Annotated in this window: 42 protein-coding genes, 2 pseudogenes and 1 CRISPR repeat array (1 of these 45 running past the window's edge); of the genes and pseudogenes, 25 read left to right on the top strand and 19 right to left on the bottom strand. The window is 45.3% G+C overall.

What is annotated here, in order from left to right; translation table 11 throughout:
- The 12 genes from QUA83_RS09845 to QUA83_RS09790 form a co-directional block, all read left to right on the top strand.
- Positions 1–31: the 3' end of a CRISPR-associated protein Csc3 gene (locus QUA83_RS09845; RefSeq protein WP_333292858.1), read on the top strand. It extends 2,513 nt beyond the left edge of the window; the window shows 31 of its 2,544 coding nt (coding positions 2,514–2,544); its start codon lies beyond the left edge, outside the window; its stop codon occupies positions 29–31.
- A gap of 6 nt (positions 32–37) precedes the next feature.
- Positions 38–316, top strand: coding sequence for a hypothetical protein (locus QUA83_RS09840; RefSeq protein ID WP_333292856.1), 279 nt, complete (start codon positions 38–40; stop codon positions 314–316).
- A gap of 13 nt (positions 317–329) precedes the next feature.
- Positions 330–1,349: a type I-D CRISPR-associated protein Cas7/Csc2 gene (cas7d, locus tag QUA83_RS09835; protein ID WP_333292854.1), complete on the top strand. Its 1,020-nt coding sequence runs from the start codon at positions 330–332 to the stop codon at positions 1,347–1,349.
- 3 nt (positions 1,350–1,352) lie between these two features.
- Positions 1,353–2,105 carry a type I-D CRISPR-associated protein Cas5/Csc1 gene (gene cas5d, locus QUA83_RS09830; protein WP_333292852.1) on the top strand — a complete coding sequence of 251 codons (753 nt, stop codon included), beginning with the start codon at positions 1,353–1,355 and terminating at the stop codon, positions 2,103–2,105.
- Between the two features lies 1 nt (position 2,106).
- Positions 2,107–4,404 (top strand): type I-D CRISPR-associated helicase Cas3', encoded by a 2,298-nt coding sequence (gene cas3, locus QUA83_RS09825; protein WP_333292851.1) that lies wholly within the window; start codon positions 2,107–2,109, stop codon positions 4,402–4,404.
- A 29-nt stretch (positions 4,405–4,433) separates the two neighbouring features.
- Positions 4,434–5,270, top strand: coding sequence for a CRISPR-associated endoribonuclease Cas6 (cas6, locus tag QUA83_RS09820; protein WP_333292850.1), 837 nt, complete (start codon positions 4,434–4,436; stop codon positions 5,268–5,270).
- A gap of 351 nt (positions 5,271–5,621) precedes the next feature.
- Positions 5,622–6,215, top strand: a complete 594-nt coding sequence (gene cas4, locus QUA83_RS09815; protein WP_333292848.1) for a CRISPR-associated protein Cas4 — start codon at positions 5,622–5,624, stop codon at positions 6,213–6,215.
- 22 nt (positions 6,216–6,237) lie between these two features.
- On the top strand, positions 6,238–7,242 hold the full coding sequence (cas1d, locus tag QUA83_RS09810; RefSeq protein ID WP_333292846.1) for a type I-D CRISPR-associated endonuclease Cas1d: 1,005 nt from the start codon (positions 6,238–6,240) through the stop codon (positions 7,240–7,242).
- Between the two features lie 15 nt (positions 7,243–7,257).
- The gene (gene cas2 / locus QUA83_RS09805; RefSeq protein WP_333292844.1) at positions 7,258–7,530 is read left to right on the top strand and encodes a CRISPR-associated endonuclease Cas2; all 273 of its coding nucleotides are present in this window, start codon (positions 7,258–7,260) and stop codon (positions 7,528–7,530) included.
- Between the two features lie 254 nt (positions 7,531–7,784).
- A CRISPR array of direct repeats spans positions 7,785–12,585; the repeat unit is 37 nt; unit sequence GCCGAAAACAACCTAAAACCCTATCAGGGATTGAAAC.
- A gap of 74 nt (positions 12,586–12,659) precedes the next feature.
- Positions 12,660–12,824: a transposase gene (locus QUA83_RS30550; protein ID WP_445301767.1), complete on the top strand. Its 165-nt coding sequence runs from the start codon at positions 12,660–12,662 to the stop codon at positions 12,822–12,824.
- 115 nt (positions 12,825–12,939) lie between these two features.
- Entirely contained in the window at positions 12,940–14,058 is a 1,119-nt protein-coding gene (locus tag QUA83_RS09795) for an alkene reductase (protein WP_333292842.1), read from the top strand.
- Between the two features lie 520 nt (positions 14,059–14,578).
- Positions 14,579–15,586: a protochlorophyllide reductase gene (locus QUA83_RS09790; protein ID WP_333292840.1), complete on the top strand. Its 1,008-nt coding sequence runs from the start codon at positions 14,579–14,581 to the stop codon at positions 15,584–15,586.
- A 7-nt stretch (positions 15,587–15,593) separates the two neighbouring features.
- Here the strand turns inward: QUA83_RS09790 and QUA83_RS09785 are convergent, their stop codons facing one another.
- Positions 15,594–15,908: a hypothetical protein gene (locus QUA83_RS09785; RefSeq protein ID WP_333292839.1), complete on the bottom strand. Its 315-nt coding sequence runs from the start codon at positions 15,906–15,908 to the stop codon at positions 15,594–15,596.
- 371 nt (positions 15,909–16,279) lie between these two features.
- On the opposite strand from QUA83_RS09785, the gene QUA83_RS09780 reads away from it, so the two are divergent.
- Entirely contained in the window at positions 16,280–18,442 is a 2,163-nt protein-coding gene (locus QUA83_RS09780; RefSeq protein ID WP_333292838.1) for a ShlB/FhaC/HecB family hemolysin secretion/activation protein, read from the top strand.
- A gap of 286 nt (positions 18,443–18,728) precedes the next feature.
- Here QUA83_RS09780 and QUA83_RS09775 read toward each other — a convergent pair whose 3' ends face one another.
- Positions 18,729–19,172 carry a hypothetical protein gene (locus tag QUA83_RS09775; protein ID WP_333292836.1) on the bottom strand — a complete coding sequence of 148 codons (444 nt, stop codon included), beginning with the start codon at positions 19,170–19,172 and terminating at the stop codon, positions 18,729–18,731.
- Between the two features lie 46 nt (positions 19,173–19,218).
- Entirely contained in the window at positions 19,219–19,449 is a 231-nt protein-coding gene (locus QUA83_RS09770; RefSeq protein ID WP_333292835.1) for a DUF433 domain-containing protein, read from the bottom strand.
- Positions 19,450–19,687: 238 nt separating this feature from the next.
- Between QUA83_RS09770 and QUA83_RS09765 the strand changes: the two genes are divergently transcribed.
- From QUA83_RS09765 to QUA83_RS09745, 5 genes and pseudogenes are all read left to right on the top strand, one after another.
- Positions 19,688–20,305, top strand: a complete 618-nt coding sequence (locus tag QUA83_RS09765; RefSeq protein WP_333292833.1) for a Uma2 family endonuclease — start codon at positions 19,688–19,690, stop codon at positions 20,303–20,305.
- Between the two features lie 106 nt (positions 20,306–20,411).
- Positions 20,412–23,366 (top strand): two-partner secretion domain-containing protein, encoded by a 2,955-nt coding sequence (locus tag QUA83_RS09760; protein WP_333292832.1) that lies wholly within the window; start codon positions 20,412–20,414, stop codon positions 23,364–23,366.
- Between the two features lie 65 nt (positions 23,367–23,431).
- Positions 23,432–23,629 (top strand): hypothetical protein, encoded by a 198-nt coding sequence (locus QUA83_RS09755; RefSeq protein WP_333292831.1) that lies wholly within the window; start codon positions 23,432–23,434, stop codon positions 23,627–23,629.
- 21 nt (positions 23,630–23,650) lie between these two features.
- Positions 23,651–23,803 (top strand): annotated as a pseudogene (locus tag QUA83_RS09750) (ISKra4 family transposase); the annotation flags it as partial.
- Positions 23,772–23,966: pseudogene (locus tag QUA83_RS09745) on the top strand (IS4-like element ISSysp3 family transposase); the annotation flags it as partial. The pseudogenes QUA83_RS09750 and QUA83_RS09745, both read left to right, overlap by 32 nt.
- Before the next feature lie 90 nt (positions 23,967–24,056).
- Here QUA83_RS09745 and QUA83_RS09740 read toward each other — a convergent pair.
- Positions 24,057–25,082 (bottom strand): hypothetical protein, encoded by a 1,026-nt coding sequence (locus QUA83_RS09740; RefSeq protein ID WP_333292829.1) that lies wholly within the window; start codon positions 25,080–25,082, stop codon positions 24,057–24,059.
- Between the two features lie 77 nt (positions 25,083–25,159).
- Here QUA83_RS09740 and QUA83_RS09735 point away from each other — a divergent pair, with 77 nt between their 5' ends.
- Entirely contained in the window at positions 25,160–26,572 is a 1,413-nt protein-coding gene (locus QUA83_RS09735) for a hypothetical protein (protein WP_333292828.1), read from the top strand.
- Between the two features lie 190 nt (positions 26,573–26,762).
- Here QUA83_RS09735 and QUA83_RS09730 read toward each other — a convergent pair whose 3' ends face one another.
- The 3 genes from QUA83_RS09730 to QUA83_RS09720 are packed head-to-tail and all read right to left on the bottom strand — an operon-like array spanning position 26,763 to position 29,928.
- The gene (locus QUA83_RS09730; RefSeq protein WP_333292827.1) at positions 26,763–26,999 is read right to left on the bottom strand and encodes a hypothetical protein; all 237 of its coding nucleotides are present in this window, start codon (positions 26,997–26,999) and stop codon (positions 26,763–26,765) included.
- Positions 26,987–29,488 (bottom strand): protein kinase domain-containing protein, encoded by a 2,502-nt coding sequence (locus QUA83_RS09725; RefSeq protein ID WP_333292825.1) that lies wholly within the window; start codon positions 29,486–29,488, stop codon positions 26,987–26,989. The genes QUA83_RS09730 and QUA83_RS09725 overlap by 13 nt, the downstream gene beginning before the upstream one ends.
- Positions 29,482–29,928 (bottom strand): hypothetical protein, encoded by a 447-nt coding sequence (locus QUA83_RS09720; RefSeq protein ID WP_333292823.1) that lies wholly within the window; start codon positions 29,926–29,928, stop codon positions 29,482–29,484. Before QUA83_RS09720 ends, QUA83_RS09725 begins: the two co-directional genes overlap by 7 nt.
- A 203-nt stretch (positions 29,929–30,131) precedes the next feature.
- Here QUA83_RS09720 and QUA83_RS09715 point away from each other — a divergent pair, with 203 nt between their 5' ends.
- From QUA83_RS09715 to QUA83_RS09705, 3 genes are all read left to right on the top strand, one after another.
- Positions 30,132–30,266, top strand: coding sequence for a hypothetical protein (locus tag QUA83_RS09715; protein ID WP_333292821.1), 135 nt, complete (start codon positions 30,132–30,134; stop codon positions 30,264–30,266).
- Positions 30,267–30,596: 330 nt separating this feature from the next.
- Positions 30,597–30,812 carry a glycosyltransferase gene (locus tag QUA83_RS09710; RefSeq protein WP_333292892.1) on the top strand — a complete coding sequence of 72 codons (216 nt, stop codon included), beginning with the start codon at positions 30,597–30,599 and terminating at the stop codon, positions 30,810–30,812.
- Between the two features lie 84 nt (positions 30,813–30,896).
- Positions 30,897–31,166, top strand: coding sequence for a hypothetical protein (locus QUA83_RS09705; RefSeq protein WP_333292819.1), 270 nt, complete (start codon positions 30,897–30,899; stop codon positions 31,164–31,166).
- 163 nt (positions 31,167–31,329) lie between these two features.
- On the opposite strand, the gene QUA83_RS09700 is transcribed toward QUA83_RS09705, so the two are convergent.
- From QUA83_RS09700 to QUA83_RS09650, 11 genes are all read right to left on the bottom strand, one after another.
- Complete coding sequence (locus QUA83_RS09700; protein ID WP_333292817.1) at positions 31,330–33,615, bottom strand: FdhF/YdeP family oxidoreductase; 2,286 nt, start codon at positions 33,613–33,615, stop codon at positions 31,330–31,332.
- 253 nt (positions 33,616–33,868) lie between these two features.
- Positions 33,869–39,076 carry an nSTAND1 domain-containing NTPase gene (locus tag QUA83_RS09695; protein WP_333292815.1) on the bottom strand — a complete coding sequence of 1,736 codons (5,208 nt, stop codon included), beginning with the start codon at positions 39,074–39,076 and terminating at the stop codon, positions 33,869–33,871.
- Between the two features lie 572 nt (positions 39,077–39,648).
- Positions 39,649–40,008 carry a hypothetical protein gene (locus tag QUA83_RS09690; protein ID WP_333292813.1) on the bottom strand — a complete coding sequence of 120 codons (360 nt, stop codon included), beginning with the start codon at positions 40,006–40,008 and terminating at the stop codon, positions 39,649–39,651.
- A 344-nt stretch (positions 40,009–40,352) separates the two neighbouring features.
- Complete coding sequence (locus QUA83_RS09685) at positions 40,353–40,511, bottom strand: hypothetical protein (protein WP_333292811.1); 159 nt, start codon at positions 40,509–40,511, stop codon at positions 40,353–40,355.
- A gap of 131 nt (positions 40,512–40,642) precedes the next feature.
- Complete coding sequence (locus QUA83_RS09680; RefSeq protein WP_333068795.1) at positions 40,643–41,335, bottom strand: response regulator transcription factor; 693 nt, start codon at positions 41,333–41,335, stop codon at positions 40,643–40,645.
- Positions 41,336–41,540: 205 nt separating this feature from the next.
- Complete coding sequence (gene map, locus QUA83_RS09675) at positions 41,541–42,368, bottom strand: type I methionyl aminopeptidase (RefSeq protein ID WP_333102021.1); 828 nt, start codon at positions 42,366–42,368, stop codon at positions 41,541–41,543.
- Positions 42,369–42,645: 277 nt separating this feature from the next.
- On the bottom strand, positions 42,646–44,712 hold the full coding sequence (locus QUA83_RS09670) for a response regulator (protein WP_333292809.1): 2,067 nt from the start codon (positions 44,710–44,712) through the stop codon (positions 42,646–42,648).
- A 7-nt stretch (positions 44,713–44,719) separates the two neighbouring features.
- A complete protein-coding gene (locus QUA83_RS09665) occupies positions 44,720–45,445 on the bottom strand; it encodes a chemotaxis protein CheB (RefSeq protein WP_333292807.1) in 726 nt (241 codons plus the stop codon).
- Positions 45,399–46,226 (bottom strand): protein-glutamate O-methyltransferase CheR, encoded by an 828-nt coding sequence (locus tag QUA83_RS09660; RefSeq protein WP_333292805.1) that lies wholly within the window; start codon positions 46,224–46,226, stop codon positions 45,399–45,401. The genes QUA83_RS09665 and QUA83_RS09660 overlap by 47 nt, the downstream gene beginning before the upstream one ends.
- Positions 46,227–46,344: 118 nt before the next feature.
- A complete protein-coding gene (locus QUA83_RS09655) occupies positions 46,345–52,161 on the bottom strand; it encodes a HAMP domain-containing protein (RefSeq protein ID WP_333292803.1) in 5,817 nt (1,938 codons plus the stop codon).
- Between the two features lie 292 nt (positions 52,162–52,453).
- Positions 52,454–54,526 carry an FAD-dependent oxidoreductase gene (locus QUA83_RS09650; RefSeq protein ID WP_333292801.1) on the bottom strand — a complete coding sequence of 691 codons (2,073 nt, stop codon included), beginning with the start codon at positions 54,524–54,526 and terminating at the stop codon, positions 52,454–52,456.
- Positions 54,527–54,686: 160 nt separating this feature from the next.
- On the opposite strand from QUA83_RS09650, the gene QUA83_RS09645 reads away from it, so the two are divergent.
- The 3 genes from QUA83_RS09645 (at position 54,687) to QUA83_RS09635 (ending at position 56,920) form a co-directional block, all read left to right on the top strand.
- Positions 54,687–55,199 carry a hypothetical protein gene (locus tag QUA83_RS09645; RefSeq protein WP_333292799.1) on the top strand — a complete coding sequence of 171 codons (513 nt, stop codon included), beginning with the start codon at positions 54,687–54,689 and terminating at the stop codon, positions 55,197–55,199.
- Positions 55,200–55,291: 92 nt separating this feature from the next.
- Complete coding sequence (locus QUA83_RS09640; RefSeq protein WP_333292797.1) at positions 55,292–56,056, top strand: aldolase/citrate lyase family protein; 765 nt, start codon at positions 55,292–55,294, stop codon at positions 56,054–56,056.
- A gap of 195 nt (positions 56,057–56,251) precedes the next feature.
- Positions 56,252–56,920 carry a 2OG-Fe dioxygenase family protein gene (locus QUA83_RS09635; RefSeq protein WP_333292795.1) on the top strand — a complete coding sequence of 223 codons (669 nt, stop codon included), beginning with the start codon at positions 56,252–56,254 and terminating at the stop codon, positions 56,918–56,920.
- 123 nt (positions 56,921–57,043) lie between these two features.
- Here the strand turns inward: QUA83_RS09635 and QUA83_RS09630 are convergent, their stop codons facing one another.
- Positions 57,044–57,523, bottom strand: a complete 480-nt coding sequence (locus QUA83_RS09630) for a hypothetical protein (protein ID WP_333292794.1) — start codon at positions 57,521–57,523, stop codon at positions 57,044–57,046.
- Between the last annotated feature and the right edge of the window lie 148 nt (positions 57,524–57,671).

The following is a 57,671-nucleotide window of genomic DNA, read 5'->3' as shown; positions in this document are numbered from 1 at the left end:
AGTGCGCTCTCAAAAGCCTTACATGGATTGAGAGTTTATGTTTGCATCTCTAGTGCAGCAGTACCACACTCGCCTCGATCGAATTCGCGATCACGTTGTAGGTGCAACTAAGCGCGAACAAATCAAGCAATATTACGACATTTTGCGAAAGCTTTATGAGGAAGTTTATCAAGCGCGTCCAGAGAAACTTCTCTCCGATAAAGACAAGCTTGAAGCTGCATATTTGTTTTTCTGGCAAGAAGCATATCAGCAGCTTCCCAAAAGAAAGTCTGAAGATAACTCGGATGACTCTGTTGACACCACCACATCTGTTTAATTAGGAGGTTCCCATGTCAATTAACAAACTAAATCCTGTTCTTGCTCCCAGTTACGAAAATTTTCCCAAAGGGCGAATTGTCAGTTTAATTGTTCTCAGGACAACCCATTCTGAAACTATTTTTCGCACAGAAGGTTCAGGCGAACCAATGTGCAGCGAATTTGTGCCTGCTGGTTTAGAAGATAAAAAGACAATCGTGCAACGTTTGGTGATGACTAAGCGCAAACAGGTAGCACCAGAAAGGCGCAGGGGGCGCGAATTCTTAAGAGCTCACGAACTTCTTTATACAAGTCCAAAAGAAGGTGCTCTTTGTTCGCTAAACACCAATGCACCTTGCGAAATGTGCGTCGATTGTTTTCTGTACGGTTTTGCTGCTGGAGGCGGCGGCGCTCAAAAAAGCCGGGTTTGGACTGAAGATGCTTTTAGTATTTTGACTGCGGGTCAAGCTGTGGGCGATCGCACGATCAATGCTATCTTTGAAAACGGCACAATGCGCGATGAAAATCGCAAAGCATCAACCGCTTTGAATACCAGTGAATATATCAAACCTGGAGTCCATTTTATTGATGTCGTCACCCTCAAAGATGTTACGGCTGACGAGTTGCGTTATGCGATCGGCAATATTCTGCTAACAAGTCGCTACGGAGCTGTTTCCAGCCGCGTCGGACGGATGGAAAACCAGATATTAGGTGTATTTGGCAGCATTGCCGAACTTCCTAGTTCTCTAGAATTGGTACAAGCTACCTATGATGCTTTGCCAAAGCCTTTAGAACATCCTTTCGATACTGATGTATTGAGTGCAGCAATCAAGCAAGTCATTTCAAATTGGACTCAAAAGCGCGGAGTTTCGATGCAGCTTTCGGAAGATGAATTAACAAGTTTAATGGCAGACGTAGACCGTCATTGGTCTGAGAGTGAACGTGATGATTTTCTGAAGCGATTGGATAAATCTTACCAGCCTTTCCGTCTGCCTCCTGCTGAGAAAAAGGGCAAAGGCAAAAGTAAAAAGACACCTGTAGAAACAGAGAGTTAATCTATGTCAACACTTCCGTTTGAAAAGGCAAAAATAGTCGAGCTGTGGTGTGCAGAACCAGTCTTTTTTGCCTCTAGGGAGTTGTCTGATACCTATTACACTGAAGGTGCGATCGGGAACTATGCCCTTGCCTATGCTTTTGGCTGGGTACGTTCCCCCTATCGCCTTCAAGGTGAGGCAACAGGACGACCAACCTACAAAGAAGATTTAGAATCAATAGCACAAGCTTGTTATGTATTGCCAGCTTCGCCAATCAACGGCAGAGTAACATTCAGATTTGAGCGGTTCAACGCACTTTCTGATGCTTATTGGTACGCGATGACTAATAACCGCGTCGCGACAGCCCGTGAAGATTTACCAATTCAAAGACAAGGGAAAAAACCGAGTTCATTTAGAGCAAGTAATTTTCCTCAAACCGGACGGTTGCGGATGATTGAACGTGGCAATAAATTTCAAACTGTGGTGTTTGGGAATTGCGAATTACCCGATTATATTCGCGTGGGTAAATTCATGAGTAAAGTCAAAGTGAATGTTTTATCTGAACTTGAAATAGCTGTTTTGCCGAGCGGCTATTATCAAAGTCAGGCTTATTTAAGTGTAGCCGATCTCCCGCCTAATTTAGAGCTTTTGTCATTCGATTTAATTTCGATGCCACCAGCACCTTTGCTGAAAAACCTTTCCTTCCGAGGTGCGGCTTGGCAGATTGGTGAAATAATTGTTCCCGCCAATTTATATTTCTGTTGCGGAGGCAGATAAAATGGCTGATGAAAAGTTAGTTATTAAGCTAGAACCTCGAAGTATTTCAGCTTGTGCATCACTGCCGCCTGAGTTGGCTTTTATGCAGAATGCACTCCAGCCACTCCAGCATCAAGTTGATGTATTTGAACAGTCTCGGAATGCCGATATTGTTCTCAACTCGTCGCCAACTGGCACTGGAAAAACGGAAGCTAGTTGTACAGTATTACTGCACAATCCAACTCAAAGTGCCGTCTATATCGCGCCAACTAATGCGTTAGTAGAACAACAGCGCGAAGCTTTAGAAAAGTTTGTCCGCGCCGCAGGTTTGCGTCACGTTGTGAAATCTGCTTCTGCTAAAGAAGTGAGGGAATGGCCTAATGATGTTAGCAACCGCCCTGGTGAGAAGCTGTACAATGTACTGCGGAATCCGGCTACAGTTTTCTCGGATGTCGGCGCTAATCGACCAATTATTTTGGTGACAAATCCTGATATTTTCTACTACGCGACTTTCTTTGCTTACAACAAGAACGATCGCACAAACATCGCCAGTGCTTTTTATCAAAAGTTTGGTACTGTCATTTTTGATGAATTTCATCTATATGACGCCAAACAGCTAGTTAGTTTGTTGTTTTATCTGGCTTATTCTTACGTTTTCGGCTTTTTTGAATGCGGGCGCGGGCGGCGAGTGGTTTTGCTGACAGCAACACCGGAACCAGCTTGTGAGTTAGCATTGAAAAATTTAGAGTTCAAGGGTGTCAGAATAGCCTGGATTAATGAAGAAACAAGCAATTCTCATATTTTACCGTCGCAAACAGCAGTTAATCTTGAATTGCGATCGCAACCTGAAAGAGACGAGTGGTTGCTAGAATTAGCAGAGGAAGTGACTAAACGTTTTCAGGAGAATCCAGATCAAAATGGTGCTGTAATTTTGGATGCTCTTGTTAACATCAACGATCTATACCACTTGTTGAAACAAAGAGGACTTGATAATGTCATCGGTCGAATTACTGGCCCTGCACCTAAAGCAGACAGGAAACGGGCGATGCAATGCCCGATTATTCTAGCAACCAGCACTGTAGATGTCGGATTTAACTTTGAAAGAAATCCTGCACCGAGGCGGCAAAATCTAGATTGGTTGATTTTTTCCAGTCGCGATCGCTTCTCTTTTTGGCAGCGATTGGGACGAGTTGGACGGGTATTGGGCAAGACTGAAACTAATATTGATTCAGAGGCGATCGCTTATTTACCCGATACTGCTTGGGAACAAGGTTTATCCTCTCTCGACTGTTCGAGAGGACGCGCCGCACTCCAACAAATGCTTGACAGTATTCCCTGTCTTGACAAACCTTTTTTAGACGTTTATTGGCGTTCCGAAGCCTTCCTAGAAATTGCTCGTCCTCTGTTAGAACTCGAAGAAAAATTTGAGAATTTACCCGGTATCGAATTAATACTGCAACTTTTCAATACCCTGAAAGAAACACTTGGAGGAAATCGTGACTGGGACTATTACCGCCGCCGAATGCGAACCTTGCGCGGGGCGGAAGATATCGTCAAAGTCTCTGCGAAAAAACTCACTCTCAAAAGCCAGTGGAAATACATCAAAGGCGGTCAAGCTTTTGTCAAAAAGTTCTTAGAAGTTCACTATCCGTTTGAAGTTGAGGAACTAAAAGCAAAAAGAGCTAGCATAGAACAATTTGAAGAGTTGTTTCAAGAGGATGCTGATGCTGGGAAAGAATTAAAAGACTTTGCTGAGATTTGGAGCGCTAGCTATGCACCGCTGTTTCAATTCCGTTCCAGCTTGTTTGAAAGTCTCCCGATCCGCGACCCCCAAGGCTTATTGCTGGATGACTCCGAAGAAACAATTTTAGACCCTCTCCATCTTTTGCGTTATTACGAATTTGCTGAAGATGGCGAATTTGTGGTAGTAACAGCACGCGCTAAAGACACCTATCAATTAAATTTTCGATTGCGGTATCGGGACAGTTCGCAAGATTTTGTCAATAAAGAACTCAACAAGTTAACTGCTTTTCCGAATTGCCGGATCGAACGGCGGCTGGGAAGTGCGATCGTACCAACTCCTTTGCTGAAAGTGTTGGAAAAACATTTGCTACCGGGAGTAATAGTTTGCGGAGTCAAAAATGCTGCTGCTATTTTCCAACTCCGAAAGCAAGGAATTGTGTCCTATCCGATCGTCATTGCTTGTGACGATGCTGAAAAAGAGCATTACAGATTTTTACCCGGATTAGCAGGAATCTTAACTATGGCAATGAAAAGCAAGCAGCTACGTCTTCCAGATGACGAGCCTTTCATCATTTAGAAAATCTACACAACCAACCATTAACCAATATGCCGCACAGCCTAGTCCTCAACATCCTGCCCCTGAACCCAATTCCCCCCGGATACCTAACCGGAAGACACCTGCACGCCCTCTTCCTCACCCTCGTGAGCTCGGTTGACAAAAAACTCGGCGATTACCTCCACGAAGCCACCGCCCAAAAATCCTTCACCCTCAGCCCTTTGCAAACTAAAAAATGCCCTTTCAAAAAACACCATTTCCTGCAATGGGAACACACAGAACCGATTCCAGAACACACCCTTTGTTGGTGGCGGATTACTCTGCTTGATGACACTTTATTTGGCAAGTTAACTCAGCTTTGGCTGAACCTCAATCCGTCGAAGCCGTGGCATCTCGGACCCGCCGATTTGATGATTACTAAGATTCTCGGAACGCCCCAAGTAGATCAGCCTTGGGCTAATGCTTGCGATTACTCTCAATTGTACGATCGCGCTTCCGAAACTAATCGTTTAATTGCCTTCAGTTTTGCGACTCCTACTACCTTTCGACAGGGCAAATTCGATTCAGTGATTCCTACTAGAGACTGCGTTTTTAACAGTCTCCTCAGTCGCTGGAACAAGTACAGCCCGATCGCAATTCCCGATCTTTCCTTCGATGCACTTTTCTCGACATTTGTCAATATCCGCAGTGAAAAATTGACTAACTATCAAAGCGATTTTGTGGGCATGGTTGGAGAGGTTAGTTATCGGATTTTGGGAGATGTCGAGCCTTTGGTGATTAAGCAAGTTAATGCTTTGGCGGATTTTGCTCTTTACTGCGGGGTGGGGAGGAAAACTCCGATGGGGATGGGAATGACTCGAAGAATAGTTGTTAATAAGAGTTCTTGATAACTGAACGTAAAACCCATAGTCCGGCAAGGGTTGAAACCCCTGCCTCAAAGCTCAAGTCCTCTTAAGAGGACTGCAAGTATGAATGATTAAATTACTTCTTCAGTCACTTTCAACCTTTGCGCTTACTGTTACCGATAAGAGCAAAATCTCATCAATGATTAAATTACTTCTTCAGTCGGTTTCAACCGGTAAGTTCATGTTGGGGCTTAGACGCTCCCGTCAATGATTAAATTACTTCTTCAGTCGGTTTCAACCGACTTTAGCTATGAGACAGGGGTTTCAACCCCTGGCGGACTGGGGCATCACTAATTAATTCCAATTACCAATCTCCTACAAACCATCAAAAACATGAACGATTTAGATTACATTTCGATCGCAACTCTCAACCAATATTCCTATTGCGCTCACCGCTGCTGGCGAATGTCTTGCGCTGGAGAATTCACCGATAATCAGTATACCATTGAAGGCACGAGTTTGCACGATCGCGTTCACACGATGGGCGAGATTAACCGGGATGAAACTTGGCAGGTTCGGGCGATTTGGCTCAAATCTGAGCGCTACAAACTCATTGGTAAATCGGATTTGATTGAGTCGGCTGAGGGTGAGATTTATCCGGTGGAATATAAGCGGGGACGGAAGGGGGAATGGGATAATGATGAGTTGCAAGTTTGCGCCCAAGCGCTTTGTTTGGAGGAGATGACGGGGAAAACTATTGCGACTGGATATGTGTATTACGCGCAATCGCATCAGCGGCAATTAGTCGAGATTTCTGAGCAATTGAGACAGGAAGCGATCGCCACTATTGAAAAAGTCGCTGCTCTTTGGCGATCGGGAAATATCCCTTTACCAGTTTACACCGCTCGGTGTACGGGATGCAGTCTATTTCCCCAATGTCTGCCCCAAGCTGCGGCCAAAGTCAACCGCTATCAAGAAGCAAGTTAACCTGCAAATAGGAGAATTCACAATGGGAACAGTTTACATTACTCAAGAAGATGCTTTTATTGGCAAAGTGGATGAACGTCTGACGGTTAAAGCTGATAAAAAAAATCTGTTGGACGTGCCATTAATTAAGATTGATGGGGTTGTTGCATTGGGACGCGCTACAGTTTCGCCGGCTGTTGTTGTGGAACTGTTGGAACGTCACATTCCTTTGAGTTTTTTGACTTTAAACGGACGTTATTTGGGGAGGTTGGAACCGGAGATGACGAAAAATATCTTTGTGCGAAAAGCTCAGTGGCAAGCGGCTGGGGAATCGGAACAAGCGGTGCATTTAGTTAGGGGATTTGTACGGGGAAAACTCAAGAATTACCGCAATACTTTGTTAGAGTGTCAGCGCAAATATTCTCCCCAGGATTTTGAAAAGCCGATCGCCCAATTGAAACAAGTAATTGCGTCTATTGACAAAACTTCCAGTATTAATTCTCTGCGAGGATTAGAGGGGGCGGGTAGCGCGACTTATTTTGGCTGCTTCAATCAACTGATTCGGGTGCCGGAATTTAGCTTTGAAGTTCGCCGCCGCCGTCCGCCTACTGACCCGGTAAATTCTCTGTTAAGTTTGGGATATTCTCTGCTGCGGCACGATGTTCAAAGTGCGGTGAATATTGTGGGGTTTGATCCGTATTTAGGATATTTGCATTTTGAGCGCTATGGCCGTCCTTCTTTAGCGCTGGATTTGATGGAAGAATTTCGACCTTTGGTAGTTGATGCTGTGGTGTTGACGGCGATTAATTTGCAGAAAGTTTCGCCTAATGATTTTACGGCAGAACCGTTGAGCGGGGCGGTTTCTTTGACAAAAGAAGCGCTGCACAATTTTTTGCGAATTTACGAACAAAAGAAACAGTCAAAGTTCAAGCATCCTGTGATGGGAAAGTTGTGTACTTATCAAGAAGCTTTTGAAATTCAAGGGCGGTTGATGGCTAAGTATTTGATGGGTGAAGTTGATAAGTATCCACCTTTGATTTTGAGATAGGGAGGCAATTAAGTTATGTTTGTTTGGGTTTGCTACGATATATCTGAGGACAAGCGCCGCACTAAGATTCACAACATTCTCAAGTCTTATGGGGAATGGAAGCAGTATTCGGTGTTTCATTGCGAGGTGACGGATACTCAGTATGCCCGGATGCGCCAACGTCTGAGTAAGGTGATTAAGTCGGAAGAAGACAGCATCATGTTTCACTATTTGTGCGCTTGCTGTCAGGGGAAGATCGAGCGGATTGGGGGCCGGGCACCGCTGGATACTACGATTTTTATGGTGTGATTTTGCGTCTGGCTGTAGGTGTTGAACGGAGGGGGTGAATTTTAATGGCTGAGAGCTTTGCCAGGACTGGGTTTGCAGTGGTTTGTACCTCATGCGGGTCAGACGCAAATGCTGAAAGCTTTACTGGGAGAGAGTTTGAGGTCTATTGGAATTTTGCCCCCTTGACAGGGCGATCGCTGAAACGGTATATTTATTGCAGTCAGACGCAACTGAACCTTGAAAACCTTATATTTCAAGCCTCCCAGACCCCGGCGGCCGAAAACAACCTAAAACCCTATCAGGGATTGAAACTTGAACAAATGCAATAATCATCTCATTATCCTCCTAAGCCGAAAACAACCTAAAACCCTATCAGGGATTGAAACGGGATAGATTAAATCGGCGCCGAACTTTTCCAGTTGCCGAAAACAACCTAAAACCCTATCAGGGATTGAAACCGATATCGAGCCATAAGCAGGAATCTGGAAGAAAGCCGAAAACAACCTAAAACCCTATCAGGGATTGAAACAAAATAACATCTTTGATCTCGACAAAATCTCGCAGCCGAAAACAACCTAAAACCCTATCAGGGATTGAAACCACAACCGTGCCAAGACCCATATTTTTTAAAAAAAAGCCGAAAACAACCTAAAACCCTATCAGGGATTGAAACCTCGAAACTTTAAAGTACACAGTCAAGCCCGGGCCGAAAACAACCTAAAACCCTATCAGGGATTGAAACACCGCACACTAAGCGCATTCCTGTTCGCCCCTCACGCCGAAAACAACCTAAAACCCTATCAGGGATTGAAACCACCTTTTGCCTTTGGGGTCAAGAACATTGTCACGCGCCGAAAACAACCTAAAACCCTATCAGGGATTGAAACTTAAAAGTTGTTGAAGGTGGCACTTACAAAGTTTGCCGAAAACAACCTAAAACCCTATCAGGGATTGAAACATATAGTTCTGGGCCGATCGTGGTGAGATACCAGGCCGAAAACAACCTAAAACCCTATCAGGGATTGAAACGAATTTTGCTGGACTGACGAAACCAGCGGCAAGCATCACACAGCCGAAAACAACCTAAAACCCTATCAGGGATTGAAACGCAAAAATCCTCAAGGAAGGCCAAAAAATCTATTTAGGCCGAAAACAACCTAAAACCCTATCAGGGATTGAAACCCAGGCTTGTCGCCGGGGGAATAGGGACAACTGAGGAGCCGAAAACAACCTAAAACCCTATCAGGGATTGAAACTCAAACCTCTAAGACTTCTTCAGACTCTTATGCCGAAAACAACCTAAAACCCTATCAGGGATTGAAACAGAGAAACACGCGACTAAATGACCCATTGGTAGAGCCGAAAACAACCTAAAACCCTATCAGGGATTGAAACAAGAAACAGATTTACGACCAACAAGTTGCAGCACTGGCCGAAAACAACCTAAAACCCTATCAGGGATTGAAACATGTAGCGGATAGCTATCTATCTTCTTTTTATGGAGCCGAAAACAACCTAAAACCCTATCAGGGATTGAAACTTGTATCTTATTTGTCAACTCTTTTTTTTCTAAAGGCCGAAAACAACCTAAAACCCTATCAGGGATTGAAACATGCAACTTGGGTGATGAAAGAATCCAAGTCCAAGCCGAAAACAACCTAAAACCCTATCAGGGATTGAAACCTGGAATTGGGAACCCTTCATTATCTAGCCACCAATGCCGAAAACAACCTAAAACCCTATCAGGGATTGAAACTATTACCCTTATTGCGGACGGATGCAGCCTGATGTACAAGAGCCGAAAACAACCTAAAACCCTATCAGGGATTGAAACAAAATATTATTCCACACCCCATAAATAGAATTATTGCCGAAAACAACCTAAAACCCTATCAGGGATTGAAACCTCGATCGTATTTTGAGAAATTCTGAAATTGCTAAAGCCGAAAACAACCTAAAACCCTATCAGGGATTGAAACAAAATTTCACCATAGGCGCTTTCTGGCTCGTTTAAGGCCGAAAACAACCTAAAACCCTATCAGGGATTGAAACTTCTGTACTGTGATTCGGATTTTGAATTTTACGGGCCGAAAACAACCTAAAACCCTATCAGGGATTGAAACTTACCTTTATCTGTTACGGCAAGAAAATCTGCTGCCGAAAACAACCTAAAACCCTATCAGGGATTGAAACGTTTTTGTGCTGACGCACCGATCGCCCGTTGAGCCGAAAACAACCTAAAACCCTATCAGGGATTGAAACTTGATTTCGTCTGAGCCGACAGCGCGGCCCAGAAGCCGAAAACAACCTAAAACCCTATCAGGGATTGAAACTCGGCGTGAAAGTTTCATAGTTTAGGCTCCTATAGAAAGCCGAAAACAACCTAAAACCCTATCAGGGATTGAAACTCAGCCGTTACGGAAACCCAAGGCGCACAGGCTGGCCGAAAACAACCTAAAACCCTATCAGGGATTGAAACTTTAAATATCACCACAAATACAGATGGGGCAAGCCGAAAACAACCTAAAACCCTATCAGGGATTGAAACAAAAGCTGTCATATGTTTAGAATATATGTTGTACTGCCGAAAACAACCTAAAACCCTATCAGGGATTGAAACGTAGTCTGTTTTATTCCTGGTCTTGGCGCTATGCCGAAAACAACCTAAAACCCTATCAGGGATTGAAACTCTATACTATGGCATAAAGCCTTAAGGAATGCAAGCCGAAAACAACCTAAAACCCTATCAGGGATTGAAACTCCTGTCCGATCGCGAAGTGAAAAACCGGAGGCGCCGAAAACAACCTAAAACCCTATCAGGGATTGAAACTACTGCATATTCTAAACCCATCCATCTCTGTTGAGCCGAAAACAACCTAAAACCCTATCAGGGATTGAAACCAAAAGTTACCCCTTCTCCTTGAGAAATTCTATTGCCGAAAACAACCTAAAACCCTATCAGGGATTGAAACAATGCAGCCGCCGTGCGATCGAACCTGCCTTTGCTCGCCGAAAACAACCTAAAACCCTATCAGGGATTGAAACATTAAGAGCTTCATTTCGCTGCTGAGCGGCTTGATGCCGAAAACAACCTAAAACCCTATCAGGGATTGAAACAGCGCTTAACCCCTATTTCCCTTATCACTAGCCGAGCCGAAAACAACCTAAAACCCTATCAGGGATTGAAACAACCGTCAATAAATATCTTACCCAACACACCGCCGAAAACAACCTAAAACCCTATCAGGGATTGAAACAGAGTGCATTGAGCCAAGTAGACACCGCACTGATGAGCCGAAAACAACCTAAAACCCTATCAGGGATTGAAACCATTTAGCACAATCATTTAAATATTTTTGGATCTCGCCGAAAACAACCTAAAACCCTATCAGGGATTGAAACGCACTCACAGCAAAGAAAGCTCTCATAAGGCATTGCCGAAAACAACCTAAAACCCTATCAGGGATTGAAACGCCAAAATTCAGAGGAAGGTTCTATGTTCTATGCCAAAAGCCGAAAACAACCTAAAACCCTATCAGGGATTGAAACTTGTAACTGATAGAACTCTATAGGGTTCGACAGTCGCCGAAAACAACCTAAAACCCTATCAGGGATTGAAACCTGCGATCGCAAAGTCTCGGACTCGGCGCAGACTTGCCGAAAACAACCTAAAACCCTATCAGGGATTGAAACCCTTTGTGTGTTTATTGCCCAACTTGCGGGCAATCCCTGCCGAAAACAACCTAAAACCCTATCAGGGATTGAAACGATCTCACATCTACGATCGCCCTTCCATTGAATCAGGCCGAAAACAACCTAAAACCCTATCAGGGATTGAAACAATTGGCCTAGACCGCCACCATTAATCAAGCCAACATTGGCCGAAAACAACCTAAAACCCTATCAGGGATTGAAACCAATCACAATTGATTCACCGGAAGAAGTATCGATCGCACGCCGAAAACAACCTAAAACCCTATCAGGGATTGAAACGTGCCAAAATCTATTTACGACGGTGACACGCTGCGCCGAAAACAACCTAAAACCCTATCAGGGATTGAAACGAGTTTGCATTGCTTGTAAAATATTGTAACAAAAAGCCGAAAACAACCTAAAACCCTATCAGGGATTGAAACATCTACCCACCATTTGCATTCATCGAAATTTACTGCAGCCGAAAACAACCTAAAACCCTATCAGGGATTGAAACGGGAAGTGCGATCGCTCTCTGGCTAGCTCCCTTAGCCGAAAACAACCTAAAACCCTATCAGGGATTGAAACCTGAGACACATCTTTAGGAATCTGTAGGAATCATGCGCCGAAAACAACCTAAAACCCTATCAGGGATTGAAACGTCATCGTTGACATATTCGCTATCCCGACTTTCACAAAGCCGAAAACAACCTAAAACCCTATCAGGGATTGAAACAGGGTTCCGATATTGTGTTCTTGTGGTGAGTTGGGGCCGAAAACAACCTAAAACCCTATCAGGGATTGAAACAAATAACTGGTAGCTGTAACTGTAGAAGTACCCGCAGCCGAAAACAACCTAAAACCCTATCAGGGATTGAAACGAGATAATTCAGGAGTTGACAGAAAAATGGGTAACGCCGAAAACAACCTAAAACCCTATCAGGGATTGAAACGATTTTTAGGTAATTGCTTGGTTAGTTTGCTACAGCCGAAAACAACCTAAAACCCTATCAGGGATTGAAACCAATAGAGGCCAGCGCGATCGCCGTTCTCAGCCCGGCCGAAAACAACCTAAAACCCTATCAGGGATTGAAACTACAAAGTGGCGATCGCTGACGGAGATGGAACACGCCGAAAACAACCTAAAACCCTATCAGGGATTGAAACAAGGGCAGGGGATGGAAAAGCTTTCGAGTTTCCGGCCGAAAACAACCTAAAACCCTATCAGGGATTGAAACTAGAATATCGCCGCCGACTAGGAAACTCTTACACAGCCGAAAACAACCTAAAACCCTATCAGGGATTGAAACAGCCATTTGGTTTCTCCTTGACCCGTAAGAGCTTAGGCCGAAAACAACCTAAAACCCTATCAGGGATTGAAACCTCGCAGCTATCCATCTCCTTACTCATCTCTTGGGCTAGCAACAAGTTTACTTCCAACACTTGTTACAGCACAGGTGGTGGTCATGGATAATCTCACATTTGATAAAAGTGGTCGGATTCAGGAATTGATTCAAACAGCACGGTGTAGACTATTATATTTACCGCCATACTCTCCAGAGTTTAACAAAATTGAACAAAGAAGAGTCTTGGCTAAAAAGTCAAATTCGTACACAGCTTGATGAGTTTGATTGCTTACATTTTGGCTACCCTTGGATGTCTTGCGCCTGGGAGCATAACACCAGCCGTTGCTATATGTGATTTCCCAGATTCTTCAGTTGAGAAAACCTCAAAATTATGACCACTCAAACAACTTCTCCACTCCTACTCAGTCCCTTCACAATCGGAGATTTACCCTTAAAAAACCGGGTACTCATGGCACCCCTGACGAGAGCGAGAGCCGGTGAAGCGCGGATGCCCAACGCCTTGATGACAGAGTATTACACTCAGCGAGCCTCCGCTGGTTTAATCATTACAGAAGCCACAGTGGTTTCTACTCAAGCTAAGGGTTGGCTCAATACGCCCGGTATTTATTCAGACGAGCAACGCGAAGCTTGGAAACAAATTGTGACTGCGGTTCATGCCCACGAAACGCCGATTTTCATGCAGCTTTGGCACTGCGGACGAGCTTCCCACAGCAGTTTTCATGAAAACAATCAATTGCCAGTTGCAGCCTCTGCCATCAAAATAAACGGAGAAGGCATTCATACCCCTCTAGGCAAACAACCCTACGAAACCCCCCGTGCTCTAGAAACCGATGAAATCTCCCTCGTTGTAGAAGATTATCGCAAGGCGGCGGAACGGGCTAAAATGGCAGGTTTTGACGGTGTAGAAATTCACGCGGCCAACGGCTATCTTATTGACACTTTCCTGCAAACCAAAACCAATCACCGCACTGATTCCTATGGCGGCACAGTAGAAAACCGTTACCGTTTTCTTAAGGAAATTGTAGAAGCAATTATCACAGTATTTCCGGCCAACCGAGTAGGAGTTAGGCTGTCTCCCAACGGTGTTTTCAATGACATGGGTTCTCCAGAATATCGAGAAGATTTTCTGTATTTCGCTGAGCAGTTAAATGCCTATGATTTAGCTTACCTTCACTTGGTGGACGGTCTGGCATTTGGCTTTCACGAATTGGGAACGCCGATGATGATAGGAGAGTTTCGCGATGTATTTACAGGGCCACTCGTCGGCAACTGCGGATATACTCAAGAACAGGCTGAAACGGCCCTAAGCAGCAAAGTTACGGATTTAATAGCTTTTGGTCGGGATTTTATCAGCAATCCCGATTTGGTAGAGCGTTTTACTAATGGTTGGCCGCTCAATCCACCTGCTGAAATGGGCGTCTGGTATTCTTTTGGACCTGAAGGTTATATTGATTTCCCTACCTATCAGGAACCAGCAGCTATTTCTTAGTTGACTTGGGTGGGGCGGGTTTATCAATAATATCATTTCCGGTAACACCGGAATGATGTTGACTGTTGACGGTGAACTGTTCACGGCGTCAACAGTGAACCGTCAACAGTCAACAGTGAACTCGAATTTACTATTCCGATGCTAACAGATTTGATATAAATACCGAGTATGTGCATCATAGATAATGGTCAACCCGCCCCAAAATATGTATAGTTAATTTTTCAAAACAAGAGTAAGAGCTGGAGTTATATTTAATTTTCATCCCCCTTTGAAAGCGAGCATTTCCTATTTGTAAAAACACTTATTCTTGCTCCTTCCTTCAGCCTCCTGCCTCCTGCCTCCTGCCTCGCAGTCTCCTGCCTCCAATTTCTAGCTTGTCGGCAAAAGTGAGAGGCTCCCAGTTGAGATCGAGAACGTTTCCCCATATCCTAATAACCATAGGGTACTTCAAAACATCCAAGCTGCTAGCTCAGCGTTTGAGTGCCTGAAAAAAATCAATAGCGGAAGCGCTTTTAACAAGATGGCACAAAATCACAAATCCACGGTTATCATTACCGGCGCTTCCTCCGGCGTCGGTTTGTACGGCGCGAAAGCTCTCGCAGACAAAGGATGGCACGTAGTCATGGCCTGTCGGGACGTGCGGAAAGCCGGAGATGCCGCCCAAGAGTTGGGCATACCTGAAGGCAGTTTCTCCATCATGGAGATTGACTTGGGCGATTTGGAGAGCGTGCGCCGGTTTGCTCGCGCATTTAAGGCCAGCGGCAGGCCTCTGGACGCTTTGGTGTGTAACGCCGCCATTTATCTGCCTTTGATTAAGGAACCGCTGCGGAGCCCGGAGGGTTACGAGTTGACGATGACTACCAATCACCTGGGTCATTTCCTGCTGTGCAACCTGATGATGGAAAATATGAAGCCTTCCTATTATTCCGATGCGAGAATCGTGATTTTGGGAACTGTGACTCACAATCCAGACGAGTTGGGTGGGAAGATTCCGCCGCGCCCGGATTTGGGCAAGTTTGAGGGTTTTGAAGCGGGTTTCAAAGACCCGATTTCGATGGTTGATGGCAAGAAGTTTGAACCGGTCAAGGCTTACAAAGATAGCAAAGTTTGCAATGTGCTGACGATGCGGGAATTGCACCGCCGCTTTCACGAATCCACGGGGATTACTTTCACTTCGCTGTATCCGGGATGCGTCGCGGATACGCCACTTTTCCGCAATCACTATCCTCTATTTCAGAAGCTGTTCCCGCTGTTTCAGAAGAATATCACCGGGGGTTACGTGTCGCAGGAGTTGGCGGGGGAAAGGCTGGCGATGGTGGTTGCTGATCCAGAATACAAGCAATCTGGGGCTTATTGGAGTTGGGGAAATCGCCAGAAAAAAGATGGCAAGTCTTTTGTACAGAAGGTTTCTCCGCAGGCCCGCGATGATGAAAAAGGCGAGCGGATGTGGGAGTTGAGTGCTAAGTTGGTGGGATTGACTGACGGGGCTCAAATGGGTGCTGCGGCTGGTGCGGGCCGCTCTGCATAATTCAAATTTACCAATCCCCTTTATCAGGCTTGGCGGTTGAAACGGCGTCTACGCACAGGATGTGGGTAGACGCTGACTCAATAATAAAGGGGGTATTAAAGTCGGATTTGGGATGATGCACCAAAATCAAAGAAACCGGGTTTTTTAGAGACTCTGAGGGTTGTAACTCATATCTTGCACTATTCTTAAGAACAGGCAAGATGCCTGTTCCACAATAAAATTTATCTCTTGTGGAACAGGCGTAACTCACATCTTTCACCATTCTTAAGAACAGGCAAGATGCCTGTTCCACAATAAAATTTATCTCTTGTGGAACAGGCATCTTGCCTGTTCATAAAAAGATTATTGAGAATGGTGCAATATCTCAGTTGTAGCGCGTTTCTGGTTTACCCTGGCGTCCAGGACTATTCTGGTCGCTGCATTACCATGAAAGGGTAGGTTTTGCAACCAAAAAAGTTTGGTTTTTTTACTGTTTACGATCGACTTACACGATATTTTTTCGGATAAGAACCCGGTTGAAGCGTAAGTCTTGGGAAATGAACAGCCGTCGATCGACCTTTTGCTTTGTAGCCGTCGCCGAAACTGTTGGCTGCGACGGCTGTTTCCTTTTTTTGCTGTTAAGATTGATTTTTACTTGAGGGTGCTCTATTGCGGAAAATATTTTCACCCAATTATTCGAGATAATTTGATTCTATGGCTTGTCGATCGCAAAAAATATTTTTATTCGCTGGTATTTTGGGGTTAGTTGTGTTGGCAAAACCAGCGAAAACATCCGCTAGCACAGTTGAAATTTTGACCTCAAATGTTGAGGATTTGGCAGCAGTTAGCAGCAGAGGCGATCGAGCTTTCCTTCCCGATACTAATCTTGACAAACGCGAAGACTTGCCCGTAAAAGACGAGGAAACCCAGTTACCCGCTGAATCAGAACACTCGGTGGCGGCGGAAACTCCCGACTTACCGCCTTCCTCGGCAAATTCAGTCGATGTGACATCTTACACCATTCTCAAGAACAGGCAAGATGCCTGTTCCACAACGAGTGAGTTTGATTGTGGGGTGGGCATCCTGCCCGCCGGTAACAGGCTTATTGACAAGGGTGCAACATCTCAGACCGATCGCACATTCAGCACAAAAACTCAAGAAACCGAGATTTTTAACTCCGATCAAAAACTAGAAGAAAGTATTGACCGAAAAAAAATTGATTTGGGTATCGATCGAGCCTCGCAACTCAGCCAACTGCCCAACCCAATTCTGCCGCGAGAACCAGAATTACCAGCTCCTGAGCCGCCGCAACCCCCTGCGCCGTCTCCCCTCCCACCAGCCCCGCTAACACCTGTTCCCGGCGATGATAGACCGGGGATTATAGGTACAATTAGGGTCGATCGCTTTGAATTTGAGGGCAACACAGCCTTTAGCGATCGCGAACTCGCAGAAGTTACGCAACAGTTTGCGGGCCGCGAAATCACCTTTGCTGAACTGATCGCAGCCGAAGCAGCCGTCACGCAAAAATATGTAGCCGCAGGATACATCAATTCCGGTGCTGTAATTCCCGCCAACCAAACCTTTCCGAGAGAAGGAGGGGTGGTGAAAATTCGGATTGTAGAAGGCGGATTAGATGAAATTGTGATTACTGGAAACAGACGCTTAAATTCAAATTACGTGCGATCGCGCCTAGAACGCGCTACCAGACGCCCCCTCAACCGCTCTCGGTTGCTGGAAGCCTTGCAACTGCTGCAACTAGACCCCTTAATTGCTAATATTTCCGCCGAATTGCAAGCCGGAAGCCGCCCGGAAAACAGCCGCTTAGAAGTGCGCGTCAAAGAAGCAGACAGCTTTAGCGGTGAAGTGTTTGCAGACAACAATCGATCGCCCAGCGTCGGCAGTTTTCGGCGCGGTGTTCGCATCAATCAAGCAAATTTGCTAGGTTTGGGCGACGGATTAGAGGTATCTTATGCTAACACCGACGGCAGCAATGAATTCAACGGCAGCTACACAGTCCCTGTCAACGCGCGCAACGGCACAATTGGGTTCGCTGCAAGTGCTGCTAGCACTAATATCATCGAGGAACCGTTTGATCGTGCACAAATCGAGGGGAAATCGCGGACTTACGAATTAACTTACCGTCAGCCGATTGTCGAAAAGCCCGATCGCACTTTGGCTTTGGGACTGAGTTTTTCGCGGCAAGAAAGCGATACATTCCTGTCAGGGGAACGATTTGCGCTTTCGGCGGGAGCAAATGAGCGCGGCGAAACCCGGGTTTCGGCTGTGCGCTTTTTTCAAGAATACGTGCAGCGGAGTTCCAACCAAGTGTTCGCGGCGCGATCGCAATTCTCCCTCGGCACTAATCTGTTCGGCGCTACTGCGAACGATAGCGGGCCCGACAGCCGTTTTCTGGCGTGGCGCGGACAAGCCCAATACGTGAGGCTATTAGCGCCCGAAACCTTGCTGATAGTGCGTTCTGACATTCAATTAGCCGATCGCCCCCTGCTTTCCCTCGAACAAATCGGGATCGGCGGCGTTCAAAGCGTGCGCGGATACCGCCAAGATTTGCTGTTAACTGATAGCGGTGCGATCGCATCTGCTGAAGTGCGAATTCCGGTTTGGCGTGTCCCGCAAGTCGAAGGTTTGTTGCAAGTCGCTCCGTTTATCGATTTTGGGGTAGGGTGGAACCAGTCGGAGGAAAAGCCGAATCCTGACTCGGATAAACTGCTGGGTGCGGGTTTGGGGCTGGTTTGGCAGATGGGCGATCGGTTGAATGTGCGTTTAGACTACGGCATTCCTTTGATAAATGCTCGATCGGGCGATCGAACTTTGCAGGAAAAAGGCTTATACTTTCGGATTAATTACTTTGCTTTCTAAATTTTAAGTTGGGTTGAGTGCGATCGAACCCTACGCTTCGCTTCGCCCAACACTTCTCAAAATTCTGATTTATAGCTATTAAAAATTTATTGTCCGAGTATATAACTATCAACTACGAGATAAGCTGTTCTGCATTTAAATGGTATGTCAAAAAATTTTAAAGTCTTGTGGGGAGTAGGGGTTGGGCCTAAGAGCCCGCCCTCAATCTACAATTTAAATGCGCGACAGCTTAACCCTTGAGTTAAGCGGCATCGCTGCGGGGTCGGCTTGAAGGAATTGTTAGCCCTCAAGGCCGCGACTGGCTAATCTCTTCAAGCACTCCGGTTTGACCGTTGTTACATTTTCCAACTAGCAGCGAAATTGTGCTTGAGTAATTTTTCATAACAGAGAAGCGTGTAGCAGTAATGCGTACATTCTTGCCTTCAAGTGAATAAACAATTTTAGAGTAGGTGCTGTAGTCACCACGGGCTTTTGCAACGGGCATGGCTGCACGAATTAGGTCTTTATATTTCGGTGCTGGAAACTCCAGGGTTCGCTGCCTCCCACCTGGGTAAGTCCGCACATTGCGAATCAGTGCTGTGTCGCAGTAAAGATCAGCTACGGCTGGATCAAATGCGCGCTCAAGCGATTGATAGTTAGCAAACACTTTTTCAGCTTTGTTTAGCTCGTTAGCTAGCACCGGATTTGTAAATAGCAAAATGAAGAGAATAGATTTCGTTAAGATTTTCATGAATAGTCCAAAGATTAAAATTAACGGCTAATTTATAAAAGTAATTTCATGCGGATAAGGTCGCGGTCATAAACCGACGCTCTCGGTCAGCAGCATAAGCAATGCAGGCTTTTAAATCTTCTCGCGTCAAATCTGGAAAATCATCAAGAATTTCTGCTTCGCTCATCTCGGAAGCCAGGTACTCAAGCACTTCATAAACCGTAATTCGCAAGCCGCGTACACAAGGCTTACCACCGCGTTTATTTGGTTCTATCGTGATGTGGTTTCGGTAGTTCATAAAAAAGCTTGGTAATATTGTGTTCTCGACCTTTGCAAAATCTTAGCCTATGGCTGTGGATCTGGCAAGGTTGTCAGTTATTTTTAGCGCTGACGGTCAAATTTGATTAAGTGGCGGTTTCGATCGCTACTTGGGTCGCGAGGGGGGACGCTCGCACTGATACGATCCAAATATATAATTATCATGGCACCGGAAACGATATAAATCCTAACCTAGTTAACAAAAGAGAGCTTGTCTTATGGTTCAGACAAAAACTAAACTAACATTTGCAGATTTTCTCGAAAAGTACCCCGACGGATCTGGCATCTACGAACTTGTAAATGGAGAGATTGTCAAAGTGGAAGCAACCAGAGCTCATAAAAATGTGGCACGATTTCTTGTTAAGTCTTTCGACAGAGAAAGCGATCGCTTGGGGCTTGACTATATCGTTGACAAAGATATAGTTTTGAGAACTGTAACAGCTTCAGGACAAGAACAAGGCAGAAATCCTGATGTTGGCGTGGTTAAGGCATCAGTATGGAACAGCAATGTACGTGGCTACGGAGCTCTTACCGAACCTATCCAATTAGCAGTAGAAGTTACCTCAACTAACTGGGAAGACGACTATGTGGATAAGCTAGATGAGTATCAACGCCTCGGCGTTTGTGAGTATTGGATTGTGGATTATTTAGCGATCGCTTCTAGGGCTTATCTAGGAAATCCCAAAAATCCCACAGTTTTCGTTTACTCTTTGGAAAATGGCAGTTATTTAGTTCAAAGTTTTACAGGTAATGAGCGCATTATCTCTAAAACTTTTCCTGAACTAGAAATCACAGTCGAGCAACTTGTACTCAGCAGCCAAATTCAAAACATTTAGAGAAACGAGATGAGATTACACCGATATTTTTTGTCCTGGAAAAAGTGTTTTTATGCCTCCCGTCCATTACTCTTTACTATTTGCACCATTCTCAATAACAGGCAAGATGCCTGTTCCACAAAGAGTAGATTTTATTGTGGGTACTAGGGGTTGGGCATCTAGCCCGCCCGTAAGTTACTCCCTACTGTTTGCTTTCCTGTTGCTATTTCCCACTTCCGCGATCGCCCAAATCATCCCCGATAATTCCCTGGGCGCGGAAAGTTCGCGGACTGTCCCCGATACTATCAACAACTTACCCTCAGATAGAATCACTGGCGGCGCAACTCGTGGCGTTAACCTCTTTCACAGCTTGCGCGAATTTAACATCCGTGAAGGGCGGGGAGCTTATTTTGACAATCCCAGCGGAGTCACCAACATATTCACCCGCGTTACGGGCCCAAACCCCTCAAATATTTTAGGAACTCTGGGAGTTTTAGGCAACGGGAATTTATTCTTAATTAACCCGAAAGGAATTATATTCGGGCCGAATGCGCGGTTAGATTTGCGCGGTTCGTTTATCGGTTCAACGGCTGACAGTATTGTGTTTAATAACGGCTTTGAATTCAGCAGCACCAACCCGCAAACCTCCCCGCTGTTAACCGTTAATATTCCCGTTGGTTTAAGATTTAGAGACAATCCCGGTGCAATTGTCAACCAATCGACGGCTTTAGGAAAGGTAAACCTGCCAGCCTCTGCTGTGCCAATCCCAATTAGCGATCGAGTTGGTTTAGCAGTAGAATCCGGTCAAACTTTAGCACTCATTGGCGGCGACATCCAACTCCAAGGTGGCAATTTAACCGCCAGCGGCGGACAAATTTTACTCGGTAGCGCAGCCAGTCCCGGTTTAGTTAATTTCGCACTGACAGCGGGAGAAAAGGGAAATTTAACTTTAAATTATGATAATATTCAAAACTTCGGCAATATTCAAATATCCAATGGAACACTGATCAACACCAGCGGCATTGGTGGCGGCAGAGTAGAGTTAAAAGGTGGAAATGTCGCCCTCAGCGGGGCGCGAATTTATGCGCTGACCCTGGGAAATATTGATGGTAGAGGTATCGATATCAGCGCTCAAAAGTTGCGAGTGGAAAACGGCACGCAATTTTCTACCCTGACTCTAGGAGATGGTGCAGGAGGTAATATCAACTTCCGCGCTGCTGATTCAGTAGAAATGATCGGGCTGGGAGTTGAGGGCTATCAACAGCTTGCAATTAAATATTTGGTATCGGGAACTACAGACCCCTTTGACCCGCTAATGATGCTGTTTAATGCTAGTGCTGGTGCTGGTTCGGGGGGCGATATTACGATCGACACCGGCCGCCTGCTCTTCAACAATGGGGTAGTAGGTAGCGGCATCACTTTTGGGGGTGGAAATGGCGGAAATCTAATCATTCGCGCCAATACTTTTGAGATGGTGGGTTCTGGAATTAACAGCGGGACAGCTAAAGAAAGTACCGGTGCGGGAGGAAGCATTAGTGTTGATGTCGCGAACTTAATTATGCGCGATGGTTCTATTCTCGGTACGACGAGTTACAGCAGCGGCCCGTCGGGGAATATCAACATTAAAGCTGCTGAATCAGTAGAATTGTCTAACAGTGGCCCGCCAACAGTTGTGTCAAGCGGAATTAGCACCCTGAGTATCGGCTCAAACGGAAGGGCGGGGAATATTAACGTCGAAACCAAGCGGTTGACTCTCTCTGGGGGTTCTGCGTTTACAGTAGGAACGGGTGTTTTAGTGGGCAGGTTTTTGTTTTCAGAGGATGGGGGGCCTGCTGGAAATTTAACAGTTAGAGCTACTGAATCAGTAGAAATTTCAGGTATTTCTCAACTTTTGACCAGCGGAATTCAGAGTGCTAGTGCGCTGAGTTCTGGAACTTTGAGCTCTGGTCGGGGCGGAGATATTCGCATTGATACGCCCAGCCTAACCGTGCGGGATGGGGGGGTAGTTTCTACGAGTTCTTTGGGGGTGGGAGATGTGGGGAATATTACTGTTAATGCCGATCGCATTGAGGTCAGCGGTAGCGGAAATAATGGTCTATTTATCAGTACAATTGATGCTTCGGTGGGCAAGATATTTGGTACTAACTCCCAGGCGACGGCAAATGCCGGTTCGTTGAATCTGAATACCGATCGACTAATTGTCAGAGATGGAGCTACAGTGACAGTGCAGGCTACGGGAACCGGACGGGCTGGTAATATCAATGTTGTCGCAAATTCGATCGCTCTTGATAACAAAGCGATGATTGACGGCACGACTGTATCGGGTACTGGAGCAAATATTAACCTGCAAGCGCGAGACATCCAATTGCGCCGCAACAGCCGAATTACCACCGATGCAGGCACTTCTGACGGCGGCAATATCAACATCAACAGCGACATTCTTGTCGCCCTCCCGCAAGAAAACAGCGACATCACAGCCAACGCCCGCACAGCAGGCGGCGGCCGCGTCAATATCGATGTCCCCAATGTCTTCGGTTTTACAGCAGCGAGTCGCGAACAAGTCAGAAGCAGGTTGGGGCTTAGTGACGCCGAATTTGCAGCGTTGCAAGTAAGTCCTACATCTCTGCTTAAAAGCAGCGACATCGCCGCGATTTCCCAAAGTGGCGGCCCGGCTTTGCAAGGGGCGGTAACATTTAGTTCTGTGGGAGTCAATCCCGTTCAAGGTTTAGTGGAACTGCCACAAAATGTGGTCAATCCGGCTGCGTTAATTGCTGCAAATCCCTGCATCCAAGGGGCCGAGAACGAGTTTACTGTGACTGGTCGAGGGGGATTGCCACCGAGTCCTCACGAGGTTCTCAGCAGCGCTCCATCGCCGTTTGCGTGGGTGGAGCCAGCGGTAGGTGGAAGTCCGCAAATAGAAACCCAAAGAGCATCCATAGAAGAAATTAGCCCCAAAGAAATTATGCCCGCTCAAGGTTGGGTAATGGACGATCGAGGACAAGTAAGGCTGGTAGCCTATAATTCGGGTGGTGGTGCATCTCTTCGCAGTCCGAAACCGACGGGTGTTTGCGTACCTCAATAGGTAATCTTCAGCTTTTAGCTAACCCCTTGCTATTTTGCTAATACTAAATTAACCAGACTTCAAAGATGCAGCGTCAATCTTCCGCCCTATTTTTTGCATTTTTACTGCTGTTTCCTTTCCCTGCGATCGCCCAAATTATCCCCGATAATAGCTTTGGTACAGAAAGTTCGCGCACAGTTGGCGACACGATTAATAACGGGTGCATCTCATTTTTCCAAGTCTCTGAAAAAATATCTACAGTGAAAAACTTAGTAAAATCGTAAAAAAAGCATAAGGTAAAGAAAATGACACCCGAAGATAAACAGCAGCTAAAAGCATACTTAAAAGGGGCAGCAGAAATTCTTCACAGAAATACAGAGCCAACGGATCTGTCAAGTTTTGAAAGTATCGAGAAATCTCTACGTCAAAAAATTACAAAACCCCTATCCTCCCGCCTCCTTGCCTGGGGCTACTTGGTTAATCGCTCGACTTGGGGGTTGGTCTGGTTATAGTTCTCAAACACATCCCGGAATGCCTATGCTTGTTCATAGACTCCGACAGTTTGAATCCATTTTTTTGGGATGGAAACTAGCTCAGAATCAACTTCTGTGTACACGGTAGGGGACTTGCGGGGGGTGAATTGGACTTTTGCAAGAACTCTACTGATGACTGATGACTAATGACTCATGACTAATGACTCATGACTAACCACTAATGATTTATGACTGCATCAATATACTGCTGAACTTCCCTGAGTTGCTGCCGCTGGCATTCGATCCAATCTTTTTCCGCAGCTCGCTGTTCCGGCGTCTCTTTCTGATACCGCGCCTGCTTCTCTAAAAAAATGTTGTAGAATTTAATCGCTTTTTCAACTGTTTGAATTGCCAGTTTCATGCGCTCCTCAAAAATTGCTAAAATCACCTTGTCTAGGATTAAACCAATCACTTTACAGCACTCTTCAAAATCGACTAAACTGATTCCCAAATTGCTTTTATGAACCAGAGTCTCTACAGGTTCTTTCAGCGTTTCTTTAAAACTCTTCATATAAGAATCGGGCAAATATTTCAGTGGCTCCGTAAACTTCGATACAATCTCCCCGCCTAGTGATTGTAGTCGCTCTCTAAATTTAGACTGACTGTTTAGGTCAAAGCATTCAATACAAAGTTCAATTTTTTCTATATCAATAGATTGTAATTCTTTAAAAATTAAACTTAGTTGATTCTCCATAATTAAAATCACTCGCTCTGCCTGGGAATCAACTTCATTCCGCAACTCTTTGTGCAAGTTATCTTTTTCAAAAAAACCAATAGTATCTCTTTGAAAGACTTGAGAGTTTTTATCCCACAAAAACCAGTGATTTTTTAACTTGGTTGCCTTGTCGCTCCAAGATTTGCGAACTTTAGCAACAGCATCATATTTGCCCTGTTTTCCTAAAGTGCGAATTCTCACATCGCATCCGCTTAGTTCGCCAATTTGCTCCCAGACATCAACAGGAGATGCTCCCGCAATTCTCGGCTTGCTATTCCAGACATCCTCAGCCTGAGATACATCTTTGAAACATACCTGAAGTAGCTCTTTGAGTCTGATGGCAGATTGCTTAATTTCGTCAATACAAGGTTCCACATCTAAACTGAGTTGGGTAGCTGACTGTTTAATCTCCACGGATTGATATTCGTCTGCCAACAATCGATCGCTAAACAGGGTAATAGCCTGGAATGCCTTGAGATACTCATTCATTTCCTTTCATCTCTCGTTTCCCTAAACAGCATACAATACAAAACATCTGCCTTTTTGAATGGAAACTGAGCCACAACATGGATTATATATTCACCCCTGCAACTCAGGCGCTACTCAATAGTGGCAACCTTGTACAGCCTGCTACCAAAACAGGAAAATTGCTCCCTGCTGCTAGAGATCCGGTGACAGGGGAGTTTGTGGAGCTCGCAAAAATTTTTTATCAATCAAGAAGTGAAACTCTATCCTCGCGCGGAGTTATAGGATTGCTGGCACAGTTAGCCGGAGGTGGCCCCATACAGCCGCTGGTAGCTCCCGTGTACGTCACACTGGCGCCGTTGCAGGTGGCTCAAACTCATCAGGGGTTTCAAAAAATATACAGAATGCTTAACTGTCTGAAAATTAATTTGGCAGTGATGCAAGCGACTGCTGCTGTCATTGGTATTGGCGCTGTATCGAGCACAGTTTTGTCAGCAGTAAACCTCAACCAAGTATTAAAAATCCGAGAAGAGGCAAAGCACCAGAAGCTAAAAATTAAAGACGGATTTATTGATCTCAGACACATCCTCAAAGATAGAGGAGTAGAGGTGATCCAGCAGATTTTTAAGGTGGCTCACGACTCAAGTTTTGAAATGCACCGCCAGAAACTGGTTAACGGTTATGAGATTTTTTCTAAAGCTATCAAACGCTGTCAGTCAGCCCTGACAGTGCCAGATCTTAAACTTCGGAATTCCGAAATTAATAGCGGGCGGGATATGCTGTTTGAGGCTTTAAAAATTTATGATAATTCTAGTTTGTTGGAGGGGCTGTGTTGTGCTGGACAGCTCAGGCAAATGGAATGTGTTTGGGCGATCGAGCAGGCGATCGGGGTCACGTTTCACTTGCAGCGGGCCTACGATATGGTGAGCGATCGCCTGCTGGAACTCCAATCAAAAATTTGTCAAAATCTTCTAACTGTTGTTAAAGGATGTCAATCCGAACCAGAACTAGATTTTTTATTTCCTGAAGTTACTAGGATTCTCGGTCATGATTTAAGTGTAATAGAATTTTGGCAAAATGAGGTTGATTGGATACAAACTTTGTCTCCAAAAGAGCAGCACCAGTTAGCTAGTTTAGATAAACTCACCGGCGAGAGTTTAAAAAGCAGCGTGTACACTACATTCGCGGTATTAGCTCCGGAACCTTCACTTTATGAAAGTTTAAAGCAAAAGTCTCACTTTCTATCCTTGCGCGACCAGCTAACCTTCGCTGTGTCGCCGGAAATCCGCCGGAGATACGAATTTTATGTCAGCCAGCAGGCGATCGCTACTGGCTATCAAGGTTTAGCTGCCTCGAATTGGCAAGAAATATCCGATTTAACTGTGGCTAACCTCTACCACTTTTTTCAAATCCGAGAGAACTCAACTGAAAATTCTCCAACTGAGGACGAATTAGAAACGCCTTATTGGCACTTTCCCCAAACCTTAAAAAGCGAGCTGAATTACAGCAATTAAATGACCAATGACTAATGGATACAGTTGACTGTTGACTGTTGACTGTTGACTGACTTCTTCAGTCGTAGACACAACTTTTCAATTGTTACACTATCTGTAGTAGTAAGGTGTGCACTGCCCACCCTATAAGTATAGTCTGTGCGTCAATGACTATTTTTCCTTCTTCCTTCTTCCTTCTTCCTGACATCCGTTACACAATCCGTTGCCGAACTTCCTTCTTCCTGATATCCGTTACATCCGTTACATCCCGTACATTGCTCGTTGCCGAACTTCCTTCTTCCTGATATCCGTTACATCCGTTACATCCCGTACATTGCTCGTTGTCGAACTTCCTTCTTCCTTCTTCCTGACATCCGTTACATCCTTTACATCCGTTACATCCGTTACATAATCCGTTGCCGAACTTCCTTCTGATTACCTCAACCACAACTTAATAGTATTGTCTTTAGAACCGCTAGCAATAGTTTTGCCATCGGGACTAAAAGTCACCACATAAACCTCATCGGAATGTCCCGTCAAAGTATTCAGCAATTCTCCCGTAGCAAAATCCCAAACTTTAATAGTTTTATCCTTGCTCCCGCTCGCAATAAACTTCCCGTCCGGGCTGATAGCAACCGAGACAATATCGTCAGAATGTCCATTGATAGAGCGAATTAAATCTCCTGTTTCGATATTCCAGATTTTAATACTTTCATCGTAGGAACCGCTAACAATTGTCTTGCCGTCCGGGCTAACAGCAACCGACCTCACCGCGTCGCCGTGTCCCTCAATAGTTTTGAGCAACGCCCCTGTTGCGACATCCACAACTGTAATTTTTTTATCCTTAGAAGCGCTAACCAAACTTTTTCCATCTGGAGTGAAAGCAACAGAATAAACAAAATCTGTATGGTCTGGAAAACTCTGAATCAAACGGCCAGTTGTTGCATCCGAAATCTTTGTGGTTTTGTCTCCGCTGGCACTAGCCACAAGCTGTCCGTCGGGGCTGAGGGCGACAGACCAAACAGAAGCAGTGTGGTCGAGACTGCGAATCACTTGCCCTGTTTTCAAATCCCACAACATGACTCGCCAAAAACCGGTTCCAGTCGCCAGTTTTGTACCGTTTGAGTCAAAAGCAACAGACCAAATAGTGGAGGAATCTCCTGGAAAAGTGCGGATCGACTTGCCTGTAGCTAAATCCCAAATTTGGATGGTTTTGTCTTTAGAACCGCTGGCTAACATTAAGCCGTCTGGACTGAAAGCAACAGACCCAACTGCATCTAAATGCTGAGCGAAATTTTTGACTTTGGCGTTCTTCCAGCGCAAACCTGCTTGGCACTGTTCTTGTAACTCCTGAGCGGACGAATAGGTGGTGGAAGTGTCGGCAATTGTTGGTATTTGGCTGATGCAGCCTTCATAATTGCTGGCTTTATAAAAAGCTTCAATTTGATTGAGCTGTTGGGATTCTTTCTGGGCTCGCTGCTGCCATTCTTGCCACTTGAGATATCCGTAAACTCCGCCGATCGCAGCTAAGATAGCCGCAATTGTTGCCCCGGCAAGATAAGGATTGAATTTGCGAGTTTCTTTGGGGACAAGTGCTGCTGGGCTGGAGCTCGACAAATCGGTTTTTCCGTTCAGATTTACCTGCGAGGATACCACTGGACTTGCCTGCAATTCGAGGTGAGGGGCGCTACTCGGTGGTGGCAGATTGGGGTTGCGGTGTCCCTCCAAAACTGTGGATATCGCCTTGTACAATTTAGCAAATAAAGATTTAGGAATGACTAATTCTTCGATTTTCGCGGCATCTTCGTCGGTAAGCCCTAAAACTTGCTGCAAGCGTTTTAACTCGTCGCGAGTTTCCAGAGAAAAGGGATATTCTTGCTGCATTGCTTCTTGCAGTGATTGTTCGTAGCGTTCGCCTTTTTCCCTGTATTTCCGGTAAGGGTTCAATACCTCATCTTCGATCGCCTCTGCTTCTTCTGGCAGCAATTCCAAACTGACGCGCAGTTCATCTAATATTCTCCGACCGACGATTGTAATATCACCCCGGCTGCTGCTGCGCCGATCGACTTCTTCGCGATATATTGTTAGCTTGGGAATCCGCGCCCGCGAGCGATCGCCAATTTTCCTCAAATCGGCTAAAGCTTCCGCCGCCGACTGGTACCTCTCCCGAAAATCGTAGCGCACCATATTGTCCAAAACATCGGCCAGCGCTTGGGAACAGGTGGCTAAATGCCGCCAAACAATTTCGCCTTTATTAGAATTTTTCAAATCCCGCAGTTTCGGCAAATCGTAAGCCGGCAAACCCGTCATTGCTTGGATGCCAATCATTCCCAAAGCGTAGATATCGCTGTTTAGTTGCGGGTTGTATTGAAATTGTTCGATCGGCATATATTCCAGCGTGCCAATCCGCACAGTTACTGGCGCTTGTCTTTGCGCGATGTGAATTTCTTTCACCGAGCCAAAGTCGATTAAAACTAACTTGTTGTCGGAATAGCGGCGAATTAAATTAGCCGGTTTAATATCTCGGTGAATTACTCCCTGTCCGTGTACAAACACTAAAATTTCTAACAGTTCCTTCAGCAAAGGAATCATTTTTTCTTCAGTTAGAGGTTTGCCCGGTACAATCTCGGTTGATAGCGAGTGACCAGCAACAAAGGATTCAACTAAGAAAAATTCTTCATTTTCTTCAAAATAAGCGAATAGCTGAGGAATTTGGTCGTGTTGACCGAGCTTTTCTAGAACCTCAGCTTCTTTTTGAAAAAGACGGCGCGTAGTATTAATTAATTTCGGTTCGGTAGTACCGGGACGCAGGTGCTTGACAAAGCACTGCGGTTCTCCGGGACGGCGAATATCTTTGGCCAGATAGGTTTGCCCAAATTCTCCTGTTTCTATGACTTCAATGATTTGATAGCGTCCATCTAAAAGTTGGCTCACCATGATAATAACGCAGCCTTTTTTTGGTTGATTTTCGCAAGAAACAGTTGCACTGTTGAGTCAGTTGTATAGCCTTTTTCAAATAAATTAGGTGTTCCTGAGCATTGGCAAAACAGGGCATTGGGCATTGGTAAAACAGGGCATTGGCAAAACAGGACATTGGGCATTGGCAAAACAGGGAATTGGGTATTCGGAATAGTTGTTTCTTTCTTTCTTCTTTCTTTCCTTCTTTTTTCTTTCCTTCTTCCTTCTTCCCTCTTCCTTCTTCCCTCTTCCTTCTTTCCTTCTGACTTCTGACTTCTGACTTCTGACACAGATGTTGCACCATTCTCAATTACTTGTTTAGGAACAGGCAAGATGCCTGTTCCACAAGAAAAATCATTCTTTGTGGAACGGGCATCTTGCCCGTTCTTGACAATGGTGCAACATCTGTGTTCTGACATACTTTATCTTTTCAACATTTGCAAAGCTTGATATCCCAAAAAGAAAAAACCCAAAGCGCCGAGTACCGCTATCGTGTTCGCAAACACATCGGCTGTAAAAAATTCGCCCATTGCACTCTCCTCTGACAACTGATATCTATCCTCGGCTTTTCGGTCGCTGTCTGGGTGAGGGGTCTTGCCCCTCGCTGCGAGCGAGCCGAAAGATGCTCACAAATTATAGCAAAAGAGGCGGTCAATCGATTTTAGATTTGAGATTTGAGATTTTAGATGGAAGCATTGACTGGCGCGAGATGAATCCGGGGGCTTGTATCCTGGATGCTTTCGGTCAATCGATTTGAGATTTGAGATTTGAGATTTGAGATTGAAGCATTGACCCCAGGGATGAATCCGGGGGCTTGTATCCTGGATGCTTTCGGTCAAAATAACTTTTCGGGCGATCGACTAGCTTTTTGTTTTAATATTTTTTAATATTTAGGGAGACAAATCGTGTACCGAAATTTTGAGGTCAGTTCGCTTTGATATTGTTAACCCTGCTAATTTTTTCTCTCATTGTAAATAGAGCTTACACTAAGAATTTGCGCCGATCGGTCAAAAATGCGCCTTGAACTGACAGAAGTTCCGCGAGGCCCTCACCGGAACCCGCCGCGCAGTTCCCTAAAGTTTCGGTAATCGTACCAGCATACAACGAGGCAGAGAATATTCGGGATGGCGCGATCGCCATGAGGGAGAGTACACCGCTGTCTGTGGACAATTTAGAGGTTTTAATTGTAGACGATCGCTCGACAGACGACACCAAGGCGATCGGGCCAACCCTGCAACAGCATCTCAACGACTCCCGGCTTAAAATATTAGCAGGTCAATCGATTTTAGATTTGAGATTTTAGATTTTAGAGGCGACCCCACGGATAAATGCTCTTTCTTGAGGATTTTAGATTTTAGATTTTGGATTGATTCCACGGATAAATCACGTGGCGGATACCACCTTTGAAATTCGCTTGTCAGCCGCGACCAACCAACCAATTACCTGGTTAACTATCTGTTTATCCGTAATCGTAATTTTGCAGCATTACACTTTGCGACACTTCGGTACCCAGATTTCTGAATGTCCTACAAAATACTGGCGGTTGGGAGGTTTGGGAGGTGCGTTAGTGCCGGCGATGGCGATCGGTTCTGCGATTAAAACTGAAACCAGTTGGGGATGCACTTGGCGCGGTAGAACTTTGCAAATTAAGAGTTGATTAAAACTTGCATATGGGCAGGCAAGATGCCCGACCCACAAAAAATTAACTCCTTGTGGAACAGGCCTCTTGCCTGTTCTTCCAAATCCTCTAAAATGTGAGTTATAGAAGAAATAAGGCAGAAGAAATAAGGCAGAGCTAATTCTAACATCAGTTACTTCCGTTACATCCGTTGCCCAACTTCCGCGTATACAAAAGCAGGTACGCGCTTGTAAGCAGGCGTGCCCGATCGCTTTTCAATCTCCGGGTGAAAAATCACATTAACTTCAGGATAAAACATCAAAGCAGCACCCTCACGAACCGCCCCGTAAATCACCTCGACATTTTCCATTTTCCCCACATTGCCCTGCACCGTAACCCGCTGATGTTCTTGAAAACCCGTGCTTTCTGCATCCGCACGATTCATCAAAATGCAGTTGCGGTGCGGCATTCCCCGGTACTTGTCATCAATTTTGTAAACCACAGTATTATGCTGAGAATAGCTGCGTCCCGTCATCAATGCCACCACAATACCCTGTGTTGATTCTGATGCGCCAAATTCTTTCGCTTCGGGTAATTTCAGCTTAGGTAAAGGCGTGACAAACATCTTCGCTTTCCCAGACTCTGTAGGGAATTTAGGTTCTGTAAAAATGCGACCGCTGATAGTAAATTCCTCTTTGGTTTCATCAATTGTCGCCATCTTTTCATAGCCAGGAATAGTTTTAGCAATCAATTGCCGAACATATTTTGTGTCTTGCAGTCTGCGCCAATCAACAGGGAAATAGCCGTGAATTCTGCTGGCTAATTCTGTCAAAAAATGCACTTCAGAAATCAAATCAGAATTCTGGAGATGAGTTTCGCCCTCATCATTTAAACGCACAAAGTTATTGCCAGATTCCACCGTTGTTTTGTGGGGGTTTTCAAAGCGATTCAGCACGGGGAGCACAATTGTATTGTGCTTTGCCAATCCGCTAAAATGCCCTAAATTAGGTTTGGTTGCGAGGTAAATAATAGTTTCAATTTTACCTAAAGCTTCTTTTGCCTGATTTGAATCTGGATTCGCCCCGTACAAATTACCGCCCAGACATATCAGTGTATCGACTTTGCCTGCATCGGCTGCTTCAATGAGCGATCGAGTGTCGTAGCCCTTAACAGGACTGAGGGGACGATTCAATAACTTTTCTAAAGCTTGTTGAATTTCTTTTTTCAGCTTCACAGTGACGCCCATAGAGCCGAATCCTTGGACGTTTGAGTGTCCTCTGACGGGCATTAATCCCGCCCCTTCTTTGCCGACATTTCCAGTCATCAAGGCTGTGTTGGCAATGCTGAAAACGTTATCTACACCGTTATCGTGTTGGGTAATTCCCATCGCCCAACCGAAGACAACCCGCTGGGACGTGCCGATAATTTTGGCTGCTGCCTCAATTTCTGCTTGGGAAACCCCGCAGGTTTTAGTAATAGTTTCCCAATCGGTTTCGCGGGCGTGCTGGACTACTGCTTCCCAGCCTTCTGTATAGGCTTGTAAGTATTTTTCGTCCAGCAATCCTTGTTCGATGATAGACTTTTGAATGCCAACAAAGAGCGCCGTATCGCTGCCGGGAATTGGTTGCAAGTATAAGGAGGAAATATCGGAACCGGGGATGAGCGACTTGACTGGAAATGCGGGAGAACCAAACTTAACTAACCCGATTTCCATCACCGGATTGATTACAATTATCTTACCGCCTTTGTCGCGAATTTTAATCAATTCGTTCATCAAGCGGGGATGGTTGTAGGAAGAATTGCTGCCCGCGAGCACAACGCAATCTGCTTGCTTCAAGTTTTCTAGACTCACTACCGAGGTGCGGGTAGCAAACATTTCGCTTAAGCCAGTTGTCGAGGGAGCGTGGCAGAGATCGGAACAATCTGCTAAGTTATTGGAACCCATCGCCCGCATCATCAATTGCAGCAGAAAAGCCGCTTCGTTGGAAGAACGGCCAGAACTGTAAGATGCCACTCTTTCGGGGGTTTTGCGAAAGGCAGCTTCGGCAATTTGATAAACTTCTTGCCAAGAAATGCGATCGTAATGAGAGGAACCAGCCCGCAAAATCATCGGAAAACTCAGCCTTCCCAACCTATCGGCTTCCATTGAAGTTAATTGCTGAAGTTGTGCAATACTCTGCTGTTCAAAAAATTGAGTTGAGATAGCCGGCTTGATTTCAGCGGAGATTGCTTCGACGCTTTTCATGCACCGCTGAAGTTTTTCGCCCTCTTCATTTGTAAAACCTCCTTTCTGCCCGCCAGTGCCCCAAGAACAGGACAAACAAGCACTTTTGTGCAGCAAAGTTTTCCAAAGTTTCGGGCCTTCTGGGGACAATGTATGTTCTGCCCAATATTCTATTACGGGCAAACCGCCACCTATCTCTGGTGTTTCCTCGTTTGTCTCGTTGAATGGCGGGATTGGTTGGACATTTTGGGAGTTGACATCCATGTGGTTTACCTTTTGTTTGAATGGCGGATTGATATGCTGTTAAGTTTATTAGTCTAATTTACTGCAAATTTACAACACAAAAAATTCGTCAATAGATAGATGTTTTAAGAATACCCGGCGGTTTTAACCGCCGTCTTATCTTGCAAAAGTCCTTTTAATTAAATTTTCGGGCGGGCTAGAAGCCCAACCCCTACTCCCCACAAGAAAAAATTATTTTTGTGGGATGGGCTTCTAGCCCCTCCTAGCTTAAGGTTTACTTCCTCTTCTTTAATGCCTGCTTCCCAAACCCAAGACACAGCAGTCGATCGCCCTCAGCAACATTCGGGTCATTCTGCAAATAATCTCCCAACCATTCGCAACTGCGAGCAATGATATTATTCAGTTCCAAATTCTCCACAGGCAATAGAATTACATTCCTATCCCTACTAGCAAAACCCAGAGTTTTGCTATCAGAACTAAAAGTAACACTCAACACGCGATCGCTCGATTCTAAAGTCTTAGATAGCAGCGCCTTCTTGCCGTCAAAATCCCACAGCTTAACAGTATTTCCCCCACTCGCCGCCGCAATCAATTTGCCGTCGGGACTAAAACTCACGCTTTCTACAGTATCGATGTTGTCGAGTTTTTCAGTTAAATTCGCCACCTTTCCATCAAACTCCCACAAGTAAACTTTTTTGTCACCGCAAGCAGCAGCAATAGTCTTACCGTCGGGACTAAAACTAACATTTTTAACGCTGTCTTGGTGGTCGAGAGTTTTCAGGATTTTCGCCGACGAACCGTTGAACTGCCACAGGTAAACTCTCTTTTCTCCAGTAATTTCAAAAGCCTTTTTCTTACCGCTTGCCTTGTCCTCAGCAGCGGTAGCAGTAGCAATAGTTTTGCCGTCGGGACTGAAGCTAACGCTAATTACTGGATTGCTGTGATCGAGTTTTGTCAACAAAGTTGCTTTAGAACCGTTCCAGCGCCAGAGGTACAATTTGCGATCGGCACTTGCGGCGGCAATTATCTTTCCGTCGGGACTAAAACTTACGCTTCTAACAATGCCACTGTGGCTGAGAGTATCTAACAGTTTGCCGTCTAAACTCCAGACTTTCACTGTTTTGTCATCGCTCGCCGAAGCAACAGTTTTATCATCAGGGGAAATACTCACCCAGGTAACATAATCCTGGTGACCTTCTAAGATTTTAAATAAACTGCCGTCAGCCCGCCAAAGTCTCACTGTTTTGTCGCCACTAGCAGAAGCAATTGTTTTGCTGTCAGCGCTAAAACTGACTTTGTAAACCCAGTCTCCGTGTCCCGATAAAATCTTATTTAGCGGAGTGCTGTCTGGTTTCCAAATTTTCACTATTTTGTCCTTACTTGCGGAAGCAATAGTGCCGTCACCGCTAAAACTTACGGCCCTTACGTCGTCTTGATGTCCTCGAAAAGTGTTGAGCAAAGTGCCGCTGCGACTCCAAATTTTTACCGTATCGTCTGCACTGCCGGTGACAATTTGTTTGCCGTCGCGACTGAAACTCGCGCTGACAACTTCATCGTTGTGTCCTTTGAGAGTTCTGATTTCCTCACCGTTTCGATTCCAAATTTTGGCTGTGGTGTCGGCACTTGCTGAGACAAGTTCTCGACTGTTTGGACTGAACTTAATGCTGTAAACAATGTCATAATGTTTGGTTAATGTTTTGGGATTAATTTTAAATTTCTGGGTTTTACTTTCTCGGTTCCAAAGTTTTACAGTTTTGTCAACACTTGCTGAGGCTATTGTTTGGCCGTCGGGACTGAAACTGACGCCGAGTACCCAGTCTTTGTGTCCGGTTAAAGTTTGCAGCAATTTTTTGTTCGCAAGGTTCCAGATTTTGACGGTGTTGTCGTGACTGGCGGAAGCTAGGGTTTTGCCGTCGGGACTGAAACTGACGCTGGTGACGATATCGCGGTGGCCGGATAAAATGCCGTGAAGCGAAGCTATCCCGTAGGGAATCGCACTTTTGTCGTTATCTACTTGCCAAATTCTAATTGTGCGATCGGCACAACCAGTCGCGATCGTTTTTCCATCGGGACTAAAACTAACACTCGTCACGCTATCTGGATGATTGAAAGTCTTTAATAACTTACCTTCTTTGCTCCACAATTTAACAGTTTTGTCAGCACTTGCCGAAGCAACTGAATTGCCATCGGGACTGACACTCACATCCAAAACAAACTTGCTGTGCTGCTCGAAACGGTTGCGTTCTTGCACCCCGGAAACTGCTTGTCTGAGTCTTTCAGCAATTTGAGTTTTTGTCTCCACAGGCAGCGCTGTACTTTTCAGAGAATCACGACCAATTTTGATACTATTTTCCAACACTCCTAATTGGTTTTTTTCATTAGAAAGCACCAAAGCTTCCGACGCCGAATTTAGGGCATCAGTCCGGCTTTTTTCTGCTTCTTGCCGTGCGCTTTCTGCTAATTTTGCTTGCTCGAAAGCCATCCCCGAAACACCTGCGAGTACAAGCACTCCTAGAACCGCCGCCCGCAATTGCCATCTCCGAGTTTGGTAAAGTTGAGCTTCCGCTTGGTACTGTTTGTCTCTAGCTTCCGACAGCAAAGCATCTTGCTCTCTGTCTTTGCGAATTTGTTCAATTTCATCTCGGTTAATTTGGTTTTGCTTTCGCAGTTCCTCAAATTCGGCCTTTTTATCTAATTCTTGCTGCTGGCGAATGAAGCTAACTAAATAATCGTGAACGAGCTGATAAAGCTCTGCTGGCAGTTCCGTCCAGCGAAAAACTAAACCAGAGTTTACTAACAGTTCTAAGACTAAATCTAATTTGTCAGCTTCAGCAAATGTCGCTAAATTAGAGGCTAATTCGGCGCGGGTTTTGAGGGGACGAATCTGCTCTTCATCTGTGAGTAAGTACAATACTCTGCGTGCAGCTACTTCATTCTCTGGGCCGCAATCTTTGATGACTTCTTCGAGAAAATTTTCGACTAATTTTTGTTGCGGATTGTTGCCCAGTTCCTGATATTGACTTAAAGTTCTAATATTTTCTTGTTGCAGTTGAGCGCCGACAAGTTGTAGTTCGATCGGGCGGACTTCTCCTAATTCTCCAGCTAAATTGTTGACTAATTCTTCGATCAGCTCCGGTTCTAAGTAAAACTGCGCTCGCTCAGTTAAAGTGCGAATTACCGATCGCGCATCTACCAGCGAAAAATTTCCCAAATAAAACAGAATGTTTTTGCTGAGAATGTCCTCTAAAATATCGTTGTTAACGAATCCTGTCTGGTTTTTTGGTCGGGAAAATTCCAGCAAATAGTGCAGGTAATCTTCCCGCAAACACAGGACGACTTTTAAATATTTAATTTTCAAGCATTCCCGCAAAAAATCAAAAAATATCTGCCTTTCCCCTGGCTCTTTCCATACAAAAAAGAATTCTTCAAATTGGTCAAATATCAGAACCGTGACTAAATGTTCGGAGTTTCTTTGCAGCTCCTTGATAATGTTTTCGTATTCGATCGCCTGTTGTTGTATGATTAATTCTACTGGCTGTGACTGCTCCCCTTGATCCTCATTATTTCCAGCCGAGCCACCGTGAAATCCCGAAATAAGATTTCCCTTGACTTCGCCTGCTTCTACGGTCAAATCTACCGGAGCAGTTTCTGGTAAGGCTTCGGAATTTTCCGGATCGAATATTTCAGCTTTCCCCGCAGATAACTGTCTGGTCAATTCCCGCGGCCAGTTGTTGTAAACTTGCAGCACTACGGGCAGAACAGTCCGCATTTCTATTTTTTTTTGTTTGAGAGCTGGTACTAATCCTCCCGTGACTATTGAACTTTTGCCAACTCCAGACTGACCGTAAATTACTGTCAGTTTGTCGGGGGTATTGTTCATCCTATATATCAAGCGGTTGAGGTCTTCCTCTCTGCCGGAAGCTGTAATTTCGTCAGCAATAGTAGCAGCGCCTGCAATAGTTTCGGCGACGGAATTAACCGCTTCTCTGTGCGGCTGCAACTTTCCGGCTCCAATAAAAGCTCGGAACCGATACGTGTGTTCCACCGCTCGATAATCTTGCTTAATTTGAAATGCTTCGAGATATTCTCCCCGCTGAAAATAGAGCGATCGCAGCATTTCTAAAACCCGCAAATACAGTTGCGGGTTGTAGCAAGGTTCGGTTTCCGAGCGAGCAACCTCTAAATGTGCGATCGCCTCCTGCACCTCACCCAACTGACTCTGCGCCTCTGCTAAAATTAACAGATACAAGCCTAGATGCTGCGACTTTACATGGGTTCCATGTCCCGTCGCTTCTAAATTTGATTTGAGAACGTCTAGAGCGATTAAAGCCCATTCTTTCGCCCCTTGCCAGTTCTTTTGCTCTAAGGCTACTCTCGCCAAAAAGCCGTAATCTTGAGCCAAATTAACTGCTGAATTTTTCATATTTTCATGTAACCTCCGAGCTTTGATAGCTAAATTCCAGAGTGCGTCCCAATCTTTTAAATGCTGCAATACTTCGCCAAGTTGATTGATGAATATACCAACGGCATCCGGCCGCCCCGCGCGTTCTAAAACATCAATACATTCCTGAAAATAATTCTTAGCTTCCGTCCAGTAAGGACGGTTGCCACTGCGATGTTGTTCTGCTTGGAAGCGGTAGCAAAGACCGATGTGGAATAGCATAATTCCTTCTAACACTGGTGCTGGGTGAACGGTAAATAACAAATCGCTAAATTCAGTTTTTTGTCCAATCAATGCTACTTGATGCTTCCAAAAACTGAGACTTTTTTGATAAAATTCAATAGCCGCAGGGATGCGGTGACAAGCATATTCGTGCCTACCGCGAATAAATTGCAAACTTGCTTCAATAGCGGGTTCTAACCTGATGTTGCAAGTTTGCAAGTCTTGGCTAGCTGACTCTAGTTCACTCAAAGAATTTGCTCCGAGAATGGCAGAATTAGTTAAACGCCAATTGCCACTTTCTAAAATGTTGGAAAAAATGCGATCGGCACTTTTGCCCAGGAAATCCACCAAGTCGTCGGGGCCAATCACAAATTCAACACTTGTCGTCCAAGTTTCGATATCTGTTACTAACCGAATCAGTTTTTTTAAAATTTTGTCTGTCACCCACAGCACCACCGGGAAGGGAAAATTATTCCGAAATTCTTCCCTCACGTAGTTGGTAGAAGTCAGCAGGCGATCGATCGCGCTTACCGATTCCAATCCAAACACCATTAAAGCTGCCGGATGGCTGCAGGAAATTTTGGTTTCTATCGTCGTGTAAAGAGTTTTAACAGATGGCGGGAGAACAATTTCTCGAAGCTCGATCCCAGACTCCTCCCGCAATTGCCGTGCAATTTGCTCTCTCATCGCACTGTAATTGCACCGTACCAAAATCAGCGAAAATTGCCCCTGAGACATTCTCAGAGTCCGGGAGAGAGTTTGCAGCGAACTTTTGTTTTGCTGGGCTGCGGTGTCTTGCTGGCAGTGCGAATTAATCATAATTAATATTTGAAAAATTTGCTCAGGATAGGTGCTGTCAACTGCCGAAAAAAGGAAGTTCGGCAACGGATTTTTTAACGGATGTAACGGATGGAAGTTTGGTAACGGATTTTTTAACGGATGTAACGGATGGAAGTTCGGCAACGGATTTTTTAACGGATGTAACGGATGTAACGGATGTAACGGATGGAAGGAATCGACTGCTGGGGGAAAGTGCAATTAAGAACTTCATAACCGTTTTGGCGGTTGCTCTAAGTATACTTTTACCCCTTTTTACGTTTGCCAATGAGAGCGAAGAATCACATGATTAATTTTATTTCTGCCCTTTTGGGCGATTTCCCATCACTGGGAACTATCAATTAGTTAAGTTTATTTCAGCCTGCATACTTATTATTTTAGCCGATCGCCATTAAAGCATACCCAAAAAAATACATACTCTGTTATTCGCCTATTCCCAGCAAAATCAACCGGATTTTACTGAAATCTTGATAATTGCTCCAATTCTACCCAGCAAAAGAGTCTTTGTTTGCGGGGCTCCCAGCCATCGCCCAAATCGCCCAAATCCAATTCAGTTATTCGCATATCGCTGAAATCCGGCATTCCTTGCTTGACTGACCCCTTGCCGCACTGAGATAAACTACGGGGGGCGGCTCATCAATTACAGCTTGAAGATTTTTTGTCATAAATTTACTAATCTCCATATCTAAAGTAGCTGTAAAATCAGGTTCATCCCAATCCTCGCTTTCTTCAATGCTGATGGTGGTTGGTGGCCCAATATCAAAATCTAGCTCATCGCCAAAATCCGAAACTTTCTTAATTGGCTCTATTTTCTGACCTGTATCAGTGGCAAAAGCTTGAGCTGTATTGGCTATTAATACGATCGGCAGTGCTACTATGGCACTTATTGTTTGTCGCGCCGTGATTTTCCTCATGGTATCCTCCTGGTATAAACTAAACTTTGGTGCTGCTATACATTCAACATCTGCGGCTACTTTAGAGCGTTGTGAGTCGGTTTTAGATTTTAGATTTTAGATTGACTCCACAGATGAATCTGAGAGCTTTAACTAGGGTCTAAAATTGTGGGCTGCTTAACACTCCGGCAGTTCGCAAGTATCCGTTTTTGAGCAGAGTCATTAATTAATAGTGGCTTGTTTTTCCACAGGATATAACCTTATCTGTGACTGTTTTTGGCAAGTTTGCTTAACGGAGCATATCCGGTCAACTGTTTGCCTTTCTATTTACTACGTGAAAACTCTTAAACAGTCAGGTTTTCCCGTTAAGTAATTCCCCAGCCTTTGCGAGTGTTCATCTCAGACTTAAAGCAAAGTGGGTGAGAAGTCCGCGCGTGCGTAGCTATCCCGTAGGGAATCGCACACCAGTTTTCGCACACCAGTTTTCGCACACCCGCGCTGCCACCAGCAAGCTGATGTGACATACCACAGCCGCCGGATACCTGTCAATACTTATATCTTAACATTTCTAAGTTGTTGCATAATTCTCGTTACCAGGAAGAGCCTGGTAACGCAGCTTGGCGAGGCACAGCCTCCAGCCAAGTCGAGAGGACTCCTATTTCGTCAAGCCGTGTTCGAGGGCGAAGCGAACTAACTCAGTACGGCTGTTAGTACCCGTCTTGCTAAACAAACGGCTGACGTACTTTTCCACATTACGCACGCTAGTTTCCAAGCGGCGGGCAATTTCCTTATTCATCAAACCTTGAGCAACCAAATCCAAAACACTTTGTTCTCGCGGAGTTAAATCAATTTTAATCGGCGAAGGACTTTGGGCGATCGAACTCCGCCCACTCAGCAAAGACTCAATTCTCGCCATTTGGCTTGTTAAAGCAGCAATATCTGGACTTTCAGGATTTTCGCTTGTCTCCTTAGCAGCCGCACGGCGGGCTAGCAAATTGGTTACTATTGCTACTAATTCGTCGGGATCGAAGGGCTTAGAAAGATAAGCATCGCAGCCTGCTTGATAGCCTTGAATGCGATCGCTCGTCATTCCCTTAGCCGTCAAAAATACCACAGGCAAAGCCTTATAGCGAGGATCTTCTCGCACTTGCTTGAGAAATTGATAACCGTCCACCTGGGGCATCATAATGTCTGAAATCACCAAATCGGGATTGTACTGCTGCAAGAGTTCCCACCCATCGCGAGCATTACTGGCAACCTCAACCGCAAAATCGCTATCTTCCAAATAAGCTTGTACTGCTTCCCGCAAGCCCGGTTCATCATCTACCAATAATAATCGTGCTGACATAGTTGTTACCCTTACGCTTTACCACTATTTTTTAATTTAGCCGAATTTAACTCTTCTTGTCACTCTATCCCTCGAAGGAAGTTAAAAAATTGTTGTTTAACTCAAGAGTTTTGAGTTAGGTTTTGATCTAACGATTAAAAAGTTCTTAAATCTTTAATTCAAAACTCAAAACTCAAAACTCAAAATTATTCTTGAACCCTTCCACTTAAACTTTGGAACGATCGGTCAAAATTTCGTAACCAGTTTCCGTCACCAACACAGTATGCTCAAACTGAGCCGACATAGCATTGTCAACCGTTACAGCAGTCCACTTGTCAGAAAGCGTCCGAGTGTACTTAGAACCGGCATTCAGAATCGGTTCGATCGCCAATGTCATGCCCGCTCGCAATTTCACGTTCGGCATTTCCCGCGTGCGGAAATTGAAAACCGACGGTTCCTCGTGCAAATTTCGCCCGACACCGTGGCCGGTAAACTCCTCAACGATGTTAAAACCGTTGCTTTTGACATGATCTTCGATCGCACCAGCCAAATCGAGCAAATAGGCTCCAGCCTTCACTTGTTCGATGCCTTTGTATAGAGCTTCTTCTGCGACTCGGATTAATTTTGCCGATTCGGGAGTCACTTCCACAACTGCGATCGTAATGCAAGAATCGCCGTGAAAACCTTGGTAATATGCCCCCGTATCTACCTTGAGAACATCTCCGGCCCGAATTACTTTTTTGGCGCTGGGGATGCCGTGAACAACTTCGTTATTAATGCTAGAGCAAATCGATCCAGGGAAACCGTGATAGCCTTTAAAACTCGGAGTTGCCCCCATAGCACGGATGCGTTTTTCGGCATAAGCATCCAAATCAGCAGTAGTCATTCCCGGTTTCACCATTTGGGAAATTTCTTTGAGTACCGTTGCAACGATTTTCGCTGCCTGCCGCATAATTTCGATTTCGCGTTCAGACTTAATTTCAATGCCTCGACGCTGTTTTTTGACTTGGGGTGCTTGAGTTGGGCTAGAAAGCAGACTGCTAAAAATATTCATGTATTGATTGGCGAGTAATTTTGTACTTTGACGGCAGGTTGAAGCAAAAAAACGGCAAATATCCACTTTTTTGTGAAAAAACGAGTGTCTTGTTCCGAACTGTCGATCGCTTGTCCTTTAAGCTAGCTTAATATTTTTCTCACTAATCGGCACGGGATTGAGGGTCAACAAAGCGGTTTTAACCGCCGAGTCCGTTGGAAATCACCGAATAGCAATATTTTCAATCAGCCTTCAGGGACGGGCTCTCCTGCCCAACCCCTACTCCCCACAAGAAAATTTACTCTTTGTGGAACAGGCATCTTGCCTGTTCTTGAGCATCGTGCAAGATGTGAGTTGGAGCGGGATTTCCGAGCATTCCTGTGAGGTTAGCAATTGCGGCAATTAACTTATTTATGTCAACTGGTTTAGATAAGTGCATCTGGAAACCAGCTTCCAGCGCTTGCTTGCGCTCTTCCTCTCTCGCGTAGGCCGTCAGGGCGATCGCAGGCATCTTTCCACCCCTGAGCACTTCCATTTCTCTCACGCGCGCGATCAACTCATAGCCGTCTGCTTGCGGCATTCCAATGTCGCTCAGCAGCAGATCCGGCCAATAACTCTCCAGTGCAGCTAAAGCCCCGGCCACCGATGCCGCCGATCGCACGATAGCTCCTTCGTCCTCGAGTAAAGCAATCAAAAACTCCCGCGTGTCATCGTCATCATCCACCACCAGCAATTGCAAATTAGTTAGAGTGGGGAGAACCTCTGCCTGGTCATGGAGGTATGACCCATCGTCAGCAGCGATGGCGTTCCTCTGTGCCACAGGTAAAGCAACCGTAAATTTCGCACCCGCGCCCGGATTATTCTCTGCCTGCACCTTACCGCCGTGCTGTTCCACCAAGTGACGGACGATCGCCAATCCCAGGCCCAAACCCCCGTAAGACCTAGTTGTGCTGCTATCAGCTTGGCGGAAGCGATCAAAAACATAAGGCAAAAAATCAGGAGCGATACCAATGCCGCTATCAATTATCTCAATTTGAGCCTCATCTCCAACTGACTTTAACCGCACCTGTACTTTACCCTCTTGCGGACTAAACTTAATCGCATTTGACAGCAAATTCCACACAATTTGCTGCAAGCGATCGAAATCGCCGATAACTTCACCTACATTGGGACTGCACGTTAATTCTAGGACTATTGATTTTTCCTCAGCCAGGGGCTGCAAAGAATCTATTGCCAGGTTGATCGCAGATTCTAACCGAATCGGATGCTTATTTAAATTTAGTTTCCCGCGCAGAATCCGCGAAACATCTAAAATATCTTCGATGAGTTGAGATTGAGATTTAGCATTGCGCTCAATTGTTTCTAGGGCTTTCTCTATAGTGTCTTGGTCAAATGTTTTGGTACGAAGCAGCCTAGACCAGCCGAGAATTGCATTTAAAGGAGTACGGAGCTCGTGAGAGAGAATAGCTAGAAATTCATCCTTCATCTGGTTAGCTCTCTCAGCTTCTTGCCGCGCCACTTGTTCGCGGATTAGTCTGCTGCGTTCTTCCTCTGCTTGCTTGCGGTCTGTGACATCTCTAACCGTGCCCACGTGACCAATCAGTTTTCCCAAATCCGAAAACATTGGGGACGACTGCACATTAATCCAACGCACAGTTTCGCTACCAGCTAATCGAAACTCGTTAGAATATTCGTTGCCTTCTTTAATCCAAGCTAACCAATCTGCTACTACGCGCTCGCGATCTTCTGGATGAACTTCCCGCTGCCAAATCTCTGCTAAACTTTCCTCCAAAGTTAACCCACAAATTGCTTGACAACGGGGATTGATGTAAGTACAGCGGCCTTCAACGTCAGCTACGTAAATTCCCAGCGGCGAACAAGCACACAAAGTGCGAAACCGCTCTTCACTTTTACTTAGTTCACTATTAACAGCAGCTAACTGTGTTGCTTGCTGTTTCACCTCTACTGTTTTTTGGAACAATTCCACAAATACCCCCACCTTCGAGGTCAATATTTCCGGTTCCAAGGGTTTGAACAGGTAATCCACCGCACCCAAAGAATAACCTTTAAACACGTGGGTGTCATTACTGCTGAATGCTGTGATAAAAATAATCGGAGTCGATCGCGATCGATCTCTAGAGCGAATCAATGTTGCTGTCTCAAATCCATCCATTCCCGGCATCTGCACATCAAGCAAAATTACCGCAAAATCTTCATTAAGCAGACATCTCAGAGCCTCCGCGCCCGAATTAGCTTGTACTAGATGATAAGAGGGGCTGTTGAGGATAGCTTCTAGAGCTACCAAGTTTTCTGGGCGATCGTCAACTAAAAGGACATTTACTCGATGGGGGGACTGCTGATTCATAATTTTTTTAATCTTTAATTCTTAGCAAATTGACTAAACAGGGAGCGATTTTAGAGAGGGGTAAAATCCAGTCTACTTCAACATTTGCGATCGCCGACGCTGGCATGGTCGGGCATAGAGCAGAAGCCGGTTCCTCCACGAATGTCAATCCTCCCTCAGCTTTAATTTTTGCCAGCCCTTTACTACCATCCGAATTAGCTCCCGTTAAAATTATGCCGATAACTTTCTCCCCAAAGGCATCCGCAGCAGACTCAAACAGCACATCGATTGAGGGCCGCGCGTAGCAGACAGGAGCCTCAGTTGATAGTGCAAATGTAGGAGTTCCGCGATTGGGGATTGGGGATTTTGAATTATGGATTGACTCCACTGCCACCTTCCCCCATTCTGTCAAGTCGTTGTCATACAGGCTAAACTCCTCCTCCGAGGGCGATTCTATTAGCAAATGATAGTCCGCAGGAGCCAAGTAAACCCGTCCAGGTGCGATCGGCTCTTTGTCTTGGGCCTCTGTGATTGGGAGAGAACTTTGCTGTTGTAAAAAATCAGTAAGCCTATTCTGAGAACTCTTATGGCGGTGTTGGACAATAACTACAGGCAAAGGAAAGCTTTTTGGCAAATCGGCCAGCAGAACAGTCAGAGCCTCTAGCCCTCCCAAAGACGTGCCCACAACCACTATTTCAAAATTTTTTTTATTTAATTCTCCGGTAGATTTTATCACTACTTTCAAGTGCTTCATAGTATTTTTCATAAGGTGTAAAAATCAGAGACTCCTGATGTCCCAGGCCTAAAACTCCAAACATTACCAGGCTCTCATAAAAAAGCTTGTGTACCCGCTCTTGGAGGTGTGAATTGAAATAAATCAGCACATTACGGCATAAAATAACATTAAATTCATTAAAAGAATTATCCGTTGCTAGGTTGTGGTGAGCAAAGACAATATTATCTTTAAGTGAAGACCGAAAAATCGCATTTTCATAGGCAGCCGTGTAATACTCAGAAAACGCTCTCTTGCCCCCAGCTTGGTGGTAGAGTTGCGTATATTCTTGCATTTGTTTCAGCGGGAATATCCCAGTTTTTGCGGTTTTCAAAACTAATTCATTCATGTCCGTAGCGTAAATCCGACAACGGTCATAAAGTCCTTCTTCTTGCAGCAAGATTGCCATAGAATAGACTTCTTCTCCCGTTGAACATCCAGCGTGCCAAATCCGAATAAAAGGATAAGTACGCAGCAGCGGTACCACTTTATTTCGGAAACTAATGTAAAAGCTAGGATCGCGAAACATCGCCGTTACATTGACAGAAATGTCCAGCAGTAAACGGTCTAGGTAAGCAGGATTGTGAAGTACCTTTTCCTGAAGTGCAGACACAGTGGTGAGCCGTTCCGAGCGAATAGTGTTCCAAATACGGCGCTTGAGAGAGGCAAGAGCATAATTGCGAAAATCAAATCCGTAATAGCGAAACATTCCCTCTAGTAGGAGTTGAATTTCGATTGTTTCAAGTTCATGGCTTTCGGGCATTTTTAATTAGTTATTGGGAATTGGGCATTGTTGACTGTTGACTGTTGACTGTTGACTGTTGACTGTTGACTGTTGACTGCTGACTGCTGACTAATGACTAATGACTAATGACTAATGACTATCGATAAAGCCAGACACGCAGCAGCGAGAGCAACTGTTCCGTATCAACAGGTTTGGTAATGTAGTCAGACGCACCAGCTTCGATACATTTTTCCCGATCGCCCTTCATAGCTTTCGCAGTAAGAGCAATCATTGGCAAGGAAGCAAATTGAGGTATATTACGAATTGCTTGCATTGTTTCGTAACCGTCCATCTCTGGCATCATCACGTCCATCAACACAATATTTATCTCAGGCGTACTTTGCAATTTAGCAATGCCCTCTCTGCCATTCTCAGCATACACAACTTCCATTTTATGGCGCTCCAGCATACTTGTGAGGGCGAAAATATTCCGCATATCGTCGTCAACAATCAAGACTTTTTTGCCCGCCAGCGTCGAATCTGTTTGATACAATTGCTCTAGCATTTGGCGCTTTGGTTCCGGCAAATTTGCTTGAACTCGGTGCAAAAACAAAGCTGTTTCATCTAACAAACGTTCCGGCGATCGCACATCTTTAATAATGATTGTTTCCGCCATGCGCTTCAGTTGAGTTTCTTCAGTTCTTGTCAACTCTTTGCCCGTATAAATAATCAGCGGCAGACTTTTTAAAGCTGGATCTTGCTTGATCTGCTCAATCAGTTCAAAACCAGTCATATCTGGCAGTCCCAAATCGAGTACAACGCAGTCAAAAGGCCCCGATTTCAAAGTTTCTAGCGCTTCTGCACCACTCCCCACAGCCGTGGTAGAAACATCGTGATTGCCGATTAAATCCACAATGCTCAGACGCTGTGTTTCGTCGTCTTCTACAACTAGCAAATTCTTCACTGGCCGCTCCACAAACCCCTTAATATCCGTCAAAGCTTTGCTCAAAGCTTCGCGACTGACAGGCTTTTGTAAGTACGCGATCGCCCCTAACTGCAAACTGCGCTGCCGCCCTTCTTCAACTGATACAATGTGAACCGGAATGTGGCGCGTACTTGGATCGTGCTTCAAGCGATCGAGCACTGTCCAGCCATCCATCACAGGCAAATTTAGATCCAGCATAATCGCCGTTGGCTTGAACTCTCGCGCCATCGCCAAACCGATATCGCTTCGCAAAGCCACCAAACCTTTAAAACCCTGTTCCTGCGCCATATCCAAGAGAATGCGAGCGAAGTTTACATCATCCTCGACAATCAACAGCACGCGATCGTCGATCTCGACATTTTCCCGATCGTCAGCGATAATCGGTGATGGATAAGGAGCGATCGGCAAGTTGAAATTCGCCGAAGGAACAGCAGAAGAAATAGCAGCCGGCAATTGAGCCATTTGCTTGCCCGTTCCCGATTCCTGATCATTCATTATTCGCGATTCTTGGTAAGTTTGGGGCAGATAAAGCGTGAACCTACTACCCTCACCAGGACGACTTGTCAATTTAATTTCTCCGCCTAACAAATTAGCGATTTCTCTACTAATTGACAAACCCAAACCCGTGCCCCCGTATTTGCGGCTAGTGCTACCATCAGCTTGTTGGAAAGCCTCAAAAATAACCCTGTGTTTTTCAGCAGAAATCCCAATCCCCGTATCGCTAACTGAGAAAGCCAAAACATTAGGGGAACTCGTTAAACTTTCTATCTCTAAACTCCACCCTTCCCGCGCTACTTCCACACGCAATTTCACCTCACCTCGCTCTGTAAACTTAAACGCATTAGAGAGAAGATTCTTCAAAACTTGTTGCAGGCGTTTAGCATCTGTATAGAGACCTTTTGGCAACCCACCATCAAGCTCAATTTTAAAACTCAACTTCTTATCCTGGGCGATTTGGCGGAAAGTTCGATCCAAATGATCTCGCAAGTCCGCAAACAACACTTGATCAATTTCCACCGACATCGTGCCTGATTCAATCTTAGCAAGATCCAAAATGTCATTAATCAGCCCCAGCAAATCATTTCCCGCCGAGTAAATTGTGCGCGTGTATTCAACTTGCTTCTGAGTCAAATTGCCTTCAGTATTGTCAGAAAGCAAGCGAGCCAGAATCAACAGCGAATTCAGCGGAGTTCGCAACTCGTGAGACATATTTGCCAGAAACTCCGACTTATACTTAGAAGTTAGAGCCAACTGTTCGGCTCTTTCTTCCAACAACCCCCTCGCCTGTTCGATATCTCGGTTTTTCCGCTCAACTTCCTTATTTTGCAGCGCTAGCAACTCAGCTTGTTCTTCTAGTTCTTCATTGGTTTGTTGCAACTCTTCCTGCTGCTTCTTCAGCAGTTCCTCATTCGTCTTCTGCACCTGCGCTTGCTGTTCTAACCGCTGGTTAGTGTCCCTTAGTTCCTTTTGCTGAGTTTGCAACTCTTCAGCCAAAGATTGCGCCTGTTTCAGCAATTCTTCCGTCCGCATACTCGCCGCAATTGTATTTAAAACAATGGCGATGCTTTCCGTGAGTTGGTCTAGGAAGGTCAAGTGAATTTCGCTGAATCGGCGGAACGAAGCTAACTCGATTACTGCCGTCACTTCTCCCTCAAATAGTACAGGTAAAACCACGACATTCAGCGGCGTAGCTTCTCCCAGACCCGAACTAATTTTAACGTAGTTGTCCGGCACTTCTGTCAACAGTATTCGTTCCTTTTCCAGGGCGCACTGTCCTACCAAACCTTCGCCTAAATGGAATCTGTTTCCTAACTGTTTGCGTTCGCGGTATGCGTAGGTACTTAACAGTTTGAGAAACGGATCGTGTTCCACAGCTTCCATCATAAAGAAGACGCCATGCTGAGCTGAAACCAGGGGCGTCAATTCTGAAAGAATTAGTTTAGAAACTGTTTCTAAATCCCGCTGACCTTGTAGCATTCGAGTGAACTTAGCGAGGTTTGTTTTCAGCCAATCTTGCTCTGTATTTTTCTGCGTTGTCTCCCGGAGATTGGCAATCATCTGGTTGATGTTGTCCTTGACGATCGCCACTTCTCCTTCAGCAGCGACGGAAATTGACCTCGTTAAATCGCCTCGCGTAACAGCAATTGCCACTTCGGCGATCGCACGCACCTGAGTAGTCAAATTCGCCGCCAATTCATTCACATTATCCGTCAAATCTCGCCACGTCCCCGCCGCGCCCGGAACCTTCGCCTGACCGCCTAATTTCCCTTCAATTCCCACCTCGCGCGCCACCGTACTAACTTGATCGGCAAACGTCGCCAGCGTATCAATCATCTCATTAATCGTATCTGCCAGAGTCGCAATTTCTCCCTTAGCTTCCAGCATTAATTTCCGCTTCAAATCGCCATTCGCCACCGCCGTCACAACCTTAGCAATACCCCGCACTTGCGCTGTCAAATTTCCCGCCATCGAGTTTACATTGTCGGTTAAATCTTTCCAAGTTCCCGCAACTCCTTTCACCTCAGCTTGACCGCCCAATTTACCCTCAGTTCCCACCTCCCGCGCCACCCGCGTTACCTCAGAAGCGAAGGAATTAAGCTGGTCCACCATCACGTTAATAGTGTCTTTCAGTTCAAGAATTTCGCCTTTGACATCAACGGTAATTTTCTTAGACAAATCGCCATTTGCTACCGCTTTCGTCACTTCCGCAATATTCCGCACCTGCGCCGTCAAATTCCCAGCCATCAAGTTAACATTATCCGTTAAATCTTTCCAAGTTCCCCCTACACCCCGCACGTAAGCTTGCACACCTAATTTACCTTCCGTTCCTACTTCCCTCGCCACCCTGGTTACTTCAGATGCGAAGGAACTCAACTGATCCACCATGATGTTAATCGTGTTTTTCAGTTCGAGAATTTCCCCTTTCACATCTACTGTAATTTTCTTCGATAAATCGCCATTTGCCACAGCAGTTGTCACTTCCGCAATGTTACGTACTTGGGCGGTAAGATTCCCCGCCATCGAGTTAACTGAATCCGTTAAATCTTTCCAGGTTCCTGCAACTCCCCGTACTTCAGCTTGCACGCCTAATTTCCCTTCGGTTCCTACTTCCCTCGCCACCCGCGTTACTTCAGATGCGAAGGAATTTAATTGGTCAACCATCGTGTTGACGGTGTTTTTGAGTTCAAGAATTTCGCCTTTAACATCGACGGTAATTTTCTTGGATAAATCGCCATTTGCCACAGCAGTCGTAACAGCAGCAATATTCCGTACTTGCTCTGTCAAACTACCCGCCATAAAATTAACTGAATCCGTTAAATCCTTCCAAGTTCCTGCTACGCCTCGGACATCGGCTTGACCGCCGAGTTTACCTTCGGAACCCACTTCTCTCGCTACCCGCGTGACTTCAGATGCGAAGGAGTTAAGCTGATCCACCATCACGTTAATGGTGTTTTTCAGTTCTAAAATTTCGCCTTTAACCTGTACTGTAATTTTTTTAGATAAGTCACCGTTAGCAACAGCCGTCGTCACTTCAGCAATGTTGCGAACTTGGGCTGTTAAATTGCCTGCCATTGAGTTAACTGAATCCGTTAAATCTTTCCAAGTTCCTGCTACTTCCTGCACTTCAGCTTGTACGCCTAATTTTCCTTCGGTTCCCACTTCCCTAGCCACCCTAGTTACTTCAGAGGCGAAGGAATTTAACTGATCCACCATCGTGTTGACGGTGTTTTTGAGTTCGAGAATTTCCCCTTTAACATCTACAGTAATTTTCTTGGATAAATCGCCCTTTGCCACAGCGGTTGTCACTTCAGCGATGTTCCGCACTTGTGCTGTCAAACTGCCTGCCATGAAGTTAACGCTATCAGTTAAATCCTTCCAAGTTCCCGCAACTCCTTTAACTTCTGCTTGACCCCCAAGTTTGCCTTCGGAACCTACTTCTCTCGCCACCCGTGTTACTTCAGATGCGAAGGAGTTTAACTGATCCACCATGATGTTAATAGTGTTTTTTAACTCCAGAATTTCACCTTTAACATCTACAGTAATTTTTTTAGATAAGTCGCCATTTGCCACAGCGGTTGTCACTTCCGCAATGTTCCGTACTTGTGCGGTAAGATTACCCGCCATCGAGTTAACTGAATCCGTTAAATCTTTCCAGGTTCCTGCAACTCCCCTAACTTCAGCTTGTACGCCTAATTGACCTTCCGTTCCCACTTCTCTCGCCACCCGTGTTACTTCAGATGCGAAGGAACTCAACTGATCCACCATGATGTTAATCGTGTTTTTCAGTTCGAGAATTTCCCCTTTCACATCTACTGTAATTTTCTTCGATAAATCGCCATTTGCCACAGCAGTTGTCACTTCCGCAATGTTACGTACTTGGGCGGTAAGATTCCCCGCCATCGAGTTAACTGAATCCGTTAAATCTTTCCAGGTTCCTGCAACTCCCCGTACTTCAGCTTGCACGCCTAATTTCCCTTCTGTTCCCACTTCCCTAGCCACCCGCGTTACTTCCGAGGCAAAGGAACTCAACTGGTCTACCATTGTGTTAACAATTTGCGCTGTTTGGAGGAATTCTCCTTTGAGAGCTCTGTCCTCTATTTCTAAGGCGATGGTTTGCGATAAATCTCCTTTTGCTACGGCCCGAATTACTCTGGCGGTTTCAGAGGTTGGTTGCACTAAATCTGTAATTAGGGTATTGACAGAGTTTACGCTAGCTGCCCATGACCCCTCGGCGCTGCCGATGGTGGCCCGCTGGGCGATTTTGCCTTCTTTACCGACAACTGTGCCGATCCGATCGAGTTCGGCTGCCATTCTCTCATTGAGCTCGATAATTTCGTTAAGTTCGTCAGCAATTTTCCCCGCTAGACCGGTCTGATCTATGGGCATCCGAACTGAAAAGTCCCCTTTTTTGACAGCTACTAAGGTTCTGAGTAACTGTTTGGCATAAGCATTATTGGAATTGGGGCTGGTTATCTGTGCAGTTGACATGACCGTTACCTTTGGGGAGTTTGAAGGGGAAGGGGGGAATATTTGGGAGATTATTGATATTATCTGACTAAAGCAGTGTCTGATTGCTTCTATCGAAAGATAGATGACAAATTGCTGTTTATCAGCTATTTATCTATTGGTTATTTTATACTGGTTAGCAAACTCTTCTTAGTAACGAGTTAATTGTGGGGTGTCAGGAACAGGCCCCAAAGCCTGTTCCACCCTGTTCCACAAACAGTGAATTTTATTGTAGGGCGGGCAGGATGCCCACCCTACAGATTACCAACTGCGATTATTTCCAATTTTGCCACGAACTATTGAAAATAGAAGTACCCGGAAAGGCGATGGGATTGGCATTTTGTTGCAACCGCAACTGCAAAACTTCCAAGTTTGGCTCACGGGATGGCAATTCGTCCACTAATTCAGAAGGGAGAATCCCTTTTTCTAGGGAAAAAGCAGCCGTAACTCCCGCCGCCACACCGGCAGACCATTCAAAAGAATGCACTCGATAAGCAGCGGCTGCTGTGTGGCTAACAGCAATACTTTTACCTGCCACTAACATATTGTCAATTTTCTGAGGAATCATTGCCCGCAGCGGAATTTGGAAGGGATAAGCTTGCCCTTGACCTTTGCGAGTGCCTTCCCGTTCGGTATTTCCTGGTGCTTCCGGGGGACTGTTAGTCATGCAGGGGTGAAAGTCGATCGCATAATGACCAATACCCACAGAATCAGGATAAATCGTAGCGCGCGATCGCGATTTTGTATCCTCAACAGATTGACTTCCCACAGCCAAAGCCGGCGCATTCAAACCACCCACAGCCAACCACAAATTGCGATACTCTTCCTCCGACAAATTCTCGCGATAAAAATCAGCCGTAAAGTCAGTGCGAGACATATCAACTTCCCACACCGTAAAACCTTGAGGCTGATTGAAACTTGGCCGCCCAATAATACGCCGGCCCTCCCGCATATAAGGATATTTAGAAAGTCCGTGCACCGTCCCCATCGGCGAATCCAACCCGCTCAAAAAACGATTGTTTGGATGAGGCTTTTTCACTCCATCTCCTAGCTGCGAGTCAGTAGTTCCTGTTACCAGCCAGTAGAAAAATCCTTTGGCATTTTCCTCTCCTTTTCGCAAAGTTTCCGTTCGCAAACCGCCCATCCATCCCCCCGGTTGCAGTTGACCTGCTGCTTCCAACTGCGCGCGAGAATAAATTAAATTATCCTGGGCAGAACCGGGACGATAGTCATTGCCCCAAGTCCAGTTTTGCATCGAAATATCCCCCGGATAAATCGGGAATTGCTTCGGATCGGAAGGTCGCTTTTGATCCGGTCTCATACTCCTGATTTGGCGGTAAGTGAAAACTAAGGGAAAGCTCGCCAATCTCTGCAATTCGTAGCTGTAGTAAGGAGCATATTGTTGATAAAAAGACGGCACTTGATGCTGCTGCGGTTCCTTCGTTGCCTGCATCGCAAAGGTGTAGGTAAAACCTTGAGTGCAGTAAGCGTCGCCGGTGGGGCTGGCGGAGGAAGGTTCCAGAGGGGAACGCGGGTCAATTCCGAGGCGGTAGGGAACATCGGCAAGTCCGATCAATTCTCCTGTTTCAGTGGCATCTACAACGTACCAATCAGCAGGTCTAGGTTTTGAATTTGACTGGTTAGGTGGTTTGGGAATAAACCGAATAATAGTTTTGTTAAAGCGCGGAGAATTTTCGTAGCGATAGGCATCTTCGATAGTCTGAGAAAGAGTTTCGGTGTTGATTGGCGGGGTGTTGGGGGCCGGTTTGTGTTGAATGGCGATCGCACTTTTAATTTGTTGGCCCCCAACCGCATTCCCCGCCACAGCAGGAGTAATTGCTAGTTCTTTAATAACTGTATTGGGAAACCATTTCAGCGTGCCTTTGCCTTTTCTAGCGGCATCCTGCAAGATGTTAAATAGAATTTTGTGACCGTCGTAGGGCATGAAACACGAATAGCTAACCCAACAGCCTCCGGGATTTAGCCGGCCGTAATGTTGCTCGATCCGCCGCCGCAATTCTAGGTAGCCACGGGGGTAAAATAAGATCGATCGCTGAGTCTCTCTTTCATCGAGTGCGGAAGTTCCCTGGGAGGAAATTTGACCGCCTACCCAGTCAGTAATTTCTGTGAGGCAAACTGTGCGCCCCGCCAGCAAACCTTCGTAAGCGGTAGCAGCGCCTGCGAGCCCGCCGCCTGCTACTAGAATGTCGCAAGTTTCTGCATTGTCTGGATTACGGGGAGGTGCGGCAAATACTGGCGAAATGCTCCCCATCGCGGAAATTATGCCGAGGGTGAGGCTAAGGATCGATCGACCTTTGAGCAAAAATAGATACTGTCGAAGTTTCATCGGAGATTGTGGAATTAATTTTGACATTAGCGAAAAACACTCATCCCATCTAAATCTTTATTTTGCAGTATACTGGTATTTCGCGGTGTTGTCAGGGAAAACTTTTTTAGAGAAGAGGCATTAATACCAGCAACAACTATTGAACAGCCGGATCTACCTTATGCTCAAAATTGTCAATTTTTTTAGGTCATTAATTCCTTTTGAGACTTTAACAATTACCACCAGTTTAACTTATTCCGAAGTTTTACGCAGGTTGGACGAAGTTGTTACTCCTCCCAAAGTTGTTAGAATAATTATACCCTTTGGTCCGCCCCCTGCGAAACCCTATGAAGGAACGATTTATGGCAAAACCTTCAAAATTAATCGCATCATCATCGGGAGACATTTATTGTTCCCAATTATACAAGGGGATATACATAGTCAACAGTTCGGTTGTTCCATCAAAATTAGGATGAGTTTACATACAACAGTTATAGGATTTCTGATTCTGTGGCTGTGGACAACTGGCAGTATTGGAATGTTTTCTTTATTTGCTTGGTTAGTCGAACCATCCGTGGGAGCCATATTTTTACCAATTTTAGGAATGTTTATTTTTGGCTGGCTTTTGTGCTTGATTCCATTTAAGATAGAAGCAAAAGCAGCTATAAAATTTTTGTCTATTCTCTTAACATAAAGTAATTAATTACGGCCATATTTGAGCTGTATTATTAAAAACAATCAGGCTTCATCTGCGGTAAAAAAAAACTAAACTTTCCTGGATTACCCATGCGTCAAAACAAACTCAAACAAAAAATTAAACAAGGCGAAACAGTCCTCGGTTTATTTATGAACTGCGCTTATCCCGCATTCATGGAAATCTGCGGTCACGCTGGATTTGATTTTGCGGTTATCGATATGGAACACGGCCCCCTGAACCCGCTTGCTGCTGAAGATTTGTGTCGCGCCGCCGACTGTACCGGAATTGCACCGATTGTTCGTGTCCGCAAAAACGACGGGCCGCAAATTCAACGGGCTCTCGACATCGGCAGTGCAGGGGTTCAAGTACCTCAAATAGAAAGCAAAATCGATGCCGAAACCGCTGTCAAAAGCGCTAAATACAGTCCTCTGGGTACGCGAGGCCTTTCCTTTGCTACGCGGGCGGGACTTTACACCGCCGCAGGTACAAATATCACCGATCGACTCAACGAAGAATCCTTAGTTGTGATTCATGTCGAAGGCAAAGGCGGCATCGACAACCTGGCAGAAATTGTTACTGTGCCAGAGGTGGACGTGATTTTTCTGGGGCCTTACGATCTGTCACAGTCGATCGGCATTCCCGGCCAAGTCCGCGATCCCCGCGTCATCGACATGATGCAGGAGGCAGTGCAAACCATCCGCAAAGCAGGCAAAGCCGCCGGTACTTTTGCCGAAAACCCCGAAATCGCCCAGCAGTGGATTGATGCTGGCGTTCAGTACGTCGCACTTGGGGTCGATGTTGCCGTTTTCCTGCGCGCCTGTCAGTCGCTGGTGAAAGCAGTCAATCGATTTTAGATTTTAGATTTTAGATTTTAGATTTTGGATTAAAAGAAGAACCAGCCCCCGGATTCATCTTGCAAGCTTTACTATATCTTTGCAATTTTTGTAGTGTCTTTTACGACACATACAAAAATCCTGCGCTAGAGTAGAAGCATACACCTCCTCAAGGCAAAATTAGGGAGGGGAGCAAGGCTTAAGGGAGTAAAATCTATGAAAACCGTATTAGAATCCATTCATTTGGATTATGCCTTCATGTTTACTTTCAAAAAAGTAAACTCGATTAAGCTAGAAGGTTTCAAGGAATTTTTTGACGATATGCCTGTCGATCCGTATGTGAAAGGTAAGTATCGTTCGAGAAGATTATCGCGGTTTACAGTCAACGGAAATGAGTTAGTTAAGTTACCTCACGGCTATTTCTTGCAAAGCAAAACATACAATCCGCTAGCGGGTGATCTCAGGCGGGAATTTGCCGAATTGGACGATCGGCTAATCGCCCTCGATAATTTCAAACAGATGATTTTTGCTTTTTTCGATTCCTGCAAAATTCACCCCGAAGCTGAAATCGGCATCCATCAAATCAGGACGACTTGTTCGCCAAACAATTTCGGCAACCCCGCACCGGAAGGCATTCACCAAGACGGTACTGACTTTATCGGGATTTTCTCGGTGGACAGAACTAATATTGTAGGCGGGGAAACGCATTTGTACTTGGCTAAAAGAGAGAAGCCTGTTTTTAATAAAATTCTGCATCCCGGAGAATTACTGTTAGTTAACGACCACGAGTTTTTCCACTTTACTACGCCGATTAAACCGGAATCTGAAGGAGTGGGAACCAGGGATGTCTTTGTGCTGACTTCTCCGAGTTTGCTTTGCGATTGAGGATACATTCCTGGACGCATAACCTAATGATGTAAGGTGCGTACCCCGCACCTTACTCCGATTACCCATTACTGCATCCCACAGATCGCCTTTTGGTTGCGCCCCCACCCATGTCGATCGTGGTTAATGCTTGGGAAAATCGATTCCTGAAATTGATATTCCTTCCATCTTCTCCACATATCGTCCTTGAGCCGCTACACACTCGGCCATTTTTTGAGCTTGTATGGGTTGACTCCTTGGATCTGGCGAGGTACCTCTATACTCCCATGTACCGCGAATGTCGCCAGAGAATCCTTTTCCATTGTTTTTTAATACTAGCTCTGTGCCAGTTGCATCAATATAGTATTTCCCATTTTCCACAGACACGCTGCTAATTGTGATAGATTCGACTCCCTTGTAGGGATTTGCAGGGCCATCAACAATCTTGATGCAGATTCTATTGTTTTGATGTGCAATCTCTCTACGGGAGTTATTGAACATTGTTCCTTGAGCGTAGTAAGCTCCTGTGGGTAGAATTGTAGAGCCTTGTTGATTACTTTGAGCAGATGACAATGATGAGATTGACAGAAGGATAGAACTAACAATTAGTGTTTCGATCGCCATAAATTTCATTTGCAACAAAACTCCCTTAAAATTGTTTTTTCAGATTCTACACGATCGCAGATGATATATAACTGGACTTCCCCCTGCAAATATACTTACATAGGCTCAAAAGCCTATCATTGCAAAAGTTTCAATTGTTGAGTAAAAT

The organism is Microcoleus sp. K1-B1, assembly GCF_036704705.1.
Taxonomy (GTDB): Bacteria; Cyanobacteriota; Cyanobacteriia; order Cyanobacteriales; family Microcoleaceae; genus Microcoleus.
The sequence above is the reverse complement of the archived record's forward strand: the minus strand, read 5'-3'. Positions and strand labels throughout refer to the sequence as shown.

Excerpts from the sequence above, each read along its gene's own strand:
- QUA83_RS09840 (WP_333292856.1), top strand. The coding sequence starts at position 38 with ATGTTTGCATCTCTAGTGCAGCAGTACCACACTCGCCTCGATCGAATT.
- cas7d (WP_333292854.1), top strand. The coding sequence starts at position 330 with ATGTCAATTAACAAACTAAATCCTGTTCTTGCTCCCAGTTACGAAAAT.
- cas5d (WP_333292852.1), top strand. The coding sequence starts at position 1,353 with ATGTCAACACTTCCGTTTGAAAAGGCAAAAATAGTCGAGCTGTGGTGT.
- cas3 (WP_333292851.1), top strand. The coding sequence starts at position 2,107 with ATGGCTGATGAAAAGTTAGTTATTAAGCTAGAACCTCGAAGTATTTCA.
- cas6 (WP_333292850.1), top strand. The coding sequence starts at position 4,434 with ATGCCGCACAGCCTAGTCCTCAACATCCTGCCCCTGAACCCAATTCCC.
- cas4 (WP_333292848.1), top strand. The coding sequence starts at position 5,622 with ATGAACGATTTAGATTACATTTCGATCGCAACTCTCAACCAATATTCC.
- cas1d (WP_333292846.1), top strand. The coding sequence starts at position 6,238 with ATGGGAACAGTTTACATTACTCAAGAAGATGCTTTTATTGGCAAAGTG.
- cas2 (WP_333292844.1), top strand. The coding sequence starts at position 7,258 with ATGTTTGTTTGGGTTTGCTACGATATATCTGAGGACAAGCGCCGCACT.
- QUA83_RS09795 (WP_333292842.1), top strand. The coding sequence starts at position 12,940 with ATGACCACTCAAACAACTTCTCCACTCCTACTCAGTCCCTTCACAATC.
- QUA83_RS09790 (WP_333292840.1), top strand. The coding sequence starts at position 14,579 with ATGGCACAAAATCACAAATCCACGGTTATCATTACCGGCGCTTCCTCC.
- QUA83_RS09785 (WP_333292839.1), bottom strand. The coding sequence starts at position 15,908 with ATGCCTGTTCCACAAGAGATAAATTTTATTGTGGAACAGGCATCTTGC.
- QUA83_RS09780 (WP_333292838.1), top strand. The coding sequence starts at position 16,280 with ATGGCTTGTCGATCGCAAAAAATATTTTTATTCGCTGGTATTTTGGGG.
- QUA83_RS09775 (WP_333292836.1), bottom strand. The coding sequence starts at position 19,172 with ATGAAAATCTTAACGAAATCTATTCTCTTCATTTTGCTATTTACAAAT.
- QUA83_RS09770 (WP_333292835.1), bottom strand. The coding sequence starts at position 19,449 with ATGAACTACCGAAACCACATCACGATAGAACCAAATAAACGCGGTGGT.
- QUA83_RS09765 (WP_333292833.1), top strand. The coding sequence starts at position 19,688 with ATGGTTCAGACAAAAACTAAACTAACATTTGCAGATTTTCTCGAAAAG.
- QUA83_RS09760 (WP_333292832.1), top strand. The coding sequence starts at position 20,412 with ATGCCTGTTCCACAAAGAGTAGATTTTATTGTGGGTACTAGGGGTTGG.
- QUA83_RS09755 (WP_333292831.1), top strand. The coding sequence starts at position 23,432 with ATGCAGCGTCAATCTTCCGCCCTATTTTTTGCATTTTTACTGCTGTTT.
- QUA83_RS09740 (WP_333292829.1), bottom strand. The coding sequence starts at position 25,082 with ATGAATGAGTATCTCAAGGCATTCCAGGCTATTACCCTGTTTAGCGAT.
- QUA83_RS09735 (WP_333292828.1), top strand. The coding sequence starts at position 25,160 with ATGGATTATATATTCACCCCTGCAACTCAGGCGCTACTCAATAGTGGC.
- QUA83_RS09725 (WP_333292825.1), bottom strand. The coding sequence starts at position 29,488 with ATGGTGAGCCAACTTTTAGATGGACGCTATCAAATCATTGAAGTCATA.
- QUA83_RS09720 (WP_333292823.1), bottom strand. The coding sequence starts at position 29,928 with ATGTCAGAACACAGATGTTGCACCATTGTCAAGAACGGGCAAGATGCC.
- QUA83_RS09715 (WP_333292821.1), top strand. The coding sequence starts at position 30,132 with ATGCTCACAAATTATAGCAAAAGAGGCGGTCAATCGATTTTAGATTTG.
- QUA83_RS09700 (WP_333292817.1), bottom strand. The coding sequence starts at position 33,615 with ATGGATGTCAACTCCCAAAATGTCCAACCAATCCCGCCATTCAACGAG.
- QUA83_RS09695 (WP_333292815.1), bottom strand. The coding sequence starts at position 39,076 with ATGATTAATTCGCACTGCCAGCAAGACACCGCAGCCCAGCAAAACAAA.
- QUA83_RS09690 (WP_333292813.1), bottom strand. The coding sequence starts at position 40,008 with ATGAGGAAAATCACGGCGCGACAAACAATAAGTGCCATAGTAGCACTG.
- QUA83_RS09685 (WP_333292811.1), bottom strand. The coding sequence starts at position 40,511 with ATGTCACATCAGCTTGCTGGTGGCAGCGCGGGTGTGCGAAAACTGGTG.
- QUA83_RS09680 (WP_333068795.1), bottom strand. The coding sequence starts at position 41,335 with ATGTCAGCACGATTATTATTGGTAGATGATGAACCGGGCTTGCGGGAA.
- map (WP_333102021.1), bottom strand. The coding sequence starts at position 42,368 with ATGAATATTTTTAGCAGTCTGCTTTCTAGCCCAACTCAAGCACCCCAA.
- QUA83_RS09670 (WP_333292809.1), bottom strand. The coding sequence starts at position 44,712 with ATGAATCAGCAGTCCCCCCATCGAGTAAATGTCCTTTTAGTTGACGAT.
- QUA83_RS09665 (WP_333292807.1), bottom strand. The coding sequence starts at position 45,445 with ATGAAGCACTTGAAAGTAGTGATAAAATCTACCGGAGAATTAAATAAA.
- QUA83_RS09660 (WP_333292805.1), bottom strand. The coding sequence starts at position 46,226 with ATGCCCGAAAGCCATGAACTTGAAACAATCGAAATTCAACTCCTACTA.
- QUA83_RS09655 (WP_333292803.1), bottom strand. The coding sequence starts at position 52,161 with ATGTCAACTGCACAGATAACCAGCCCCAATTCCAATAATGCTTATGCC.
- QUA83_RS09650 (WP_333292801.1), bottom strand. The coding sequence starts at position 54,526 with ATGAAACTTCGACAGTATCTATTTTTGCTCAAAGGTCGATCGATCCTT.
- QUA83_RS09645 (WP_333292799.1), top strand. The coding sequence starts at position 54,687 with ATGCTCAAAATTGTCAATTTTTTTAGGTCATTAATTCCTTTTGAGACT.
- QUA83_RS09640 (WP_333292797.1), top strand. The coding sequence starts at position 55,292 with ATGCGTCAAAACAAACTCAAACAAAAAATTAAACAAGGCGAAACAGTC.
- QUA83_RS09635 (WP_333292795.1), top strand. The coding sequence starts at position 56,252 with ATGAAAACCGTATTAGAATCCATTCATTTGGATTATGCCTTCATGTTT.
- QUA83_RS09630 (WP_333292794.1), bottom strand. The coding sequence starts at position 57,523 with ATGGCGATCGAAACACTAATTGTTAGTTCTATCCTTCTGTCAATCTCA.